We start from the raw sequence: 54,525 nt of genomic DNA, 5'->3' as shown, positions 1-54,525 counted from the left end.
GCCTTCGACCCGCCCCATCTGCGGAGGTGGGAACAACGCATCTTCATGACCGAACAACAGATCGTTCCGTAGATACGCCACCCAAGCTTCAAAGCAGGTTCGATAGACGGGATCCACCGGCAGGAAATACGTGCTGAAGGTCTTGGAAAACTTCGTGCGCACGTCGCGGGCATCCTGATGCACGCAGCCTTCGACCAAATCGATACGTTTCAGACGAAGCGAGGAAATGGCCCCATCCCGCGCGCCGGTTATCATCAGAAACGCAAAGAGAGCCTTGTTGCGTTTTTCGATGTCGGACCCCACTGGCATCTGATCAAAAGCGTGGCGACATTGAGCAAGCGTCGGATAGGGCGTTTCGCGCTGAGCATGTGCAACGCGGGCGTCCTTGGCGTTCTGGTTGAAGTATTCCGCATCAGAGTAGCTGATGCGCGACTTGTAGCCTTGTTGCCCCGCCAGCCAGACAAAGAATGCCTTGTTCGCGCGCAGAACGCCGCTGATCGTGGCCTTTGACAATGGCTTTCCCGTTCGCGAATGCACTTGCCCGTTCAGCCGGGTTTTGAATGCGCTCGCCTGCTCGATGTGGAAGCGTTTGAAAGTCTTGAAGCCGGTGCTTGCCTCGAATTTCAGGACCGCATCAAGCGCCCGATCCACCGTCACCATATCGCAACGTTTGGCGTCGCGAAGATAGACGCCGTAGCGGCGCTTGATCCGTTCGTTTTCTTCATTAATTTTACGTGCCATTGGGCTGCCCTTCCAAGTGTCATTTCGAGTGGGAGAACGATGTCTCCCTTAGGGTTCGGAGCCCTCGCGTCTCGTGACATCGAAAGTTTCATGCAGAAGCGGGATCCGGGCACGGGCAATCATGCGATTGCACGGCGTCTGGCATTGCGCACAGAGGCCCATAATGCGCGCCGTCGCCCCTTCTTGTTCGATCAGATCAACCATGTTGCCCCATGGACGTCGGGCAGCACGGCAGGACAGACAATAGAGCTGGTTGGGTTGCAGGGGAACTTTGGCCCTGTGCTCGCGCTGTTGCAGATAATCTCGAGCCGCCGACCCCAGGATCAGATATGGCCGCTGCGCAGTCAAAAGCGGAAGCCCGTCGCGCGCCCACGAGCGGACACAGGCGACGGAGACCCCTAGCAATTGCGCGAGTTCGAAAATCGTGTATGTCCGGTTGGACCGCAGGACACGAAGTTTCAATCGTTTGGCCATGCCCCTAATCCTGACCTTCGTACAAGGCGCGGATATCCTCGACTTTCCAGACGGTCGTACGCGGCCCAAGTTTTTGCGGCGCAGGAAAACGCCCGTCCTTGACCCCTTGCCACCAGGTGGATTTTGACACCGGGATCGGGCCGTCGGGCGCCAGGATCTGAGCAAGCCGAACAAATCCTGCTTGCGGAAATCGGTTAGTGGTCATTGTGGGTGTTCCTCGTGTTGCAAAGTACGAGGAACTCTTCTCACGTCTTTCAGACCAAGTGGCCGATCAGCGGAGTCCGCATGGCGAATTGAGATAAGCCCTTGTTATTGCTTCTTCCAACTCGCGCTATTCGTTGATCGAATAGCGTTCAATCGTCGTTCCATCCCTCAGGCAGGTTCTCAGAGCCAAGTTTCAGATACTTGCGGATCGTATCCTTGGAGACCTGAATCCCCAATCGCTCGGTCAACGCCGTGATCTCGTTCGGAATTGGGCTGCGCTTCTGCGTCGGGTCAAAGCCGTAACCATCGATGGCCATCGCGGTGATCAGTTTTGCAAGGCTGGCACGCTCTCGACCATCCATAGGACCGGGTTGCGCTTCCACAGCGGCGGGAATTGGGACTCTACTGTTCACGGCCATGCTCTTGGAACCGGCCATGTAGCGAAGCATTTCAACAAACTTGGGATGCACGGGAAATTTGACACGCTCAATCCAATCCAGCAACGGCGCCGGAAGTAGGTCTGGGTTGTAGTTGTGCGGATCGAATTCCCTTCGAATCTGCTCTTTGTGTCGGCGCATGTATTTGGCTACGCGAGACGGCCTTTTCCCAATTCGTGGGCTGGGGCCAGCGCTGTAGCTAACAAGATCCTTGAAGGCTTTTTCAGGTTCCAACCCTACGGACAACCACACCACCTCATCCAACGTCAGAAAAGCGGATCGAGACCAGTGCTCAAAGTTGGCCAGATCGTCGGTTCGGAAAAGCGCCGCAGAGTACCAGAGAGGAAGCCGACCAAAGGCGGCATCAATCTCGCGACGGCGGTGGAAGACCCACTCTTTTTCGGCCTCACCAGCGGCAGTTCCATCTGCCGAATAGGCCAGTTGCAGATCCTTGTCCGACATCTTCTTCAAGTGGCGTCCGATGTCCTTGAAAATCTTGGATCGCGTCTCAAGCAACTGCGCCATCGTGGCTTCATAATCTGAGCCGAGAGGCAGGATCTCATCATGATGCGGGGGGATAAACAGCCCCCCACCAATTTGGATGAATATTCTGGGTACAAAGAAACTACGATCAAACGGCGGTTTATTTGTCAAAGCGGCCTCACGACTGAAGAGACGCTCAACCTGCCCGAGCTTCGTCGAGGACACCACCCCACCAATCGGCCAAACGAACGCGTTCGTTCCAATGCTCTCCACGGGCATAGGCCCGACGGACTTCGTTAGCCTCGACGTGCGCCAACGCCCGTTCAATCGCATCGGGATTCCACAGACCACTTTCATTGGCAAGCGTTGAGAAGGTTGCACGGAACCCGTGCGCGGTCATTTCATCGCCGCTATACCCCATGCGTCGCAAGGCACCGTTCAAGGTGTTTTCGCTCATTGGACGCGCAAAGGACCGCAGCGAGGGAAATAGAAACCTGCCCTCTCCGGTGAGAGGTTCCAGTTGCTCAAGCAAGGCCAAGGCTTGCTTCGGCAACGGAACCCTATGCGGACGCCGCATCTTCATGACTTCCGCAGGGATAGACCAAATGGCCTGTGCTTTGTCTATCTGTTCCCACTTGGCATGGCGAATTTCGCCAGGGCGCTGAGCGAGGATCGCAATGAGCTGCAAGGCAATCCGTGTTGTCGCCTGCCCTTCAAACCCATCGATGGACCGCAGAAGCCCGCCCAGCCTTTTCAAATCGATGATAGCGGCACGCGGGGTGACTGTCGGACGGATCAAGGCATCCCTCAGCGCGTATGTCGGATCGGTCTCTGCCATGCCATTGGCAACCGCATACCGAAACACCGCGCCAATCTTTGCCCGCAAACGCCGCGCTGTCTCGTAGTTTCCCTTGGCTTCGACCTTCTTCAGGCAGCTCAGAACCATTGGAGACGTGATTTCGGACATGGGCTTGTGACCAAAATCAGCGCAGGCCATGTCCAACAGCCACTTGGTTTTTGTTTGCGTTGCGGCGGCACGCCCTTCCTTGATGGCTTTGGACATGAAGCCCTCAGCCAAAACGGAGAACGTTTGCGACTGCCCTTCGCGTTTGATTCTTTTTGCTTCTTGCTTGGCTTCAGATGGGTCGACTCCGGCTTCCAGGCCGGCCTTGGCCTGATCCCGTGCCGCGCGCGCCATCGCCAGTGAAACAGCAGGGTAATCCCCCACCACCAAAAGTCGTTCCTTTCCATCGATCCGGTATTTGAAGCGCCAAGACTTGGCTCCGGTCGGCTTCACCAGAACATACAGGCCTCCAAAGTCTGAGATCTTGTAGGGCTTTAACCTGCTGGAAAGATTGCGAACTTTAGCGTCTGTTAGCGGCATTGGGGGTACGCTCTCCTTTAGAAAGACTGGCGTACCCCCAATCGTACCCCCATTTTGGGGGTATGTCAGCGGATGGGATCGGACGCAGCCGGACATCAAAAACGACTAAGCCCCTTATAATAAGTGGCCTTGCGGATGTCTTTGGCTGATTTCGGATAGGAGGGTGGTGCCGGTCGAGGGACTCGAACCCCCGACCACCTGATTACAAATCAGATGCTCTACCAGCTGAGCTAGACCGGCTCCGTGCGCGCGGTGGGTACCGAGTTTCCCTTGGCGTGGCAAGGAAAAATTGCACCTGCGGCGCCTACTTGTTTGACCGTGCCAGAACCAGCACCGCGGCCAGGCCAACGCCGATCACCAGCATGGCCGGCGGGGCGGCGTCGCCGATGCGCTCCAGCGAGGCCTGACCGTAGACGCGCGTGGCCAGCGTGTCGAAGTTGAAGGGGCGCAGCAGCAGGGTCGCCGGCAGTTCCTTGACCGAGTCGACGAAGACAAGAAGCAGCGCGGTGCCGATGGAACCCGAGATGATCGGCAGATGGACATGCCTCAGCGTGCCGCCCGCCGTACGCCCCAGAGAGCGGGCCGCCATGGGCAGGCTGGGCGACACCCGCCCAAGGGCGCTGTCCGCCGCCCCCTGCGCGATGGCAAAGAAGCGAACTGCATAGGCCAGCACCACCGCGAAGGCGGACCCTGTCAGCAACAGGCCCGGATCATGGCCAGTGACCCTTGTGATCAGGTCCGCAAGGCGATGATCGACAGCAGCAAGCGGCATCAGGATGCCCAAGCCCAGCACAGCGCCGGGTGCGGCATAACCCAGGGTGGTGACCGGCAGCACCGTGCGCGGCAAGCGATTTCCGGACAGGCGCACGCCGTACACCATGAACAAGGCCGCCGAGACAGTCAGGATGGCCGCACTACCGCCCACCAGCAGCGTGTTGCCCAGGGCCTGCAAAAGTGCCGGATCTTTCCACTCGGCCGCGTTGCGCAGCGCCAGAAGGCCGATGACGCTGATGGGCAGGCCAAAACCACCCAGCACCGGTGCGGCGCAGACGACGGTGGCAATCCAGGCGCGCAGACCGGTCAGGGATTGTTTTTGCAGCGGGCGTTGCTGGCGCGACAAACGGAAGAACCGGCTGCGGCGGCGGCTGGACTTCTCTAGCCCGACCAGGAAAAACACCAGGGTCAGGATGACAATGGCGATCTGGGCGGCGCCGCCGGGATTTCCGGCCTCCAGCCATGTCGTGAAGATGCCTGTGGTCAGGGTCTGAACCGCGAAATATTCGACCACGCCGAAGTCGCTGACGGTCTCCATCATGGCGATGGCGGTGCCAGCGGCGATCGCCGGACGGGCCAGCGGCAGACCGATGCGGAAGAACCGGCGCACCGGGCCGGCCCCCAGCGTGCGCGCCACGTCGAAAGCGCAGACCGATTGTTCGCGGAAGGCGGCGCGGGCCAGAAGATAGACATAGGGGTACAGGGCCGCCCCCAGAACCAGCACCGCAGCGCCGCGCGACCGAACCTCGGGGAACCAATAGTCGCGCGAACTGCTCCAGCCGAACAGCGACCGCAGGCCGGTCTGCACCGGGCCTGCGTATTCCAGAAGATCGGTCAGTGCATAGGCGCCGATATAGGCCGGGATCGCCAGCGGCAAAAGAAGCAGCCACTCCAGCCAGCGGGCGCCGGGAAAGCGGTACATGGTGATCAGCCACGCGGTGACCGTGCCGGTGACGGCCGTGGTCAGGCCGACGGTGATCATCAGGAACAGCGTGTTGGACAGGTAGCGCGGCAGGGTGGTGGACCACAGGTGCATCCAGATGCCATTGCCGGGGGTCAGCGCCAGCCAGCCCACGGCAATCAGCGGGGCGGCCACCACAGCCGCCACCACCAATGCGCCCACCGACCACACATCGATGCCCGCGCGGCGGATTTTCATCCCCAGTGCCTGCGCCATCCGTCAGTTCCTGCCCCGCGTGCCGCTCACATTCCCAGCGCTTCCTTGTAAAGTTCCAGAACCGCTTCCTCCTCGGCGATGTCGTCCTTGTCGCGCTTGCGCAACGCGACGACCTTTCGCATCACCTTGGTGTCATAGCCGCGCGCCTTAGCTTCGGCCATGACCTCTTTCTGCTGCTCTGCCAGGTCTTTCTTTTCGGCTTCAAGCCGTTCGAAACGCTCGATAAACTGGCGCAGTTCGTCGGCTGTTACACGGTAGTTTGCATCGGTATCGGTGTCGGTCGCGCTCATCTTGCCCTCTGGGTTGTCAGGGCGCAGGGATACCCTTGCGCGCCATGGCCCGCAAGGCCATGCGGGTTGAACATTGGCCAAGACCGCGCTACCCCCGGCACGCAACTAATGGAGCTGTGCCGTGGACATTCTGATCTGGATCGGAGCGGGAATTTCCCTGCTGGGCGTGGCAGGGCTGATGACCTGCATTTTCATCGCAACGAAGGCCAAACGGGCCGGGCTGCCAGATGACGAACTGCGCGCAAGGCTGAAAACGGTGGTCGCCTTGAACATGGCGGCCCTGATGGTCTCGGCCATCGGGCTGATGTGCGTGGTCATCGGCATCATGTTGGGATGATGCCGATTCTCTTGGCAGCCGGCCGGCTTCAGACCGGCAGGTTGTCGTAGAATTCTTCCAGGATCTCGGCCTCAAGCGTCTCGATGGCCTCGCGAAGGTCTGCCGGAACCGGCTCGTGCGAGGTTTTCAGGATATCGACCATAACGCGCACTTCGTCGTGAAGATCCTTGAGCTGCGTATGCGGCTGCGCCAGTTTGCTGCGCAACACTTCCATCTTCTGCGTCAGAATTTGGGTGGCCATGTCGTACTCTCCCTTATGGTATTTCGACGCGATCGGTATCTCATCGCTTGCGTGACGACCAGCCTGCATGAATCAGGCACGCCGGTCGCGGATTTTGCCGTGTCAGCCGCTAGTCGCAGCCGTTCTGCCCTGAAATGTGACAGCCGGGCGCGGCTTTGGCGGCTCTTTCAGCGCTTGCAGATTGCTGTTTAGCATACGCGCCGTTTGTGGAAGTTGATTAGCGTCAAACTGCTGCAAAAAAGTTTATGAAACCTTGCAATGCATAGCAAAGTTTGCATATGAGGGGAACGGCGCACGTCGTGCACTCTGACAGGTGGCGGGACCACCAGGACATCGAAGGGAATGGGCAATGCCTGTCGAATGGATTTTCGGACTGATCGGGGGACTGATCATCGGAACCGCCGGTGCAGTTTTTCTGCTGGCGAACGGCCGGATCATGGGGGCCAGCGGCCTGATTGGTGGGCTGGTAGACGGATCGGGCCGCGCCAACAGCAACGAGCGTCTGGCCTTCCTGGCCGGATTGGTGGGCATGCCAATGATCATTGCCCATGTGTTCGGATTCGTGCCTGAAACCGCCGTGACCGGCAATATCGCCGCCCTTGTGGCCGCCGGGCTTCTGGTCGGCATCGGCACTCGCGTGGCCAACGGCTGCACCTCGGGCCATGGGGTCTGCGGAATCTCGCGGTTGTCGCTGCGCGGAATCGTGGCCACCGTATTCTACATCGGCGCTGGCGGCCTGACGGTCGTGGTGTTCCGCCATCTTCTGGGAGTGATCTGATGCGCAACCTGTTTGCAGCACTGGCCGGCAGCCTGTTCGGCACCGGGCTTCTGGTTTCCGGCATGACCGACACGCGCAAGGTTCAGGGGTGGCTGGACATCTTCGGGCAATGGGATCCGACGCTGGCCTTCGTGATGGGCGGGGCGATCCTGCCGATGGCCGTGGCCTGGATCTATGCACGCGGGCGAAACCCGCTGATGGGCGGCCAGTTTCCGGCGCCGCCCGAACAGAAACTGGGCCGCAACCTGATCCTGGGCTCAATCCTGTTCGGTATGGGCTGGGGGCTTGTTGGTCTGTGTCCGGGACCGGCCATGGCCTCGCTCAGTTTCGGCGGGCCGGGGGTCTGGATTTTCGTGCTGGCGATGGTTGCCGGGATGTGGGCGGCGCCGCATGTGCGGATGCGTCTGGACGCGCTGAATGCGAGCGCCTAACCTGCCCGCCATGAACATCAAGACACTCTCTGACAGCTATGCTGTCTCGCCCCAGATCACGCCCGACGACCTTGCCACCATCAAGGCCGAGGGCTTCACAACGGTCATCAACAATCGCCCCGACGAAGAGATCGCGTCGGAGCTGCAGGATGCCGCCATGCGCGTAGCGGTCGAGGCTGCCGGTCTGACCTATGTGGTCAACCCGGTGCGCCATTCCGGCATGACAGCGGACAATCTGTCGGTGCAGAAGGACGGGATGACCGCAGGCAAGGTTCTGGCCTATTGCGCCTCGGGCAACCGGTGCGCCATCGTCTGGTCACTGATCATGGCGCCCCAGCTTGGCGCAGATGGCGTGCTGTCGGCCACGCGCGCCGTGGGCTACGATCACAGCGCGTTCCGTCCGCAGTTCGAAGCGGCCGCGCAAACCGCCGGTTAATCTGACACCGGGGGTACGGGGACAAGCTCCCCTCCCCCGGTGTCGCCTTTCGGTGGCACATCTGGCGCCTTGCGCACGGCGCTGACTTGTGGAGCGGTCACGCCTTTCCCGGCCAGTTTGACGGCCCGGAACTCTCCACTCTTGCCCAGCATCACCCTGGCCACTTTGCGACCGTCAGAGCCGACGAGGTGAAGCCGGTCCAGCGTCTGCTCGGAAAACGGCAAGGTATCGCCGCGCGCCAGTCGTGACACTTTCGACAACGGCAGGCGTACGGTCATCAGAACGGCCTCCAGCGTGGCGTTGGCGTCCAGGATGCGCTCTTGCCAGTCGGCGGTCCAGTGATCCGGGCGAGGCTTGGGATCCTCGGCCAGCAAGGGCTGTTCGGTGGCCACGGGCCGCAAGGGCAGGATCAGGGTCAACCGCCCCTTGCGCTTGCCCTGGGCAATGTCGACGTCCAGCCCCAGCACGCGATGCGGCACATCGGCCAGAAGATGCGGCAGGCGGCGATGGCTGTGCACCTGATCGCGCGGCAGGAAGCCTTGCGCCCAGTCGCCGTCCGGCAGCCCCAATAGCCGTTCCGCAAGACCGCCCAGACACATGGTCAGGAACCGTCGGCACAGCACCGCATCGGTTTGCGTGGCCACACGCAGGGGCGGTTCTTCGTCGGTGATCCGGCGCGCGGTTTGCGCCTGAAGGATGGCGGTCAGAAGGCTGTTGTCGAGCGCCGCCATGCCCCAGGCTTGTCCCGGCCCCCGCAAGGCCACCAGCAAAACGGCATCCGCGGCATGATCGGCCACGGCTTCTACCGTCATCTCCCCAACCTCGGTGCCCAGAACCGCCAACGGCAGTTTCAGCGCATCCTGCCCGGCCTTGGACACCGCCAGCGCCGCAGCGCGGGGCAAGGTCATCGGTTGATCCCCCGGCGTCAGCCGAGAGAGCTTGGCCATGCGTTTCAACACAGGGGCGGGATCAGTCATCATGCATCCAGCAGCAAGAGGGGTTGCCGCCACTTTGTCCCGCCGGGGTTAGTTTTTCCTGAACAATCCGGCTCAGGCGGCGCGTTCCATGGGAAGTTTCGGCAAAATGACCCGAAACGCCGCGCCGCCCTGCCCCGGCAGATAGGTGACCGAGCCGCCCAGTTTGGTCATGATCTCGCGGCTGATAGCCAGCCCGAGACCGGCCCCGCCAGCAGCGGATTGATCCGACAGCCGCGAGAATTTCTCGAAGATAAGGCTTTGGCTTTCCGCCGGAATGCCGCTGCCGTTGTCAACAAAATCCACCGCCAGACCGCCATCCACCCGCACCACGCGAATGGTCAGACGTGGGCGCGGGGCATCGCAGTATTTCCGCGCATTGGCGATCAGGTTGATGAACACCTGGCTGAGACGGTCGAGATCGGTGTAGATCTGCACGGCCTCGCGCGCTTCGTTGCGATCGATGGTGAACACCCGATCCGCCGACACCGCCGATGTTGCGAAGACCGCGCGGTCGATCACGTCGCGCAGAACCGCACGCTCCTGCTCGATGGTGACATGGCCGTGTTCCAGCACGTTGAGATCCAGAAGCGCATCCAGCAACCGGGTCAGGCGCAGGGCCTCGTCGTGAATGATCTTCGAGTATTTCGCCTTCTCCTCGGCGTCCAGCGCGTCGCCCAGCATCAATATCTCGGAAAACGCGCGGATCGAGGTCATCGGCGTGCGCAATTCATGGCTGATCTGGCTCAGGAAAGCATCTTTCTGCACCGACAGCGCGGTCAGCTTTTCATTGGCGTCGCGCAGTTGTCCGGCGGTGCGCGACAATTCCTGCGACTGGGCTTCCAACTGGCTGGAATACTCCATGATCTGCGCCGTTTCATCGGCCACCGCCATCAGATCCTCGACCGACAAGGCCGAGCCCGAAGTCATCTGGCCGATCATGGCATGGGCCGTCGCCGCGCCCACCGATCCGGCCAGCACGCGTTCGAAACTGTCGATGAAATCCGGGGTGATCTCGGGCAGATAACCCTGCTTGCCCTGCGCATCCGCCGCCGCCTGGAACAGGGCCTGCGCCTCGCTGGGGCCAAGGATGCGCTGCGCCATGATCAGCAGATCCTCGGCATCGACATTGCTGCGGCTCCAGCCGCGATGGCTGGCGGTGTAGTCGAAGACATTGACGAATTGCGCCCCCTGCACCCGTTCCAACGGGTTGGGAAAGCTCAGCAACGACCCGATGCAGAAGGCGGTGGTGTTGAACGCCATGCTCCACAACAGCGCGTGCACAAGGGGATCGACATCATGCAGACCGAACAGCGCCTGCGGCCGCAGCCAGCCGATGCCCAGCGGCCCTTCCAGCATCATCCGTGCCGACAGCAGGACGTCGGGGCCAAAGCTGGGCAGGAACATGACATAGAGCCAGACCACGAACCCCACCGATACACCAAGGGCCGCGCCCACCCGCGTCGCCCCGCGCCAGAACACACCGCCCACCAGCGCCGGCAACACCTGCACCACGCCCGCAAAGGACACCAGCCCGATGGAGGCCAACGCCTCGCCGCCGCCCGAGAACCGGTAATAGACATAGCCCAGCCCAAGCACCGCCGAGATCGACAGCCGCCGCGACATCAGCACGACCTCGCGCACATCACCCGAAACAGTGGCGCCCTGCCGGCGGATGCTCAGCCAGAGCGGCATGACCACATGGTTCGACACCATGGTCGACAGGGCAATGGACGCAACGATCACCATCGAAGTGGCCGAGGAAAACCCGCCCAGGAACACCAGCATCGCCAGAGAGTTCTGGCCCTGCGACAACGGCAGGGTCAGCACGAAAAGATCCGGGTTCGATCCCTGCGGCAGCACCGCCAGCCCCATGGCCGCGATCGGCAGGACGAACAGGTTGAGCAGAGCCAGGTACAGCGGAAATGCCCAGGACGCGGTGGAAAGATGATGCTCGTCATCGTTTTCCACCACCAGCACCTGAAACATGCGCGGCAGACACAGAAAGGCCGCGCCCGACAGGAAGATCAGCGCCAGCCAGCGGCTGGACTGGTTCGGCGCCATGGCAATGGGCGACTCGTTGATGCGCTGGATGATTTCGCGCGGGCCGTCGGCAATGCCCCAAACCACGAAGGCGCCCACCGCCAGCAGGGCGGCCAGTTTGACCAGTGCCTCGACCGCGATGGCCATGACCACGCCGTGATGGCGTTCGTTGGCATCAAGATTGCGGGTGCCGAAGACAATGGTGAAAACGGCAAGCCCCACCGCCACCCAGATCGCCGTGGCGTGCTGGCTTTGCACCGGCCAGTCGCTGGGGGACGCGGCGGCGAACACACCGAAGGACAGCGTCACCGATTGCAACTGCAGGGCGATGTAGGGCGTGGTGGCGATCACCGCCAGCAGGGTCACCAACCCGCCCAGCATCGCCGATTTGCCATATCGTGACGAGATCAGGTCCGCGATCGAAGTGATCCGCTGCATCCGGCCAATGCGCACCAGCTTGCGCAGGCCCCACCACCAGCCGATCATCACAAGGGACGGACCAAGATAGATGCACAGGAATTCGATGCCCGACCGCGCCGCGTAGCCCACCGCGCCGTAGAACGTCCAGGCGGTGCAATAGATCGACAGGGACAGGGTGTAGACCAGCGGCGAACGCAGCCAGCCGATCTTGCCTTGCCGGGCGCGCCGGTCGGCCACGTAAGCCACCAGGAACAGCAGCACCACGTAGCCTATACAGACCTCGATCAGGATGTCGAAGGCGAACATCTCAGTCGATCTCCGCCTCGCGGTCCACCTCTTCAAGCCCGCGCGGCACGTTCAGATCGCCTGGCCGCAGCTTGAAGGCCAGCACCGCCGCCACGGCGACGAGACTGAACCACACCGCGAACATATACAGCAGCTTTTCCGCCAAAAAGGCCTCGCGGCCCGACCCGACATCATCCCAAAGCAGCGGGATCAGAAACAGGAACAGCCCCAGCAAGGGCAACAGGCGGGATGCGTCGATCACCCGGCGCCGCATGAATGTGTCGCGGGCCAGAAACAGTTGCTTGGTATCGTCAGGCATGCCCGACCATGCTGCGCAGCTTTTCCAGCACCTCGGCGTTGGAAAACGGCTTGGTCATGAAGCCGCTGCTGCCTAGTTGTTCGGCCCGCTCGCGATCCTTGGTCTGGCCCTTGGCCGTCAGCATCAGCACCGGCAGGTCGCGCGTGTCCGGTGCGGCGCGCAACTCCTTCAACACGTCAAAGCCGCTGCGGTTGGGCAGCATCACGTCCAGCACCACGACATCGGGCGTGATCCGGTTGACCTCGGACACCGCCGTTGCCCCGTCCGAGTGGCACGACACCTTCCAGCCATCACGCGACAGGAAGAAGCGGATCGCTTCCATGATGTTCGGCTCATCCTCGATCAGAAGCACGTGATGGCTCATATGATGGTATCCCCCAATGGGCAGCACCGTATACGGTATCTTCCCTACAAACTATTGGGATAATTGCGCTGCGCTGTCAAAGCCATCGGAAAGAATCGAAGGTTCGCGGCGTGCCGCGCAATTTTCGACCGCACAGATGCGACACGAGGTGCCGATGACCTCGACCGGTCCTTCCGCGTCGGTCGGTTCCACCAGCGCCGGAGGCACAAGGATCATCGAGGCCTCGTAGACCGCCGGCCCCCCGAAGCCCTGCGGATAACTGGCGTGCGACATGGCATAGCACAGGAAGCGGTGGCCCGGACGCCCCGCATGTTCCAGCACCGCGCGCACCGGCGCCATCGGCCGGGTCAACGCCCGGTACAGCGGCCAGAGCGCGCAGGCCGCCCCGAACCGCGGCAGCGGCAGCAGTTCGGTCGCCTTGCGCAGGATCAGCGCCCCGGCCCCGTCGCAGACCACCAGACCGATGCGCCTGCTGCCCTGATCACTGGGCATCGAGGCCAGGCGCCGGAACACCGCCGGGATATCGCATTCAAACCTTTGGGCCAGCCGGGCCGGATCATAGCCAAGCTCCTCGGCGGCTTCGGTGAAGGCCTCCAGCGGCATGGCCAGAGCTTCGTCGCGGTACCGCCACAGGTAGGTGCGCACCAGATCCTTGCCCGCGAGCGAGGTGATGGCCTTGTCCTGTTCCAGAATGGTCTCGGCCAGATCGGGCACCTCGGTCTCAAGCCCGTCGATGTGGAAGGCGCGACTGTTGAGGAAGGATTCAAGCTCTTCCTGCGGGCTGACCATCCCCAGTTCCGCGTCGCCCTCGGCATCCAGATAGTCCACCAGCGACGACGCCCCCTCGGCCAGCTTGCCGCTGTCGGCATGCAGGTTGCGATGAAAGCGATGCCGCCAGACCTCGTCCAGATCGTCGGTTTCCACAAGGATCGACGCGGTCGACTGGATCGCCGAGACCTTCGACAGGATGTCATGCAGGGAATCCGACAGGAACGGATCGTGGGCCAGGCGATCCACCAGGCTGGCGACGTGATGTTCCAACTGCACCAGCCGCCGTTGCTGGGCACTCATCAGGGCGGCCCATCCGGGGAAGCGGCCCACGAATTCGTCGATGCGATCGATCTCGGCGTTGACTTCCGGGTGGGCGGCGGCGGCGGCACTCAATTGATCGACCTGCTCGGTCTCGGCGCCCTGTGTCAGGTTCGCCACCTCGACCTTCAACGTGCGCGCGATGCGCGACAGCAAGGCACCGCCAATCCGGCGCCGGTTGTGTTCGATCAGGTTGAGGTAGGAGGGCGAAATTTCGACCGTGCGGGCAAGATCGGCCTGCTTGATCCCCAACATCGTCCGCCGTTCACGGATACGTGTTCCGGTCAGCGCACTGCGTGGCATCGGCTTGGCTCCCCCTCGATCAGGCCAAAGCGGCGTTTCCCTGGCCGCAGGAAGACAGCTCCGAAACGGCACGGAAAACGCGGCATGGTTGCCTGCAACTGTTTGACAAACAAGGACTGAAGGCAAGCCAAGAAGCAGGGAACCGCACCGGCAAGGTGCAGCGCGCTTCGGGCTTCCTGTGACCTTGCGTCAGTTTCCGGTCCAGAAACAGATCGGCGAAAATCCACCACCTGCGCCATGAACCCACATTGACCGGAATCAGGACAAGATGCACGGTATCGGTATCATTATGACACCGAGTTCTTCAAATGTGCATTCAGCATAAGAAATGTGCTCAGCTTCTGATCACGGCCATTCATTCCCTTGGCGCAACCTTGGCGTGCGCCTCCACCACCCTGCCCTTGCCGCCGGCCGAGATCACGCGGCCGTTGATCGAGGCGCACCACCCCCCGGCCACCCCCTCGCTGCCCACCGACAGCGCGCCGGTTCCGGGCGGTCCCTTTTCAGGTGGGTCGCATTTCGACATCAACGTCGGGTTTTCCCTGACAGGACTGAGCAGCACCCAGTCGCTGATGGTGCAGAACGCCTATCAGTTCTCGGAAACCTTCTATGAGTCCTTCATCACCGGCTATCACTTGCCGGGGCCGATCATCGATCCGCTGAACCCGGGCTCCCATATTTCCGCTGTGGATATCACCGCAAGCGTAAAGGCCATCGACGGCGTCGGCGGTATCGTGGGACAAGCCGGGCCCCGGCATGTCGTCACTTATTCCAGCACCGGCGGCGACAAGCTGACTTATGTGACCGACGGCATCATGGAATTCGACGCCGCCGATGTAACCAACCTGCTGGTCACTGGCACTTTTCAGAAGGTCGTGCTGCACGAGATGGCCCATGTTCTGGGCTTCGGCACGCTTTGGGACCCGGCCTTCTTCGATGGCAGCTTCGCAATCTACGACCAGGCCAATGCGCCGGGCCAATACACGGGCAGTGCCGCCCTGGCCAAGTACCAGCAGGAGTTCGGGATTTCGGCCACTTTCGTGCCGGTCGAATACCAGACCGGCATGAGCGGTACCGATCACGCGCATTGGTCACAGGTCTCGACACCGCGGTTCGCCGGCGGGGCGCATGAGATCCTGACCGGATTTCTGAACCGGCCCACCTATTTCTCGGACACCTCGCTGTATGCTTTCCGCGACCTGGCCTACACCACGGTCGACACCCTGCGCATGTCGGCTGTCCCCCTGCCGGCAGGGTTCGTTTTACTGTCCGGCGCACTCCTGGCCCTGCGCGGCCTGCGAAAACGGCGCAGGACCGCTGCCGCCGTAGGGTAAGCTGCGCGCACATGCGCTCACAAATGGTTGTTTCCCCTGTCTGACCGCCCTAGGCTTTGCGCGAACACACAGGAGAGACCAATGATCCGTTCCTTCGTACTGCCGCTGGCCCTCGTCTCGGCACTTGTCGTATCGGCTTGCGACAACCCCAATGCACAAAACCAGGCTGGCACGGCCGTTGCTGCAGGCGCGATCGGTGCCATTGCCGCGACCGCGCTGGGGGCTAATACGGCCTGGACCGTCGCGGCCGGCGCGGCCGCCGCCACCGCAGGCGCACTATATGCCCGCAACCAGCAGACCAACGAATGCGCGTATCATACCGGCAACGGCGAAGACGTGGTCGTGCGCGCCTGCGATTGAGCCAGTCTTTTCAGACTGTTCCAAACAGAAAGCGGGCCCGAAGGCCCGCTTTTTTCGTCACTGGCCGCCTCAGTTCAGGGCAGCATCGGTGATGGCATGGGTCCAGGCCCCTTCCGGTTGCTTCGAGATCACCGGATCGGATCCACCCGCCAGCAGGGTCGAAACCGTGCGTTCATAGTCCGCCGGATCCAGCGCCCCATTCGACCCCGCGGTCAGCTTGGCAATCTCGCCCATCATCCGCACCTGGTGCTTTTCGGTCTGCGCTCCCGTCGCATCGTTGTCCAGCACGATCATGGCCGCGTCCTCGGGGTTCTCCTCGGCCCATTTCCAGCCTTTCATCGAGGCCCGCACAAAGCGCACCATCTTGTCCACGAAGGCCGGATCCTCAAGGTTCTTTTCCAGTACATACATGCCGTCTTCCAACGTCGCGACGCCATGGTCCGAATACTTGAAGGTCACGATCTCGTCTTCCGAGACGCCCGCGTCGATCACCTGCCAGTATTCATTGTAGGTCATGGTGGTGATGCAATCCGATTGCCGTTGCAGCAGCGGATCGACGTTGAACCCGATCTTTTGCAAGGTCACGCCCTCGTCCGAGCCATCCATCGGAATGCCAAGCTGCGACAGCCAGCTCAGCAGCGGGTATTCATTGCCGAAGAACCAGGTGCCAATGGTCTTGCCGCGGAAATCTTCCGGTGTTTCGATCCCGGTATCCTTCCAGCAGGTCAGCATCAGACCCGAGGATTTGAAAGGTTGGGCGATATTGACCACCGGCAAGCCCTTTTCCCGCGCCGACAGAGCCGAAGGCATCCAGTTCAGCATGACATCGGCACCACCGCCTGCCAGAACCTGCGGCGGCGCAATGTCGGGACCGCCCGGCTTGATTGTGACGTCAAGGCCCTCCTCCTCGTAGAATCCCTTGTCCAGCGCCACGTAGTAGCCTGCGAATTGCGCCTGCGTGACCCACTGCAATTGTAGCGTCACATCATCATCGGCCTGCACCATGCCACCACTCAGCCCAAGTGCGAGGGCCGCAGCCGTTGCCAGATTTCTTTTCATGTTGTCTCTCCTGTTGGTTGGTTTTTTTTTACGTTTTTTGTCGCCGCTGCGACGGATGCCAGAATGTCAGCAGGCGCTCGGCCAACGCCACCAGCCCATAGAACGCCGACCCGGCCAACGCCGCCACGGCAATCTCGGCCCAGACCATGTCCAGCGCCAGTTGGCCGACACTGGTCGAAATCCGAAAGCCCATGCCGACAATCGGAGAGCCGAAGAACTCCGCCACGATGGCGCCGATCAGGGCCAGCGTGGTCGCGATCTTCAACCCGTTGAAAATGAACGGCAACGCCGAGGGCAAGCGCAGCTTCCACAGGGTTTGCCAATACCCGGCCGCATAGGTCGTCATCAGATCCCGCTGGATCCGCTCGGCCGACGTCAAGCCCTGCACGGTGTTCACCAGCACTGGAAAGAACACCATGACCACCACAACGGCGGCCTTGGATTGCCAGTCGAACCCGAACCACATCACCAGGATGGGCGCCGTGCCAATCACCGGCAGCGCGGCGATGAAGCTGCCCACCGGCAACAGACCGCGCCGCAAAAACTCATAGCGATCCACCGCGATGGCCATGGCAAACGCCGCGCCAACGCCGATCACATAGCCCGACAGCGCGCCCTTGATGAAGGTCTGCCGGAAATCCGCCCACAGGATGGAGGTCGATGCCGCAAACCGCGCGGCGATCATTGACGGCGGCGGCAGGATAACGCCGGGCACACTCAGGCCGCGCACCAGCCCTTCCCACAAGACCAACAAGGTTACGCCGAACAGGATCGGAACGGCCGCCATGCCAAAGCGGGTATCAGCCAACGTCGAATTGGCCAGCCGGATGTTGGCCCACCATGCCAACACCCAGAACAGGATTGCGCCGAAAGCCAGGATCACCGCGCCTCCTCCGTTTGGACACTGAACTTTCTTGCCTCCGGCGGGAGTATTTCATCCAAGAAGAAAGTGCGCTCTCGGTCATTCTTCGTGGTCCAAATACTCACATTCCAACGCTTCATGTGCGCATCCCCATCTTGTGCAGGGTAAAACGCTCCAACAGGCTCACGATCCCCACCAGCGAGGCCGCCAGCACGGCTGCCGCAATCAGCGCCGACCAGATCTGGATGGTCTGGCCATAGTAGGATCCGGCCAGAAGCCGCGCGCCGAGGCCCGCCACGGCGCCAGTTGGCAGTTCGCCGACAATGGCGCCCACGAGGCTGGCGGCGATGCCAACCTTGAGCGAGGTGAAAAGGAATGGTACCGAGGCCGGCAGGCGCAGGTTCCAGAACACCTGACTTTGGCTGGCGCTGTAGGTCCGCATCAGGTCCAGTTGCATCGGTGCCGGGCTGCGCAGGCCTTTGACCATGCCGACGACCACCGGGAAAAAGCTCAGGTAGGCCGAGATGAAGGCCTTTGGCAGCAAGCCCGTCACGCCCACCGAGTTCAGCACCACGATGATCATCGGCGCGATGGCGAGGATCGGGATGGTCTGGCTGGCGATGGCCCAGGGCATGACGCTCATGTCCATGGCCCGGTTGTGCACGATCCCGACCGCCAGCAGAATGCCCAGCCCCGTGCCGATGGCAAAGCCCAGCAGCGTCGCCGAAAGCGTGATCCAGCCGTGGTAAACCAGGCTGCGCTTGGAGGTGATCTTCTTTTCTGCCGTGGTTTCCCAAAGCTCCACCGCCACCTGGTGCGGGGCTGGCAGTTTCGGGCGATCTTGCTGCATGGTGTCTTGCAAGACCTCGACGGTGGTGAGGGTCTGTTCGGCCCGTTCGGCCTGTTGCAGCGTCCAGGTCGCATTCATCCAGGCGGCGGCCAGATACCAGATGCCGAGAATGATCAGCACAACTGTCAGAACCGGCAGGATCGACTGGCGCATCAGTTGGACCCCTCAGTCATAAGCATGTCCGGCGCGCAGCCCTTCGCGGACACGATGGGCGATTTCCAGGAATTCCGGGGTGTCGCGAATGTCCAATGGGCGTTCCTTCGGCAGGGTGTTGGGGATCACGTCGGTGATCCGACCCGGACGCGGGCTCATCACCACGATCTTTGTCGAGAGATAGACCGCTTCGGGAATCGAATGGGTGACGAAGCCGATGGTTTTTTCCGTCCGGGCCCAAAGCGCCAGCAATTGCTCGTTCAGATGATCGCGCACGATCTCGTCCAGCGCGCCGAAGGGCTCATCCATCAGAAGGATCTCGGCGTCGAAAGCCAGCGCCCGCGCGATCGAGGCCCGCTGCTGCATTCCCCCGGACAACTGCCAGGGGTATTTGCGCTCGAACCCCTCCAGATCAACAAGTTGCAGGACTTTCTTGACGCGGCTTTCCTGATCCGCTTTTGAATAACCCATGATTTCCAGCGGCAGGCGGACGTTGCGGGCAATGCTGCGCCACGGATACAGGCCCGCCGCCTGGAAAACATAGCCATAGGCGCGGGCGCGCCGGGCTTCGTCCGGTGTCATGCCGTTGACCGTCAGGGTGCCGCCGGTGGGTTTTTCCAGCCCCGCGACGGCGCGCAGAAAAGTGGTCTTGCCGCAGCCCGACGGGCCGATGAAGCTGACGAACTCTCCCTTCTCAATGGTCAGGTTGATGTCCTTCAAGGCCTGCACCGGGCCATCACTGGTCTCGAACACCAGTTGCAAATCCCGCGCCTCGATGACCGCTTCGGGGGCGGCATCGGGCGCGGCGAACCCGTCGATCTCGGTCTGGCTGAGCATCCGCGTTCAGATCCCCGACGGGATGTTGAGCGGATCGCGTTCGACCTTGCGCGGGGTGTTCAGCGCCTTCCACTTGCTCAGCGCCGCCGCGGCGGAGGAGAACGCCGGGCGCGGCACGAAACGGCCCCGGCCCGGTTGCGGGGTGCTGTTCTTGCCCCAGCTCCAGATCACATCGCCCCGGCTGAGGGTATGACGGGCCTGTGCGGTCACTTCGAAGCCTTCGAAGACATTGTAGTCGATGATGGATTTCTGCGAGTTGGCCGAGATGGTTTTCGAGATCTTCGGATCCCAGACCACGATGTCGGCATCCGCACCCGGCACCAGCGCGCCTTTCTTGGGGTAGATGTTCAGGATCTTGGCGATGTTGGTCGAGGTGACGGCGACGAATTCCTCTGGCGTGATGCGCCCGGTTTCCACCCCGGTGGTCCAGAGCACCGAAAGTCGATCTTCCAAGCCGCCGGTGCCATTGGGGATCAGGGTGAAATTGTCGACCCCCATGCGCTTCTTCTCGGTCCCGAAGGCGCAATGGTCCGTGGCCACCACCTGAAGCGAGCCAGCCGCCAGACCGTTCCACAACCCGTCCTGATGTTCCTTTGAGCGGAATGGCGGCGACATCACGCGACGTGCAGCATGCTCCCAATCCTTGTTGAAGTATTCGCTTTCATCCAGCGTCAGGAATTGGATCAGCGGCTCGCCATAGACCCGGTGACCCTTCTGGCGGGCGCGGCGGATGGCTTCATGCGCCTGCTCGCAAGACACATGCACGATATACAGCGGCGTGCCCACGGCATCGGCGATCATGATGGCGCGGTTGGCGGCCTCGCCCTCCAGCTCGGGTGGGCGGGAAAAGGCGTGACCTTCGGGGCCGGTGATCCCCTCGGCCAGGTATTTCTGCTGAAGCTCCTGGATGATGTCGCCGTTCTCGGCATGCACCATGGGCAGTGCGCCCAACTCCTTGCAGCGCTGGAACGAGGCGTACATCTCGTCATCCTCGACCATCAGCGCGCCCTTGTAGGCCATGAAGTGCTTGAACGAATTGACGCCCATCTCAACGGCGTCTTTCATCTCGTTGAAAATGTTCTCGTTCCAACCCGTGATGGCCATGTGATAACCGATGTCCGAACAGATCTGCGGCGTCGACTTTCGATGCCATTCGTTGATCGCGTTCCTGATCGAGCCATCTTCGCCGGGCAGGCAGAAATCCACCAGCATGGTGGTGCCGCCGGTGGCCGCCGCCCATGTGCCGCTTTCGAAGGTTTCATCGGCGGTGGTGCCCATGAAAGGCATTTCCAGATGCGTATGCGGATCGATGCCGCCGGGAATGACATAGGCGCCATCGGCGTCGATGTATTCATCGCCCGACAGGTTTTCGCCGATCTCCTTGATGATCCCGTCTTCGATCAGGATATCCGCCTGATACTGGCGGTCTGCGGTGACAATAGTGCCGCCCTTGATGACCTTGCTCATCCCAGATGCTCCCCGTTTTGCTTTGGCCGCTTCGATCTGTGCGGCGCCTTGTTGTGTCCACATCATCACCGCGCGGATCAAAGGGCAAGGCCCCGCCCCCGCGCAGGATGGCCCAGTCGCGAAACCCTGACGGCGCGCGGCCCGTCATGCGATCCATTACAGCAAAAGACGTACGCTCTGCCCCTTTGACCGGCGGCCCTTCCGCAGTTCTGGCCGCCTGCCAATAGAATGCAGCCGGAACTTCACGCAGGGCAGCGTCAGATGCAGGCACGTTGCTGCTGCGAGACCGGCAGCACACTGTACTGCATGTCGATCGCATCCCACGCGCCGTGCACCGCAGAGTCCTTGAAAATGCTCAGGACTCGCGTGTGTTCTACTTTAGAATTGGCGCGCAACACACTGTATAAAAGCGAATAATAATGGGATACATCCCTGATCCCATTCTGGGCGCCCCAGCCGTCAAAAGCCCAGCCCCGACCGCGCCCGCGCCGCGCAATCCGGGCCGGGGCAGGTTTGGCTGGCAGGCCCGCCGCAAGGGTCAGCACGCATAATAGATGCGGAAACAATACCCTCGGACGCCATCGCTCCAGCAAGGGGTCACGCCGTTGCTGACTTCGTATCCCTGCGACCGTGCCTGCCGCCAGACCTCCCACGCGCGATTTTGCGTCGCGTAGGGGCCGTATTGCTGCCAGCATTGTCCGTATTGCACGGGGTGCAGGATGGTGGGTGTTGCACGGGGTGGGGCCGTATTGGTCCGCCGATCTTCGGCCACGGCCATTTGTGCCGAAACCAGAACCCCGCACAGGAGTGCAGTCCAGTGTTTCATCGTTGCCTCCTTCAAGGCCACACGATGAATATACCACGAAACCCGAAGCCGCCCGAGCCATGCGGCGCGCCACCTGCGGCATGGGTTCACGACTTGACAGGGGGTGCCGGCGCACGCTGCGCATCACTCTACAATCTGAGCGGTCTCAACCACCGCGTGAAACAGGACATTTGCCCCCGCAGCGGCCCATTCGGGGCTGATCTCTTCGGCCTCGTTGTGGCTGAGCCCATCGACACAGGGGCACATCACCATGGCCGTGGGTGCGACGCGGTTGATCCAGCAGGCGTCATGGCCCGCGCCCGAGATGATGTCGCGATGCGAATAGCCCAGCCGTTCGGCGGCATTGCGCACGGCGGCAACACAGGTCGCGTCGAATTTGACCGGATCGAAACCGCCGACCTTTTCGAACTCGATGGCCATGCCCATGTCGTCGCAAATCTCGTTGCCGCCGTCGATCAGCCGCTGTTCCATGTCCTGGATCACCGCCAGGTCGGGACAGCGGAAATCGACCGTGAACACCACCTTGCCGGGGATCACGTTGCGCGAATTCGGGTAGACGTCGATGTGACCCGCCGCGCCCACCGCATCGGGGGCATGGCTGAGCGCGATCTCATCGACCAGTTCCAGCACCCGCGCCATGGCCAGTCCCGCGTTGCGGCGCATGGGCATGGGGGTCGATCCGGTGTGGGATTCCTTGCCGGTGATGGTCACCTCGGTCCAGCTCAACCCCTGGCCATGGGTGACCACGCCGATATCCTTGCCTTCGGCTTCCAGGATCGGACCCTGTTCGATGTGCAGCTCGAAAAAGGCATGCATCTTGCGGGTGCCGACCGTTTCCTCGCCCTTCCAGCCGATGCGCGCCAGTTCGTCGCCAAAGGTCTTGCCCTCGGCATCCTCGCGCTCATAGGCCCAGTCCTGGGTGTGGATGCCGGCGAACACGCCCGAGGCCAGCATGGCCGGGGCAAAGCGGGTGCCTTCCTCATTGGTCCAGTTGGTCACGACGATGGGATGTTTGGTCTTGATGCCCAGATCGTTGAGGCTGCGAATAATCTCAAGCCCGCCCAGCACGCCCAGAACCCCGTCGTATTTTCCGCCCGTGGGCTGGGTATCCAGATGCGAGCCGACATAGACCGGCAGCGCGTCGGGATCCGTGCCCTCGCGACGGGCGAACATGGTGCCCATCTGATCGACGCCCATGGTCATCCCGGCCTCTTCGCACCATTTCTGGAACAGGGCACGGCCTTCGGCATCGGCGTCGGTCAGGGTCTGGCGATTGTTGCCGCCGGCAATGCCGGGGCCGATCTTGGCCATCTCCATCAGGCTGTCCCACAGCCGCTCTCCGTTGATCTTCAGGTTTTCTCCGGGGGCGGGCATGGGGCTCTCCTGCGTCTTGGTGGGTCGGGGATCGCGGCGCTTGCGTCAACAGATTTCCTGACCATATGGTCAGGATCAACGAAGCACAGCAATTCGCACCGGTCAACAGATTACAGGAGGGCCGAAGCCCGTGCCCGACACCGCCCACAAGCGCAAGAAAAACATTCGGGCCGAAAACGAGGCGCTGATTCTGCAAGCGGCGGAAAAAGTCTTTGCCGAGGCCGGCTATGGCGGGGCGACCATGCAGTTGATCGCGGATGTGGCCGGGTTGCCGAAAGCCAACCTGCATTACTATTTTCCCACCAAGGACGAGCTGTATCGCAGGGTGGTCGAGACGATTTTCCAGATCTGGCTGGACGCGGCCAATGTCTTTGAAAACTCGGACGGGCCGGCCGAGGGCATCGGCGCCTATATCGATGCCAAGATGGAAATCTCGCGCCGCCATCCCGCCGGGTCCAAGGTCTGGGCCTCCGAAGTCATGCACCGCGCCCCGGTCATCCAGGAATGGCTGGAATCAACCCTGAACGTCTGGACCGACGGGCGCATCGCACTGATCGAAAGCTGGATTGCCGAAGGCCGGATGGACCCGGTCGATCCCCGGCATCTGCTCTACATGATCTGGGCCACCACCCAGCACTACGCCGATTTCGGCCACCAGATCGAGACGTTGAACAACGGCGCGCCGCTGGACGACGCGCAATGGGAGGTGGCCAAGACCAACGTGCGCCGCATCATCCTGAAGGGCATCGGCGTTTCGCCCGGCTGACCTGCGCGCGGGTTTGAACGGTCTCCTCGACAAATACCGCTAAAATTAACCTCAACTCCACCTTCCGCCCCATCTGTCGAATGGATGCGGTAATCTACTCAAAGTTTAGACAAGCACGAGTGGAGTTTTCGACATGACCGCAATCGCCATCACCGCCGCCGCCTATGCACCCGCTGCCCGTCGCGTGATGCCTGTTGCGGCCCGTCCGATGGCCGTTGCGGCCAAAGCCACCGTGCCCGTGGTCGAATTGCATCAGGAGATCGTCTCCCCCATGGCCGAAATCATCGTACAAGCCAACGCCAGCACCCACGCCGACAGCGACCGCTATGACAACCGCGTCACCGGTGCGACCGAAAACGTCCGCGCCTTCGACCGGATGGAAAACATCACCAAGGGGTTCGAGCATCTGCGCGAGATCTTCCAGAACCTGCAGGAAGAAAGCGCCCGCGCAGCCGAGTCCTCGCCCATGGCCGACGGTCAAAGCACCATGGCCCTGCCCGATGGCGCGACGCTGAACATGAAGGTCTGAGCACGGGTTCGGATCGACAACGAAAACGGCCACGCTTGCCAGCGTGGCCGTTGTCACATGCATCCGGGCGCCCTGTGGGGCTGGCTACTCGGCCGCTTTGACCGCGCCGGGATTGTTGGGATGGGTCGTCCAGTTGGCGTAGTCATCGCTGACCACCTGTCCGGTCCTTGGGTCGGTCTGGCCTGCCGCCATCTGTTCCATGGTGATGCAGCCGTCCACCGGGCAGACGTTGACGCACAGGTTGCAGGCCACGCATTCGTCGTCCTTCACCGTGAACACCCGGTCGTCGGACATGGCGATGGCCTGGTGGCTGGTGTCCTCGCAGGCGGCATAGCAGCGGCCGCACTTGATGCAGGACTCCTGGTCGATCTTCGCCTTCGCCACGTAGTTCAGGTTCAGAAACTGCCAGTCGGTCACATTGGGCACCGCGCGGCCCTGGAAATCGGCGATCGAGGCATAGCCTTTCTCGTCCATCCACTCTGACAGGCCTGCGGCCATCTCCTGCACCACCTTGAAGCCATAGGTCATGGCCGCCGTGCAGACCTGCACGTTGCCGCAGCCAAGGGCGATGAACTCTGCCGCATCGCGCCAGGTGGTGATGCCACCGATGCCGCTGATCGGCAGGCCTTGGGTTTCGGCATCGCGGGCGATCTCGGCCACCATGTTCAAAGCGATGGGCTTGACCGCCGGGCCGCAATAGCCGCCGTGGCTGCCCTTGCCGTCGATCGAGGGCTCGGGGCTGAAACTGTCCAGATCGACCGCCGTGATCGAACTGACCGTGTTGATCAGGCTGACCGCATCGGCGCCGCCCGCCTTGGCCGCACGCGCCGGATAGCGGATGTCGGTGATGTTCGGGGTCAGCTTCACGATCACCGGCATGCGGGTGTTCTGCTTGCACCAGCGCGCCACCATCTCGATGTACTCGGGCACCTGCCCCACGGCGGCGCCCATGCCGCGTTCGCTCATCCCGTGCGGACAGCCGAAGTTCAACTCGATTCCGTCGGCACCGGTGTCTTCGACCAGCGGCAGGATGTCCTTCCACGCCTGTTCCTCGCAGGGCACCATCAGCGAAACGATCATCGCCCGGTCGGGGTAATCGCGCTTGACCGCCTTGATCTCGCGCAGGTTCACGTCCAGCGGGCGGTCTGTGATCAACTCGATGTTGTTAAGCCCCAGAAGGCGGCGGTCGGCGCCCCAGACCGCGCCATAGCGCGGGCCGTTCACGTTCACGATGTGCGGATCCTGGCCGAGGGTCTTCCAGACCACTCCGCCCCAGCCGGCCTCGAAGGCGCGGCGCACGTTGTATTCCTTGTCCGTGGGCGGCGCCGAGGCCAGCCAGAACGGGTTTGGTGACTTGATGCCCAGAAAGTCGGTCGACAGATCGGCCATGGTATTCTCCCGGTTGCGGCGCCTTGGCGCCCGGCCCGCTGACGGGGCCTTGTCTGTTTATTCGGCGGCGACGGAGGCTTGCCCCATCAGCGTGGCATGAATGTCCTCGGCAGCGTCGCGGCCCTCGGCCACGGCGGTGACGGTCAGATCATCGCCCCCGGCGGCGCAGTCGCCCCCGGCCCACACGCCGGGCAGCGAGGTGCGCCCCGCCCCGGATACGGTGATCTTGCTGCCATCCAGTTGCAGCCCGCCCGGCGCTTCGTCCAGGCGCTGGCCGATGGCCTTGAACACCTGGTCCGCTTTCAGGTGGAAGGTGTTGTCGGTCAGCACCAGCCCCTCCGGCCCCTGCTCGGTATAGGCGAATTCGACCCCGGTGACGACGCCGTCGCCCAGCACCCGAAGCGGAGCCGCCCCGGTGATGATGCGCACGCCCTTCGAGGCCGCGTGCAACTGTTCATGTTCCGACGCGCCCATCTGCGCCTGATCGCGGCGATAGACCAACGACACGGTTTCCGCCCCCAGAAGCTTGGACTGCACGGCGGCATCCACGGCGGTCATGCCGCCGCCGATCACCACCACGTCACGGCCCACGGGAATCTTGCTCTTGTCCGGGGCCTGCCGCAGCTCGGCGATGAAATCCACCGCGTCATGCACGTTGTCATGCTCCTCGCCCTCGGCCCGCAGCGCGTTGACACCGGCCAGACCGACCCCGAGGAACACCGCGTCGTAGTCATCCTGAAGCTCGGACAGGGCCAATTCGCGGCCCAGTCGCACATTGGTGCGCATGGTGATGCCGCCGATCTGCATCAGCCAATCCACCTCGGCCTGCGCAAAACCGTCGGGTGCCTTGTAGGCGGCGATGCCGTATTCGTTCAGCCCGCCGAGCTTGGGCCGCGCGTCCATCAGATCGACGTCATGGCCGTTCATGGCCAGACGATGCGCACAGGCCAGACCGGCCGGACCGGCCCCGACCACGGCCACCCTGAACCCGGTCGACGGGGCGCGGCTGTAGGGATGCGCGCCGCTGTCCATGACCGTGTCAGTTGCAAACCGCTGCAACCGACCGATCAGCACCGGCTTGCCCTCGGCCGCTTCACGCACGCAGGCGCCCTCGCACAGGATGTCCGTCGGACAGACCCGCGCGCACATGCCGCCCAGAATGTTCTGGTCAAAGATCGTGCGCCCGGCGGCCTTCGGCATCCCGGTCTGGATCTGGCGGATGAACAGTGGAATGTCGATCGAGGTCGGGCAGGCCGTCACGCAAGGCGCGTCGTGACAGAAATAGCAGCGATCGGCAGCCACCACCGCCTCATGCGCATCCAGCGGCCCGTAAAGATCGTCGAAATTCGATTTGTAGGCGGCGTCGGCCAGACGACCGGGCACCACTCCTGGTGTGGTCTCGGAATTGGACATCGTTAACTCCCCGAATCCTTGTGTTGCGACGGGTTTTGATCCCGCTTGGCGGCTTCCCGGTGGCCAAGGTCATGCCTGACACACAGGGTAAGCTCGCAGCGTTGCCAGCAAAGATCGAAAAATCAAGGCTTCTGTTGCGGCAAACCACACCCCGACCGCTGGAGAATATTGCAGCGCATCGCTTTTCACCGAATGCGTTAAGGTGTAAGACGCGGCATTGGCACGGCAATGAACCGGCGAACCAGACCGACCAAAAGCGAGGGTAAGATGACAGGCAATTCCCACGGCGATGATGTTGAATTCATTCGCGCACTTGCGGAGCTCTTGCGGGAAAACGACCTGACCGAGCTTCAGGTCAAACGCGAATACGGCGAAGACAGCGCCCTGAATGTCCGCGTCTCCCGCGTGCTGCAAGCGGCCCCTGTCCAGAACATCGTCCAGCCTGTTGCGGCAGCGCCTGCGGCCTCTGCCGCTGCCCCGGCCGCCGCCGCTGCGGCCAGCGCGGCCCCCGATGCGGGCGCTGCGGCCGATCCGGCCAGCCATCCCGGTGCCGTGACTTCGCCGATGGTGGGCACGGTCTATCTGCAAGCCGAACCGGGTTCTGAACCTTTCATCAGCGTTGGCCAGACCGTATCGGAAGGCCAGACCCTGCTGATCGTCGAAGCCATGAAGACCATGAACCAGATCCCCGCCCCGCGGTCCGGGACCATCTCGCGCATTCTGGTCGAAGATGGATCTCCGGTAGAATTCGGCGCTCCGCTCGTCATTCTCGAGTGAGCCGTCCCATGTTCAAGAAGATCCTTATCGCGAATCGCGGCGAAATCGCTCTGCGAGTCATCCGGGCCTGCCGTGAAATGGGCATCACCAGCGTGGCCGTGCATTCCACCGCCGACGCCGATGCCATGCATGTGCGCATGGCCGACGAAGCCATCTGCATCGGCCCGCCCCCTGCCAACCAAAGCTATCTGCTGGTCCCCGCCATCATCTCGGCCTGCGAGATCACCGGCGCCGAGGCGATCCATCCCGGTTACGGCTTCTTGTCCGAGAACGAAAAATTCGTTCAGGCGGTACAGGATCACGGGCTGACCTTCATCGGCCCCGACCCCGAGCATATCCGCCTGATGGGCGACAAGATCACCGCCAAGGACACCATGAAGAAGCTGGGTGTGCCTTGCGTGCCCGGATCCGATGGCGGCGTGCCCACCCTTGAGGACGCCCTGCGCATCGGCGAGGAGTTCGGCTATCCGGTTCTGGTCAAGGCCACCGCCGGGGGCGGCGGACGCGGCATGAAACTGGCCCGTTCGGCCGAAGAAATGTCCAACGCGTTCAGCACCGCGCGGTCCGAGGCCAAGGCGGCCTTTGGCAACGACGAGGTGTATCTTGAAAAATACCTCGGCAAGCCGCGCCACATCGAAGTGCAGGTCTTTGGCGACGGCAAGGGCAACGCCGTGCATCTGGGCGAACGTGACTGTTCGCTGCAGCGCCGGCACCAGAAGGTGTTCGAAGAAGCCCCAGGCCCCGCCATCGATGCCGAGACCCGCGCCCGTATCGGCAAGGTCTGCGCCGAGGCCGTGGCCGCCATCAACTATGCCGGCGCCGGCACCATCGAGTTCCTGTTCGAGGATGGCGAGTTCTTCTTCATCGAGATGAACACCCGTCTGCAGGTGGAACACCCGGTGACCGAGTCGATCTTCGGTGTCGATCTCGTGCGCGAACAGATCCGTGTTGCCTCTGGTCTGCCGCTGTCGTTCACGCAGGACGATCTGCAGATCAACGGCCATTCCATCGAAGTGCGGATCAACGCCGAGAAGTTGCCGAATTTCAGCCCCTGTCCGGGCCGGATCTCGGCCTATCACGCGCCGGGCGGGTTGGGCGTACGAATGGATTCCGCGCTCTACAACGGCTATGCGATCCCGCCTTACTATGACAGCCTGATCGGCAAGTTGATCGTCCACGGTCGGGATCGGCCCGAGGCCATCGCGCGGCTGGACCGCGCCCTGAGCGAATTGATCATCGACGGCATCGACACCACCTTGCCGTTGTTCCGCCACCTGCTGCGCGAACGGGCCATTCTGACCGGTGACTATGACATTCACTGGCTGGAAACCTGGCTTGAACGCGCGGATCTGACGAGCAACGCCTGACTTTTTCGCCGCCCTGCGCATCGGTGCGCAACGGGCGGCGAAAGGATGGCCCGCGCCATGGATCGCCGTGACATCACCCCGGACATCCTGCTGAAGGCCTATGCCTTGGGCGTCTTTCCCATGGCGGAATCCCGCGAAGACCCCGAGATCTTCTGGGTCGATCCCCGCCATCGCGGGATCCTGCCACTGGATCAGTTCCACATGTCGCGATCCCTGGCACGCCATGTTCGGCGCGGCGGGTTCGACGTGGCAATCAACCGCGACTTCGCGGCCACGGTCGAGGCTTGCGCGGACCGGCCTGAAACCTGGATCAACGCCACGATCTTTGATCTGTATCTTCAGTTGCACCGCATGGGCCATGCCCATTCATTGGAAATCTGGCAGGACAACCAGTTGATTGGCGGTGTGTATGGGGTTGCCCTGGGCGGGGCGTTCTTCGGCGAAAGCATGTTTTCGCGGCGGGACAATGCCTCGAAAACAGCGCTGGCCTTTCTGGTCGACCGATTGGCGCACGCCGGGTTCACCCTGTTCGACACCCAGTTCATAACGCCGCATCTGTCCCGGCTGGGTGCGGTCGAGATCACACGCGCCGAGTATCACCAGCGCCTGGAGACCGCAGTCGCGCGACCTGCGGATTTCAGCACCCCGGAAATACCGCCACCTCAGGAGTTGGTGCAGCGGATGACCCAGACGTCGTAACGCATGTGATCGAAGGCGTTCAGCGCCGGGGACGAGGCCACCATCCAGCCTTCGAACAGCGTATCGCCGGTTTCGGTACTGCGGATCAGCAGGAAGGCATAGGCGTCGCCGGCAGGGTTGTTGACCGGATAGCGGCATTCGATGACGCCGATCCGCAGGCGATCCAGGACCACCTCTGATCCCGCAGGCACCTTGAATTCATTCAACTCGCCGGACAGCCGATCAAGCGCGCGCAATTCCGCGACACGCCCATTTTCAACCTGCTCGGCCTGCGCCGTGCTGGCGAGAGCGAGGGTGAAAAGCCCCGTCAGAAGGGCTTTCACGAGTCGCCGCCCCCGACGAATTTGGACAGCAGTTCGATCAGGCTGATGGCGCCCTGGGTATTGGAGACTTCGTCGCCGGATTCATAGTTGAACGGCGATCCGCCGGGCTGAATCTCGACGAAATTGCCGCCCAGAAGCCCTTCGGACGCGATGATGACCGAACTGTCGTCGGGCAGGATCACGTGGTCCTGAATCGACAGGTTGGCATCGGCGCGGAAGGTCTGGGGGTTCAGCGACAGATCGGTAACCGACCCGATCTTGACCCCGGCAAGGCGCACGTCGGTGCCGACGCTGATCCCCTCGGCCGAGCGGAAGCTGGCAACAAGATCGTATCCGGCGCGCGATTGCACCGCGCCAACGGACGTGACGGCATAGGCCACGAATGCAACCGCCACGGCCAGGACCAGGGCACCGACGGCAAGCTCTGCTCGCGTTTCAGACATGGGGGTATGCTCCGCGCGTTATTCCGGCGACCAGGCTTCGTAGTCTTGCCGCGCCACCGGATCGGCGCGACGCAGGGAGCCCACGGGCGCATAGGCCATCGCGGTGCCGGTCAGGTTTTCCTGATGCGGCTTTTCCCATGATTTGCGGGGCAGCGGCGACTCGGTCGGCGGCTGATCCCATGTGTGATGCAGCCATCCGTGCCATTCGGCGGACACACGGCTGGCTTCGGCTTCGCCATTGAAGATCACCCAGCGACGCGCCTTGTCACGTGTTTCGTAGAAGATGTTGCCCTGTTCGTCTTCACCGACTTTCACGCCATTGCGGCGGGTGAACAACTGGGTGCCGATGGTCTGGCTGTTCCACCAGGTGACGGACCGGAGGAGAGTGTCAAGAATGGCCATGGGATACCTCTGCTCTTTGCTCGTTCATGGCCCAGACAGAGGCGCAGGTCCAGAGCCAATATAGACGCGGGGCCAGTCCGGAACGACCCGCCCCCCGGCACCACAGACTATACGAAAGGATAGGAGGATTCTCAAAAGAGCAGTGCGCTATACGCACGCACGGTGGCCGCAGGTTCGCTCGCATGTCAGTTTCGGGCCGTGGGGAGGCTGGTGCATTTCATGCACCGGCACGGGGCGCGATTTTCAGCAATCGTGCCCCGTTTCCTTTCCGGAAGCCCCACGTCCAATCCAAAGTTTTTCCAATAAAAAAGACGCCTTGCGGCGCCTTCTTCATGTCATCATATGCGACGCTCAGCCCGCCGAGACAGGTTCTTCCTTGCGATCGGCATAGATCAGCAGCGGCGATGCATCGGAATTGACCGCCTCTTCATTGACCACAACCTCCTCGACCCCTTCTGCGGTCGGCAGGTCGAACATCGTGTCCAGAAGAATGTCTTCCATGATCGAACGCAGGCCACGCGCGCCGGTCTTGCGCTGGATCGCGCGGCGCGAGATCGCCCTGAGCGCATCGTCGGTGAAGGACAGCTTGGTCTCTTCCAGATCGAACAGGCGCTGGTACTGCTTCACCAGCGCGTTCTTCGGCTGGGTCAGGATGGTGACCAGCGCGTCCTCGTCCAGATCCTGCAGCGTGGCAATGACCGGCAGACGCCCGACGAATTCCGGGATCAGACCGAATTTCAGCAGGTCTTCCGGCTCCAGCTCCTGGAAGATCTCGCCGATGCCCCGGCCTTCCTCGTCCCGCACATCGGCACCAAAGCCGATGGCCGAGCCCTTGCCGCGGCGCGCGATGATCTTGTCGAGCCCCGCGAAAGCACCGCCGCAGATGAACAGGATGTTCGTGGTGTCCACCTGCAGGAATTCCTGCTGTGGATGCTTGCGGCCGCCCTGCGGCGGAACCGAGGCCACGGTGCCTTCCATGATCTTCAGCAGCGCCTGCTGGACACCTTCGCCCGAAACGTCACGGGTGATCGAGGGATTGTCCGACTTGCGGGTGATCTTGTCGACCTCGTCAATATAGACAATGCCGCGCTGTGCGCGTTCGACATTGTATTCCGACGCCTGCAACAGCTTCAGGATGATGTTCTCGACATCCTCGCCCACGTAACCGGCTTCGGTCAGTGTCGTGGCATCGGCCATCGTAAAGGGCACATCCAGAATGCGCGCCAGCGTCTGCGCCAGCAACGTCTTGCCGCAACCGGTGGGACCGATCAGCAGGATGTTCGACTTGGCCAGCTCCACCTCGGACTTGCCGGCGTGGTTCAATCGTTTGTAGTGGTTGTGGACGGCCACCGACAGCACGCGCTTGGCATGCGACTGTCCGATCACATAGTCATCCAGAACTTCACAGATCTCTTTCGGCGTCGGTACACCTTCCGAGGACTTCAGTCCGGAGGTCTTGGTTTCCTCCCGAATGATGTCCATGCACAGTTCGACGCACTCATCGCAAATGAACACGGTCGGACCGGCAATCAGCTTGCGAACCTCATGCTGGCTTTTGCCGCAGAAGCTGCAATAGAGGGTGTTCTTGCTGTCGCCGCTCGAATTGTTCGCCATCCATATCCTCCGACGCCACTTTACGTGGCAGGCTGGCGTGCGGCCGGGCCGCACACTCAGCAAGGTTAGGTCAGCACAAGGCCGCCCACAATGTCAAATTTCCTTACGGTCCGCACCGGGCCCGAAGGGGTTAGTCCTTGTCCGTCGGCAGCGCCGCACGGCTTTCCACAATCTCGTCGATCAGACCCCAGTCCTTGGCATCTGCAGGCGACATGAAGTTGTCACGCTCAAGCGCTGCCTCGACGGTGGCGATATCCTGCCCGGTGTGCTTCACGTAGATCTCGTTCAGCCGGGTTTTCAGCTTCTGGGTTTCCTGGGCGTGGATCATGATGTCGGTGGCCTGCCCCTGGTAGCCGCCCGAGGGCTGGTGCACCATCACCCGGCTGTTGGGCAACGAGAACCGCATGTCCTTCTGCCCGGCGGTCAGCAGCAGCGATCCCATCGACGCCGCCTGCCCGATCACCAGGGTCGACACCGCCGGCTTGATGTACTGCATGGTGTCATAAATCGACAGGCCCGAGGTCACAACACCGCCTGGGCTGTTGATATACATGGAGATTTCCTTGGACGGGTTCTCCGCTTCAAGGTGCAGCAACTGGGCGACGATCAGGCTCGACATACCGTCATGCACCGGGCCGGACAGGAAGATGATCCGCTCTTTCAACAGCCGCGAGAAAATATCATAGGCGCGCTCCCCGCGAGAGGTCTGTTCGACCACCATCGGCACGAGGGTGTTCATATAGGTCTCATAGGGATCTTGCATGGGAAGTGCCTTCTGCTCGGGGCTGCGCCGCTTGTCTCTGGGGAGTCTTAGTCGCGGCTCTGGGGGGCTGCAAGGGCCGCTCTGCCCACGAAGATGGCAAGAGCCTCAAAGTTGACGAAAACATTTTCAATTCCTCGTGCCTTCGGGATTGCCCTGACGCGCGGTCACGGATGGGCGCACGCCGACCACTTCCGACGTGAACATTGAAATGTTAATTGTCGGTTCCAGGCATGCGGCCTCTCGACAGTTTCCCTCGGGCAACCTTATGATCCGCAGCAAAGGGTGTGGAATGAAACAGTTACTTGTCTTGAACGGGCCGAACCTGAACTTGCTGGGCATTCGCCAGCCCGAGGTCTACGGCGCGACGACATTGGCCGATGTGGAAGATCTGTGCCGTCAGACCGGTGCGGCCCTCGGGGCCGAGGTCACCTGCTATCAAAGCAACCACGAAGGGGCGCTGATCGATCAGATCCACGCAGCGCGCACCACCCGCGACGGGATCATCCTGAACGCCGGCGCCCTGACCCACACATCGATTGCCCTGATGGATGCCATCCAGTCCGTCGAACTGCCGGTGGTCGAGTTGCATCTGTCCAACATCCACGCCCGCGAGAGTTTCCGCCACAAATCCTGGATCGCGCCGGTGGCCGTGGGTCAGATCTGCGGCTTCGGTCCGGCAGGCTATGACCTGGCCATCCGGGCACTTCTGGCACATATCGAGGCCACAACATGACGCTTCTGGACGACATCGAGGTTTTCATCAACGCCACCGCGGTGGAAGACGTCTGGGATCGTCTGGTGGTGCGGCTGGGCGACTACGGGTTCGACCGGCTGATGTACGGCTTCACCCGCTACAAGACCCAAAGCGGCTTCGGCGATCCCCAGGATCTTTTGATCCTGACCAACCATGAAGCCCGGTACACCGACCGGTTTGTCGGTGAGGCTATGTATTTCCACGCCCCCATGGTCCGCTGGTCCAGCGAAAACGTCGGCGCCTGCAGCTGGAGCTGGATTCGCGATCATCGGCACAGCATGACCCCTGCCGAACAAAAGGTCGTGATGTTCAACCAGTCGATGGGTATCACGGCCGGCTATACCATCAGCTTCCCGCATATCTCGTACCGCTATCGCGGGGCCATGGCGCTGACCGCACGGGAAGGACGGTCGCAGGACCAGGTCGACGCGGTCTGGAGCGAACATGGCCGCCAGATCGAGGCGCTGTGCAATGTGGCGCACTTGAAGCTGACCTCGCTGCCGCACAACGGCTCGCGCCGGGCCCTGACCAAGCGGCAGCGGGAAGTTCTGGAATGGGTGGGCGACGGCAAGACCACGCAGGACATCGCCACGATCATCGGACTCACCCCGGCCACTGTGGAAAAACACCTGAGACTCGCGCGAGAAGCGCTTGAGGTCGACACCACCGCACAAGCGGTCATGAAAGCCTCGCTCAAGAACCAGATATTTTTGATCGACGCAAAGGCTTGATGTCCGCACACTTTTTACGGGAAATTTGGGAATTTCTGCCCGGTCGGGAATTCCGCACTTTCAAAATCCTGTGAAATGCGCGAAAATTTACGGGTTCCCACGCTGGCGGTTTTACAACCGGGGAATATGCCGGGGCGTCCTTTCGCAATTTCGATCGGAGCCCCGGTTCTTCGGATACGTCCGAAGCGTCTGGATGACGGTGGTTTTTCATCGTCGCTGTCCGGGCAAAACCGTGAACGGGGGCTGTACCCATCCCCACAAGCAACAGCTTCCGAAAGCGATAAAGGGGCGGTTCGAATTACTTCGAACCGCCCCTTGACTGTCTGTCTCGATTTCAGGCGAAGGGCCCCGCGACAGCGCCCCCCGGTAAACCGTCTCAGCCCTGAACGGCCTTGGCCACTTCGGCTGCGAAGTCTTCTTCTTCCTTCTCGATGCCTTCGCCCACTTCCAGGCGCACGAAACCGGTGATTTCCACGCCGGCTTCCTTGGCTGCGTCACCCACGGTCAGATCCGGGTTCACCACGAAAGCCTGGCCCAGCAGGGTTACTTCCGACAGGAACTTCTTCATGCGGCCGACGATCATCTTTTCGATCACGCCTTCGGGCTTGCCGCTTTCGCGGGCAATCTCGATCTGCACCGATTTTTCCTTCTCGACCACGGCCGGGTCCAGATCCGCCTCGGACAGCGACGCCGGGTTGGCAGCGGCGACATGCATCGCAACCTGCTTGCCGAAGGCTTCGTCGTCACCGCTCAGCGCGACCAGCACACCGATCTTGCCCATGCCGTCGGCGGCCGCGTTGTGCACATAGGACACCACGGTGTTGCCTTCGACGCTGGCCATGCGGCGCAGGGTCATGTTCTCGCCGATGGTGGCGATCTTTGCGGTCAGCGTGTCGGCCACGGTCTTGCCACCCAGATCCGCGGCGGCCAGCGCGTCGATATCCGACACGTTCAGCGCAGCGTCGGCGATGGCTTTTACCATCTGCTGGAATTCGGCGTTCTTGGCGACAAAGTCGGTTTCCGAGTTCACTTCGACGGCGACGCCCTTGCCACCTTCGACGGCCAGAGCAACCAGACCTTCGGCGGCGGTGCGGCCCGATTTCTTGGCGGCCTTGGCCAGACCCTTGGTGCGCAGCCAGTCGACGGCCGCTTCCATGTCGCCATTGGTTTCGGTCAGGGCCTTCTTGGCGTCCATCATGCCGGCGCCGGTGCTGTCGCGCAGTTCTTTGACCAGTGCTGCTGTAATTGCCATGTCTGGCTCTCCTAAATCTCGCAGGGTTTCCCGCCGCGGACCGGCCGCGGCGAGTGACAGTTCTGTGACGACGGGGCTCAGCCCTCGGCGGGCTGCTCTTCGGCGGCCGGTTCGACAGCCGCGCCGGCATCGGCCAGCGCTTCTTCTTCCAGGCCCTCTTCGAAGGCACCCAGGTCGATCCCGGCAGCGCCCATCTGTGCGGTCATACCGTCCAGCGCGGCACGGGCCACCAGATCGCAGTACAGCGAAATCGCACGCGCCGCGTCATCGTTGCCCGGAATGATGTAGTCCACGCCTTCAGGCGAACAGTTGGTGTCGACGATGGCCACGACCGGGATGCCCAGTTTCTTGGCTTCCTTGATGGCCAGATCTTCTTTCTTGACGTCGATGACGAACAGAAGGTCCGGAACACCGCCCATTTCGCGGATCCCGCCCAGCGAGGCCTGCAGTTTGGCCTGCTCGCGCTCCATGCCCAGACGCTCTTTCTTGGTCAGGCCAGCAGCGCCGACTTCCATCTGCTCGTCGATCGCCTTCAGGCGGTTGATCGAGTTGGAAACGGTTTTCCAGTTGGTGAGCGTGCCGCCCAGCCAGCGGTGGTTCATGTAGTACTGGGCACATTTCTCGGCGGCTTCCGCGACCGATTTTTGCGCCTGGCGCTTGGTGCCGACGAACAGAACCCGGCCACCCTTGGCGACGGTTTCCTTGATCACGTTCAGCGCGGCGTCCAGCATGGGCGCGGTCTGCGTCAGATCGAGAATGTGAATCCCGTTGCGGTCGCCGTAGATGAACGGCGCCATGCGCGGGTTCCAGCGTTGGGTTTGGTGACCAAAGTGCACACCAGCTTCAAGCAGCTGGCGCATGGTAAAATCAGGCGACATATCCATATCCTTTCCGGTTTACGCCTCGGCGGGGATCAAGGGGCATTTGCCCAACCGGCGGACCTTTGAGGATTTCTCCCCCAAGAGGCCCAGCCCCACCTGCGAAGTGTGCGTGCCCTTAAAGCAAGGCTGGCGGGATTGCAAGCGCCCGGCGCAGCCAGCGACATCGACCGGGGTGGATTTCCGCAACACCGGGGTTTCTGGCGTCAACCCGCGCAATCTGTCCAAGCCGCGCTTGCAATCCGGCCCTCATTGGCTTCACTAGCGCCATGGCTAAGAACACGTCTCTCATACCCTGTATCGGCTCGGTGCTCTGGGATTTTGTCGGTCGGCATCCCCATCCGATGCGCCTGGGCGACGATCGCCCCGGCACGATCACCCGCCAGACCGGCGGCGTGGCGATGAACGTGGCGGCAACGCTGGTCCGCTTCGGCGCGCGCCCAACCGTGCTGACCTGTATCGGCACCGATCGCAACGGCGAAGAACTGATGCAGGCCTGCCGCAAAAAGGGGGTGGATACCTCGATGGTGCTGCGCCGCGCCGATCTGCCCACCGACCGCTACATGGCTGTCGAAGGCGCCAACGGGCTGATCGCGGCCATAGCCGATGCTCATTCCCTGGAAATGGCCGGTGGCGAGATTCTGGCGCCCTTCCGCGATGGCCGTCTGGCAAGTTCCGAGGCGCCCTATCGCGGCGTCATGGTGCTGGACGGCAATCTGCCCGAGGCCGTGCTGGCCGAGATCGCCGAGGATCCGGTCTTTGCCGACGCCGACCTGCGCATCGTGCCGGCGTCCCCCGGCAAGGCCCAGCGGCTGCGGCCTTTCCTGACTGCACCCAAGGCCACGCTGTACATCAATCGTGAAGAAGCCGGGCTTCTGTATGACACCGAATTCCGGTCGTCCGCCGAAGCCGCGGCGGCGCTGGTTGCCAATGGCAGCGCGCGGGTTCTGGTGACCGATGGCGCCCGACCGGCCACCGATGCCAGCCCCGACGAGGTGCTGACCGCACATCCCCCCATCGTCGAACAGCGCTGCGTGACCGGCGCGGGCGACACCTTCATGGCCAGCCATATCGCGGCCGAAGCCGCCGGCCACAAACGCGCCTTTGCGCTGGAAGCCGCCCTTCAGGCCGCTGCTACATTCGTTTCTGGACAGGACATCGCATGACAGATCTCTCCGCCCTGCCGCTTGTGTATTCCGACGAAGTGTCCCGTGCCCGCGCTGAAGGCGCCGCACTGGTGGCGCTGGAAAGCACCATCATCACCCACGGGATGCCGTATCCGCAAAACCTTGAAACGGCCCGCGCCGTGGAACAGGCGGTGCGCGACAATGGCGCGGTTCCGGCCACGATGGCGGTGCTGGACGGCAAGATCCATATCGGCCTGAACGACGACACGCTTGAGCAGCTCGCCCAGGCCCGCAATGTCGCCAAGCTGTCGCGGGCCGATCTGGCGGCCTGCCTGGCCACAGGCGGCACCGGCGCCACAACGGTCGCGGCCACCATGATCTGCGCGCGGCTGGCGGGCATCAGCGTGTTTGCAACCGGTGGGGTCGGTGGCGTGCATCCCGGTCTGGCCGAGCATTATGACATTTCCGCCGACCTGCAGGAGCTGGCGCAAACCCCGGTGACCGTGGTCTGTGCGGGTGCCAAGGCCATCCTTGACCTGCCCAAGACCTTCGAGGTTCTGGAAACCCTCGGCGTGCCGGTAATCACCGTCGGGCAAGACACCCTGCCCGCCTTCTGGTCCCGCAACTCGGGTATGCCCGCGCCGCTGCGCATGGATGATCCGGCCCAGATCGCCCGCGCCCAGGTGCTGCGCCACGCGCTTGGCCTGCCCGGCGGGCAACTGGTGGCCCAGCCAATCCCGGAATCCGCCGAGATCCCTGCCGAGGTTCTGGCCCCGGTGATCGCCCAGGCCCAGGCCGATGCCCGCACCCACAACATCAGTGCCAAGGGGCTGACGCCCTATCTGTTGCAGCGGATATTCGAACTGACCAATGGCGCATCGTTGACTGCAAACATTGCCCTGGTGTTGAACAATGCCCGTCTGGCCGCGCGCATCGCCCGAGAAATGCCTGCGCCTGCCAACTAGATTCGACCGCCCTCTAACCCTATCTTCAGTGCGTTCCCTGAAAGAAGTCCCGAAGCCTGATGCTTGACCCGCACGAACACGACCACGATCGCCGCAAACGCGGCCTGCTTGCCCGGTTGCGCTCCAGCTTCCTGACCGGGATCGTGGTCATCGCCCCCATCGGACTGACCGCCTATTTCCTGTGGTCGGTGGTGGGCTGGATCGACGGCGTGGTGCTACCGCTGGTGCCGTCGGTCTGGCGGCCCGAGCAATACATCGGCATCAACCTGCGCGGCGTGGGTGTGATCTTCTTCCTGGTCTTCACGGTCATGATCGGCTGGATCGCCAAGGGGCTGATCGGCCGGTCGCTGCTGGCCTGGGCCGAGGGTCTGGTCGATCAGATGCCCGTGGTGCGGTCGATCTACAACGGACTGAAGCAGATCGCCGAAACCGTCTTTGCGCAGCAGGACAGCAATTTCGAGAAAGCCTGCCTGATCGAATACCCGCGCCGGGGGATCTGGGCCGTGGGCTTCATCTCGACCATGGCCAAGGGCGAGGTCAACCGCATCGCCGGAGGCTCGGAACAACTGGTCAGCGTCTTCGTGCCCACCACCCCGAACCCCACGTCCGGGTTCTTGCTGTTCTTCCCGCGCTCGGAAGTCATCGAGTTGGACATGGGCATCGAGGATGCCGCCAAACTGGTGATCTCGGCCGGTCTGGTCTACCCGGCCGAAAAGACCGATGCCGAAGGCGCGCCGCTGGTGCGCAAGCCGGCCAAGGACAAACCTGAAAGCTGGCGATGACTGCGGCCCCTGCCGTCGTCGGCTTTGCCACGGCGTTTTCCCTGATCCTTGCCATCGGCGCGCAGAACGCTTTCGTTCTGCGCCAGGGGCTGTTGCGGGCGCATGTTTTGCCGCTGGTGCTGTTCTGTGCGATTTCGGATGCCCTGCTGATCACGGCGGGCGTCGCGGGGTTCGGCGCCATCGCCGACCACCTGCCCGGCTTCCCGCGCCTGATGGCGCTGGCGGGTGCGGCGTTCCTGTTCGTGTATGGTGCGATGCGTCTGTGGGCGGCCTGGCGCGGCGACTATGCGATGACACTTGCAGGCAAATCCGCCTCTCTGGGGGCGGTTCTGGCCACCGGGGCGGCTTTCACCTGGCTCAACCCGCATGTCTATCTGGATACGCTGGCGCTGATCGGGGCGGTGTCGACACAATACCCGGACACGGGCCAGAAACTGGCCTTCGGGATCGGCGCGGTCTCGGCCTCGTTCGTGTTCTTCTTCAGCCTGGGCTACGGTGCCCGGCTGCTGGCCCCGGTCATGCAGAGCGCGCGCGCCTGGCGCGTTCTGGACCTTGGCATCGCGCTGGTCATGTGGGCCCTGGCGGCAGGCCTGTTGCTGAGCGCGCCCTGACGGACAAGACTCCCGCCCGGACGCCTCAACCCGCGTTCAAAGGCTTACTTCGCCGCCTTTTCAATGGCTTCGCCGCTGCTTTGAATGTCCTTGCCGACACCTTCGACGGTGTTGCAGGCAGTCAGGGTCACAAGGGCGGCGATCAGGGCCAGAATACGCATGAGGCAAACTCCAAGTTTCGTTTGCACCGTGATGCAACGCGCCATGCACCCCGTCAAGATGGCACGGATCTAGCGGGGGTCAAGCGTGGCAGGACCGTCAAACAGCGCCCGCATGTTCATGCTGGAGCGTTTGCCGATATCCCCCTTGTGCGCGATCAGGAAGCGATCCATGGCCGCGTGACCGGCATCCTTCAACTGCACCATCAGGGCTCGTGCCGGTGTCGTCTTTGACGCCACCCCAAGCTGGGTCATGAAATCGTCATCCGCTACCGAATGCAGGCGGTTCTCGGTCATCCGGCCTTTGGGAAGAACCCCTTCCTCGATCAGCCGGTTGACCAGATCGATGGCACGCAGCTCTTTCATCAGGGAACTGTTGAAGCTGATCTCGTTGATCCGGTTCAGAATTTCGGTTGAAGTGAACGGCAGGTCCTCGCGCACGATGGGATTGATGTGCACGATCAGGATGTCGCGGCAGGACGACCGGTAGAACAACGGAAACAGCGCCGGGTTGCCCATATAGCCGCCATCCCAATAGGCCTCGCGCCGGCCGGTCTTGGGATCGTCGATCTCGATCGCCTGAAACACCGTCGGCAAACAGGCCGAGGCCAGAACCGCATCCGTCGTGACCTCTTCGCCGCTGAACACCCGCACCCGTCCGGTGCGCACGTTGGTGGCTGCGATCAGCAGCTTCGGGCCGGTATCCTTGCAGACATCGCCCACCGCCATCATCTCGTCCACCACCGAACGCAGCGGATGATAGCCTGTCGGGTTCAACTGGTAAGGCGAAAACGCCCGGGTGACCCCTTCGGTGGCCAGCGCGGTGGGGCTGAATTCCAGCATCCGCGACAGGATCGCCGGCGAGGGGGCCACCAGCCGCAGCCAGTCGGCCATCACCTCGGCCACATGGCCGTCGATACCGGCCAGCCGCAGCCAGAAGTCCGCCAGCGCCTGTTTGGCCCCGTCCCGCCCGCCGCTGATCCATCCGGCCTTGAACGCGGTGGCATTCATGGCGCCGGCAGAGGTGGCCGAGATCGCTTCGACCTCGATATCCTCTTCATCCAGCAGGCGATCAAGCGCCCCCCATGTGAAGGCGCCATGCGCACCGCCACCCTGCAAGGCCAGATTGATCTTCTTCATTTCTTGCCCTCGTTCCATTTGGCCAGAAGATCGCTGACACGGACGCCGTCGATCGTCATGCCGATCATGTTGGCGTTCGTGATCCGCAGGTCGCGCAGGTCCACGTTGTCGATCACCCCGCCTTGCAGGGTGGCCCCGGTGATCGACATCTTGGACATGTTGGCGTTGCGGACTGATGTGCCGGACAGATCCACGTCGTCAAGCGCCAGTTCCGACAGCTTGCAGCGCTGAAAGGTCGATCTTTCAAGGCTGACTCGAGTCAGATGCGAGTTTGGCAGCAGCCGGTTGTCCAGAACCAGCCGCGCGCCGCCCTCGCCGTCGTCTTCAATCCCGTCCGACGGCATCACAAGGCCGTCCAGCCGCCATCAACACTGATGGTCGTGCCGGTGATCTGGGCTGCAGCGTCGGAACACAGGAACACCACGGTGCCGCCCATCTGTTCGACGGTGGCGAACTCCTTGGACGGCTGGCGCTGCAGCATGACGTTCTTGATGACGTCTTCGCGGCTCATGTCGTATTCCTTCATGGTGTCGGGGATCTGGGCCTCGACCAGCGGGGTCAGCACATAGCCGGGGCAGACCGCGTTGGCGGTGATCGGTTCCTGCGCGGTTTCCAGCGCGACAACCTTGGTCATGCCCACGACCCCGTGCTTGGCCGCCACATAGGCGGATTTGAAGGGCGATGCGGTCAACCCATGCGCCGAAGCGATGTTGACCACCCGACCCCACCCGGACTCGCGCATCTTCGGCAGCGCGGCGGCGGTTGTGTGAAAGGCCGAGTTCATGTTGATCTCGATGATCCGATCCCATGTTTCCGGCGGAAACTGATCGATGGGCGCGACATGCTGGATGCCGGCGTTGTTGACCAGAATGTCACAGCGTCCCGCCTGTTCGATCAGGGCACGGCATTCGTCACCCACCGACATGTCGGCCTTGATGTAGCGCGCCGTCACACCGTGCTCGGCCCCGATCTTTTCGGCCAGTGCATGATCTTCGTCCCGGTCGGTGAACGAGTTCAGCACCACATCCGCCCCGGCCTTGGCCAGTTCGATGGCGATGCCCAGCCCGATGCCAGAGTTTGACCCTGTCAAGACAGCAGTTTTTCCCTTCAGCGACATGATACGTCCTTTCGTCTGTTATGTTTGACGAGAGGCTATATCCTGCGACTGCGAAGGCCAGACGAAACTTGCGCCGCGATGCCGCAGGTCAAAAAAAAGCGCCCGCACAAGGCGGGCGCAAGTCATTGAGGCAGGTTTCATACAGGCAAGAAACCTATCGAGCAGTGAGTTCAATATAAGCAATTCGCCAACGGGCTCCAACCAAAAAATTTGATTGGTCTCTAAAGTTTGATAATTTCAGCAGCAGGTTAGAACGAGCAGGTAAAACCGATGTCCCCGATAACTTCTCTTGTGCTGCGCGCAACACGCAGCGCAACCATGGCGATTGCATTTGCAGGCGCCGCCTTCGCTGAACCCCAACATGGCATAGCTATGTATGGTGACCCGGCCCTTCCACCGGATTTTGTGTCCCTCCCCTACGCCAACCCGAATGCGCCCACAGGCGGCCGGATCGTCTTCGGGGAAACCGGCGGGTTTGATTCTCTCAACCCCCACATTCTGAAAGGTCGCGCGCCCTGGGGTGTGCGCGCGCATGTGTTCGAAAGCCTGATGGGCCGAAATTACGACGAGCCGTTCACGCTTTATGGCCTTCTGGCCGAATCAGTCGAGACCGGACCTGACCGCGATTGGGTTGAGTTTTCGTTACGCCCCGAGGCGAAATTCTCCGATGGCAGCCCGGTCACGGTGGAAGATGTCATCTGGACCTTCGAAACCCTCGGCACCCAGGGTCACCCGAGATTTCATTCGTCCTGGCAAAAGGTGGACAGCATCGCGGCCACCGGCCCGCGCAGTGTCCGCATCACCTTCAATCAGCCCGACCGCGAACTGGCCCTGATCATGGGCCTGCGCCCGATCTTTCAGAAGGCACAATGGGAAGGTCTGGATTTCGCCGAAAGCTCGATGATCGCGCCCATCGCCACCGGGCCCTATGTCGTGGCCGAGGCCGAACCGGGGCGCAAGCTGGTGCTGAAGCGCAACCCGGACTACTGGGGCAAGGATCTGCCGTTCAATGCCGGGCGTCACAATCTCGACGAGATCCGTTATGACTTCTTCGCCGATGGCGGCGTGATGTTCGAAGCCTTCAAGGCCGGAGTCCTCAACTCCTACCGCGAGGGCGACGCCGCCCGCTGGGAAGACGGCTATGACTGGCCGGCGGTGAAATCGGGCGCGGTGGTGAAATCGGAAATCCCGCACCAGCGGCCCACCGGCATTAGCGGACTTGTGTTCAACACGCGGTCCGAAGTCTTTGCCGACTGGCGCGTGCGCGAGGCGCTGCTGCACGCCTTCAACTATGAATTCATCGCCCAGACCCAGACCGGCGGCCGCGATCCGCGCATTCCCAGCTATTTCGGCAATTCGGTACTGGCGATGCAGGACGGCCCGGCCGAGGGCCGCGTCCGTGAATTGCTTGAACCATTCGCCGACGATCTCCTGCCCGGCGCACTTGACGGCTATGCCCTGCCCGTGGGCGATGGCTCGGCGCGCAACCGCAAGAACATCCGCGCCGCTGTCGCGCTGCTGGAAGAGGCTGGCTGGGACCCCGTCGACGGCGTGTTGATGAAGGATGGCGAGCCGTTCACCTTCGAGATCGTCATGCGGCAGGGCGAGGCCGACTTCCAGGCTATCGTGAACATCTACGTGCAGGCGCTGGAACGGCTGGGCATCACCCCGGTGGTCACCACCATCGACAGCGCACAGTTTCGTGAACGCACCAATGCCTATGACTTCGACATGGCCTTCTATACGCGGGGCCTGTCGCTCAGCCCCGGCAACGAACAGATGCTGTATTGGGGATCGCGCGGCGTGACCGAACCGGGCTCGCGCAACTGGATGGGGATGAACTCGCCCGCTGCCGAGGCGATGATCGAGACCATGCTCAACGCCACAAGCCGCGAGGATTTCATTGCCGCCACGCGCGCGCTGGATCGGGTGCTGACCACGGGCCGCTACGTGATCCCGTTGTGGTATTCCGACCGGTCCCGCATCGCCCATGCCGCCGAGTTGCGGTTTCCCGAAGAATTGCCGATCTACGGCGACTGGATCGGCTGGCAACCCGACGTGTGGTGGTGGCAGGAGTAGCGGGTCATGGCCGAGGTCTCTGTCGTTCCGCTGACCGGCTTTGCGCTGGATCCCGCCGCCGGGCTGGTGCGCGACTATACCCGGCCCGAAGGTAACCGGCCCGAGAAGTATCTTGCGCGGTATGACCGGCTGACCCTGGTCTACGATGCGTTCCGCAGCGCGGACGGCCGCCAGATCATCTTGAACGCCCCGCCGATGCTGAACCTCTGGGCGCCGTTCAAGGCGGGGCTCCGGGCCAACGGGCAGCCGGTGCCCCGGATCAAGCGGCATGTCTGGAAGCGGACCGATCAGATCCGTATCCCCGGCGCCGAGAGTCCGCTGTCGGTGGACATGGGGGCCAAGACCTATGACATCCCGGTGCGCGCGGCCCAGACCGACCGCTTTGCCGGGCTGAACTGCCTGTTGGCGCTGAACAAGAACAACGCCATCGCCTGGGTGCGCGACTGGGTGCGCTACAATGTCAACCGGCACGGGGCCAAAGGCGTAGTGTTGGTCGATAACGGCACCGACGCCTATCCGTTGGAGGATCTGGCCGACGCCCTGCGCGACATTCCCGGCCTGAAGCAGGGGCTGATCTATTCCGCCCCCTTCCCCTATGGCCCGACCATGGCGGCCTCGCGCAAGGGCGAGCGCAACCCGCGCTTTTTCCAAAGCACCATGCTGAACCTTGCGCGCAGCGATGCCCTGGCCCGCGCGGCGGCGGTGCTGAGCGTCGACATCGACGAGATCGTGCACGGCCCCGAGGGTCGCACCATCTTCGAGGTGACCCGCGCCAATCCGCTGGGCATGACCACGGTCTTCGGCTTCTGGGGCTATCCGGCCTCGGAGGCCGAAATCCCGGCCCTGCAGCGCGACCATCGCTATCGGACCGAGCCGAACAAGAAGTGCAATCGCAAATGGTGCATCGTGCCAGGCGGGATCATCGACCGGCTGGCGGTCTGGGATCCCCACCAAGTGGGCGGTCTCCTGCAAAACCTGTTCACCGTGTCGAAGGACTTCCGGCACATGCATTGCCGGGGCACCACCACCGGCTGGAAGACCACGCGCAAGCCGTTCCCCACCGAGTTGCATCATGATCCGGCGCTGGACGTGATGTGGGAGAGGTATTTGCCACTCGAGACGTGACATCCACACGCAGCCATCCGTCTTGCGTCCGGCGCAACCGCATCCTAGGCCAGCCCCATGACCGCATTGTTTGACAAGGGCCCCTTCGTGCCCTGCCCAACCCCGTTCAACTTGGCCGCCCATGTGCTGCGCCGGGCCGAGGCCTGTGGCAACACGCCGGCGCTGATCCTCGCCGGACCGGAGCGGGACACGGTCTGGACCTTTGCAGAGTTGCAGGCCCGTGTGCTGGGTATCGCCGGGGGCTTGCAGGCACAGGGGCTGCGGCCCGGGGCGCGCATCCTGCTGCGGCTGGGCAACACGGTGGAATTCCCGCTGGCCTATCTGGGCGCGATTGCCGCCGGGATGGTGCCGGTTCCGACCTCGGCCCAGCTGACCGCGCCCGAAATCACCGCGATCTGTGCCGGGCTGGCCCCGGACCTGATCATCGCGGGCGAAGGCGTGGCCCTGCCCGCGCCGCCGCCCTGTCCGGTGCTGACCGAGGCCGCGTTCCACGCGCTGGCTGATCATCCACCCGCGACCTTCGACATGGGCGATCCGAACCGCGCCGCCTATATCATCTATACCTCGGGCACCGCCGGGGTGCCGCGCGCCGTGGTCCATGCCCATCGGGCAATCTGGGCGCGGCAGATGATGGTGCAGGGCTGGTACGACCTGCGCCCCGACGACCGGGTGTTTCACGCCGGGGCCTTCAACTGGACCTATACGCTGGGCACCGGTCTGCTGGATCCCTGGGCCATGGGGGCCACCGCGATCATCCCCGAAGCCGGACAGGCCAGCGCCGATCTGCCCGCGCTTCTGGCGCGGCACGGGGCCACGATCTTTGCCGCGGCACCGGGGGTCTATCGGCAGATGCTGGCTGCCGGACCCTTGCCGGACATGCCCTCCCTGCGCCACGGCTTGTCAGCGGGCGAAAAATTGTCGCCGCAGATCCGCCAGCGGTGGGAGGCCGCCACCGGCACCGCCATCCACGAAGCCTTTGGCATGTCCGAATGTTCGACCTTCATTTCCGGCGCGCCCACGCATCCCGCCCCCGAGGGCACGCTGGGCTATCCGCAGCCGGGGCGGCGGCTGGCCATTCTGGATGCGGAAGGGGTGCCCGTGGCAATCGACACCCCCGGCACCATCGCCGTACATCGCAGCGACCCCGGCCTGATGCTGGGTTACCTGGGGGCCGAGGGCGACACCCGCGCCCGGTTCACCGCAGACGGCGCGTGGTTTCTGACCGGCGATCAGGGGTCCATGGCAGCCGATCACGCGGTTACCTATCTGGGCCGCGCCGACGACATGATGAACGCGGGCGGCTACCGTGTCTCGCCCATCGAGGTCGAGACCGCCCTGCGCGCCCATCCCGGCCTGACCGAGGTCGCCGCCGTCGAGGTGCCTCTGAAGCCCGGCGTCACTGGAATCGCCGCCTTCTACACCGGGCCGGCAGAGGTGCCACAGGACGAACTCGCCGCATTTGCGCAAACCCGTCTGGCCCGTTACAAGCGCCCGAAGCTGTACCGGAAACTGGACGCCCTGCCGCATGGGGCCAATGGAAAAATCCTGCGCCGCGCCCTGCGCGACGCTTATGAAGGGCCACAATGACGAAACTCGAGATCTTCTCCGACCCGATCTGCCCCTGGTGCCTGATTGGCAAGACCCGGCTGGACCGCGCGCTGGCGACCCAGCCCGATCACCCGTTCCAGATTGCCTGGTATCCCTTCCAGCTGAACCCCGACATGCCCGCCGAGGGCATGGATCGCCGCGCCTATCTGGAAGCCAAGTTCGGCGGCCGCGACGGCGCGCTTCGGGTCTATGGCCAGATCGCCGAAACCGCCGAGGCCGAGGGCATCGAGGTGGATTTCGCCGCCATTCAGCGCACTCCCAACACGCTGAACGCCCATCGCCTGATCCATTGGGCGGGCATCGAGGGCCATCAGAACGCCGTGGTCGATGCGCTGTTCGCCGCCTATTTCCAGCAGGGCCGCGATATCGGGGATATCGAGGTTCTGGGCGACATCGCCGATGCCGCTGGTCTGGATGCCGCGGTGGTCCTGAAGCTGCTGAAAAGCGATGTGGATGTGAACGTCATCCGCGAAGGCGACGACGCGGCCCGCAAGATGGGCATCAACGCCGCCCCCACCTTCATAGTCGGCGGCGCCCATGCGGTGCCCGGCGCCCAGCCCACCGAGCTGTGGCAGAAGGTGATTTCCGAGCTGACCGCAGCCGCCAACTGACACGCCTCACCCGGCACCGGATCGCGTCGCGCAATCCGGTGCCCGCGAGACACTGTGCAGCAACGCACCGCGCATTGTGCAGTCGGGGGGCTTGAGCTTCCCGATTGATTGGCTTTATGGCTGAACCGAGCGGTTCAATTTTCCGCCAGGATCGCGCGCGCCGCTCTTCGGCCCGTCGCAGCACAGACAGGCCAACCCATGACCCAGCCTCAGCGTCCCGAGCGACGCCCCATTTCGCGCGTGGAATTCGTGGCCATGATGGCGATGATCGTCGCCATCGTGGCGTTTTCGCTGGATGCCATGCTGCCCGCCATCCCCGAGATCGGCGCCAGCTTGTCGCCCGAGCGGCCGGAGCGCGCCAGCCTGACAGTGCCTTTCTTTGCCCTGGGCATGGGCTTGGGCACGCTGTTCGTGGGGCCGCTGGCCGATGCCTTCGGACGCAAGCCGATCCTGTTCGGCTTCGTCGCGCTGTATTGCGCGGGCGCGGCCCTGGCCGTCATGGCCGAGACGATGAACATGCTACTGCTGGCGCGGGTGATCCAGGGGCTGGGTGCGGCGGGGCCGCGTATCGTCGTGACGGCGGTGGTGCGGGATCGCCATTCCGGGCGCGACATGGCGCGGCTGATGTCTTTCATCATGATGGTCTTCGCCCTGGTGCCGGCGATTGCGCCGGCTGCCGGGGCGCTGATCCTTGCGGTGGCCGGATGGCGCGCCATCTTCCTGGCCTTCATCGTCTTCGCAGTTCTGGTCAGCCTGTGGTACGGGTTGCGCCAGCCCGAGACCCTCGACCCGGCAGATCGCCGTCCGCTCAACTTCGGGCGCACGCTGGACGGCGCGCGCGAGACCCTGTCGCATGACGTGGTGCGCCGGTCGATCCTGGTTCAGATTCTGGTGTTCGGAATGCTGTTCGGGAACCTGTCCACGATCCAGCCTTCCTTCGACCAGATCTACGGCAAGGGGGCCGAGTTTCCGGCGTGGTTCGCGCTGATCGCCTGTTTCGGCGCGTTCATGGGATTCGTGAACGCGAAGGTGGTGATGCGGGCCGGGATGCGCAAGGTGATCCGCAACGCGTTGTGCGTGCAGTTTGCCTGTTCGGTACTGTTCCTGTGCAGCGGTCTGGCCAACCTTGGCACCGGCACGGCCGGATTCGCGGCGTATTACCTCTGGGCAACCTCGGTGTTCCTGCTGGTGTCCTTCGTGCTGGGCAATCTGAACGCGCTGGCGCTGGAGCCGTTGGGACATCTGGCCGGGACCGCGTCATCGGTCATTGCGGCCCTGTCGACAGTGGGTGCCGCCCTGGTCACGATCCCGGTCACTTTGGCCTTCAGCAGCGCATCGCCCATGCCCGTCGCCCTGGTGATGAGCCTGCTGACCGTGCCCGCACTGTTCCTGATGTGGCGCGTCCCGCGAGACGCACCGCAACCGGCCTGATCGGCGTCAGGCCACTGCCATCAACCCGGCCTGCTGAACGATGGCATGGGTTTCATCCAGCGCCCTGGTGGCACGCCGGATCAACTCGTCCACCTCGTCCTCGGTGATGGTCAGGGGCGGGGCAATGATCATCCGGTCGCCCACATGGCGCATCACCAGGTCGTTGGCAAAGGCCCGGTCGCGGCAGATCTCGCCGACGACGCCTTCGTTCGCGGCAAAGGCCGCCCGGCGCGCCTTGTCCGGCGTCAGGGCCAGGGCTGCCATCAACCCGCAGCTCTCGGCCCGGCCCACCAGCGGGTGATCTTCCAGCCCGGCCCAGGCGCGCGTCAGGTAGGGACCGATGTGGTCGCGCACCCGCCCGATCAATTTTTCGGTTTCCAGGATCTCAAGGTTGGCCAGCGCCACCGCCGCCGCCACCGGATGCCCTGAATAGGTATAGCCATGGGCGAAATCGCCCGCCTGGCCAACCACATCGGCAATCTCGTCACTGACCATCGAGCCGCCGATGGGCATATAGCCGGAACTGAGCCCCTTGGCGATGGTCATGATGTCGGGTTTCAGGTCGAAGGTTTGCGAGCCGAACCAGTTGCCGGTGCGGCCAAAGCCGGTGATGACCTCGTCCACGATCAGCAGCAGATCATGGGCTTTGCAGATCGCCGTGATCTCGGGCCAGTAGCTGTCGGGCGGGATGATGACCCCACCGGCGCCCTGTATCGGCTCGGCGATGAAGGCCGCGACCGTGTCGGCACCGATGCGATGGATGGCCTCTTCCAGCTCTTGCGCCCGTGCCTTGCCGAATTCCTCGGGCGTCATGTTGCCGCCTTCGCTGTACCAATGCGGTTGGCCGATCCGTTCGATCCCCGGGATCGGCAGCGCGCCCTGCGCATGCATCGCCGCCATACCGCCCAGCGAGGCACCGCCGATGGTCGAGCCGTGATAGGCGTTCTTGCGCGAGATGATGACCTGTTTCTGCGGTTTACCCTTGGACGCCCAATAGTGCCGGACAAGGCGAATATTGGTGTCATTGGCTTCCGAGCCCGAGCTGGAATAGAACACGTGGTTCAGATCGCCGGGCGCCAGGTCCGCCAGCTTGGCCGCCAGCGCGATGGCCGGCGGATGGGTGGTCTGGAAGAAGGTGTTGGAAAACGCCAGTTCGCGCATCTGCGCGGCCGCAACCTCGGCCAGTTCGGCGCGCCCGTGCCCGATGTTCACGCACCAGAGCCCGGACATGCCGTCCAGCATCTGGCGCCCGTCGCTGTCTGTTAGCCAGACGCCTTCGCCCTTAGTGATGACCCGCGCGCCCTTTTTGGCCAGCGCGGCGTCGTCGGTGAAAGGATGCATGTGATGGGCTGCGTCCTGAGCCTGCAGGTCGGACGTGGTTAGATGGGCGCGCACGAGAGATCCTTTCCCGAATTGATCGCGCCTCAATATCCAGGGCGTGGCTTGCGCCGCAAGAGGGAGTTTCCCGAGCTTCCCCCTCCCCCCCTTCGGGGGTTGGGTTTCTGCCATCAGGCCCCGGGTTTTGTCCGGGGCCTGGGGTGTGTTGTCAGTCGATGCGGGTAAGCAAGTCGTCGAGGCTTTTCTTGGCGTCGCCGTAGAACATCCGCGTGTTGTCCTTGAAGAACAGCGGGTTCTCGATGCCCGAATAGCCGGTGCCCTGGCCGCGTTTGGACACGAACACCTGTTTCGCCTTCCAGCATTCCAGCACCGGCATCCCGGCGATGGGGCTGTTGGGGTCGTCTTGTGCGGCCGGGTTCACGATGTCGTTCGAGCCGATCACGATCGCCACGTCGGTCTTGGGGAAATCTTCATTGATTTCGTCCATTTCCATAACGATGTCGTAGGGCACCCGCGCTTCGGCCAGCAGAACGTTCATGTGACCAGGGAGGCGTCCGGCAACCGGATGGATCGCAAACCGCACAGTCTTGCCCTTGGCGCGCAGGCGCTTGGTCAGCTCGCTCACCGATTGCTGGGCCTGGGCCACCGCCATCCCGTAGCCGGGGATGATGATGATCTCGTCGGCATCGTTCAGGGCCGCGGCGACGCTGTCGGCATCGGTGGCGATCATCTCGCCCTCGACCGCCATCTGCGGCCCCGAGGTGCCGCCAAAGCCGCCCAGGATCACCGACACGAAGGCCCGGTTCATCGCCTTGCACATGATGTAGCTCAGGATCGCCCCCGAAGAGCCCACCAGCGCGCCAGTCACGATCAGCAGATCGTTGCCCAGCGTGAAGCCGATGGCGGCCGCGGCCCACCCCGAGTAGCTGTTCAGCATCGACACCACCACCGGCATGTCGGCGCCGCCGATGCCCATGATCAGATGGTAGCCGATGAAGCCCGCGATCAGCGTCACCAGCACCATGGTCCAGATGCCCGCGCCGGCGATATACATGATCCCCAGCAGAACGCACAGCGCCAGCGACGCCGCGTTCAGCATATGCCCGCCGGGCAGCTGTTTGGGCTTGCCGTCGACCTTGCCCGCCAGCTTGCCGAAGGCCACGACCGACCCGGTGAAGGTCACCGCCCCGATGAAGATGCCAAGGAACACCTCGGTCTTCAGGATGCCGATCTCGACGCTGGTCTTCTTGGCCAGGGTGGCCGCGAAGCCCGCCAGCGCGCTCAGGTCGCCGCCGGCCTCCTTCAGCGCGGTCACCGCGCCCAGTTCCAGGTCGGCGTTGAGCCCGATGAAGACCGCCGCAAGACCGACGAAACTGTGCAGCGCCGCCACCAGTTGCGGCATCTCGGTCATCTCGACCCGCTTGGCCACGATGGTGCCGGCGATGGCGCCAAGCGCCACCATCAGGATCACGATGAAATAGTTGCCCATGCCTGGCCCGAAGATCGTCGCGACCACGGCAAAGGCCATGCCCACGATCCCGTACCAGATCGCGCGCTTGGCGCTCTCCTGGCCCGAGAGCCCCCCGAGGCTCAGGATGAACAGAACGGCGGCAGCGATATAGGCCGCCGAAACAAGTCCGATACTCATGTCACTGAACTCCTCAGGATTTCTGGAACATTGCCAGCATCCGGCGTGTCACCAGGAAGCCGCCGACGATGTTGATCGTGGCAATCAGGATCGAGATCGACGCCAGCAGAACCACCAGCCAGTTGCCGGACCCGACCTGCAGAAGGGCGCCCAGGATCACGATGCCCGAGATTGCATTGGTCACCGCCATCAAGGGCGTGTGCAGGCTGTGGCTGACGTTCCAGATCACCTGGAAGCCCACGAAACAGGCCAGAACGAAGACGATGAAATGCGCCATGAAACTGGCCGGGGCAAAGGCGCCCACGATCAGCATCAAGGCCGCGCCCACCCCCAGCAGGGTCACCTGCTGTTTGGTGGCGGCCTTGAAGGCGGCCACTTCCCGGGCCTTCTTCTCTTCCGGCGTCAGTTCCTTGGGCTTTTCCTTGGGCTTCTGCGCCGCGATTGCCGCGATCTTCGGCGGCGGCGGCGGGAAGGTGATCTCGCCCGCGTGGGTCACCGTGGCGCCGCGGATCACGTCATCTTCCATGTTGACCACCGGCTGACCGTCCTTGCCGGGCGTCAGATCGGTCATCATGTGGCGGATGTTGGTGGCATAAAGCGTCGAGCTTTGCGCCGCCATCCGGCTGGGGAAATCGGTGTAGCCGACCACGGTCACGCCATTGTCGGTCACGATCTTCTCGTCCGGAACCGTCAGGTCGCAGTTGCCGCCACGCTCGGCCGCCAGATCAACGATCACCGAGCCCGGCTTCATCAGCCCGACCATGTCCTCGGTCCACAGCTTCGGCGCCGGCCGGTTCGGGATCAGCGCCGTGGTGATGACGATGTCCACCTCCGGGGCCAGCTCGCGGAACTTGGCCAGCTGCGCCTCGCGGAACTCGGGGCTCGAGGGCGCCGCATAGCCGCCCGTCGCCGCGCCGTCGGTCTGTTCCTCGTCGAACTCGAGGTAGACGAACTCCGCCCCCATCGATTCGATCTGCTCGGCCACCTCGGGCCGCACGTCGAAGGCCAGGGTGATCGCGCCCAGCGAGGTCGACGCCCCGATCGCCGCCAGCCCGGCCACGCCGGCCCCCACCACCAGAACCTTCGCGGGGGGCACCTTGCCCGCCGCCGTCACCTGGCCGGTGAAGAAGCGGCCGAAGTTGGCGCCCGCCTCGATCACCGCGCGGTAGCCCGCGATATTGGCCATCGAGCTCAGCGCGTCCATCTTCTGGGCCCGGCTGATCCGCGGCACCATGTCCATGGCGATCACCGTGGCGCCGCGATCCTTCGCGCGCGCCATCAGCGCCTCGTTCGCCGCCGGCCAGAAGAACGAGATCAGGATCTGCCCCTCGCGCAGCAGATCCACCTCGGATTCTTCCGGAGGCCGCACCTTGGCCACGATGTCGGCGCCCGCATACAGCGCCGCCGCATCCGCCACGACCTCGACCCCGGCCGCGGCATAGGCCGCATCCGAAATCCCCGCCGCAGCCCCGGCCCCGGACTCAACCAGACACGCATAGCCCAGCTTGCCCAACTGACCCGCAGACTGCGGCGTCAAGGCAACCCGACACTCGCCAGGATATAACTCCTTGGGTACTCC

58 protein-coding genes and 1 tRNA gene (1 of these 59 only partly in view) are annotated in these 54,525 nt (G+C 63.0%); 22 read left to right on the top strand and 37 right to left on the bottom strand.

The genetic code is table 11. The annotated features are described in order from the left end of the window. The 8 genes from ACP15K_RS17790 to ACP15K_RS17755 all read right to left on the bottom strand — a co-directional run. Window positions 1-741: the 5' portion of a site-specific integrase gene (locus ACP15K_RS17790; protein WP_424991164.1), read on the bottom strand. Its footprint begins 285 nt before the window's first position; the window shows 741 of its 1,026 coding nt (coding positions 1-741); its start codon is at window positions 739-741; the stop codon falls past the left edge of the window. 48 nt (window positions 742-789) lie between these two features. Further along, entirely contained in the window at window positions 790-1,215 is a 426-nt protein-coding gene (locus ACP15K_RS17785; RefSeq protein WP_424991163.1) for a helix-turn-helix domain-containing protein, read from the bottom strand. 4 nt (window positions 1,216-1,219) lie between these two features. Next, the gene (locus tag ACP15K_RS17780) at window positions 1,220-1,420 is read right to left on the bottom strand and encodes a helix-turn-helix transcriptional regulator (protein ID WP_424991162.1); all 201 of its coding nucleotides are present in this window, start codon (window positions 1,418-1,420) and stop codon (window positions 1,220-1,222) included. 148 nt (window positions 1,421-1,568) lie between these two features. After that, complete coding sequence (locus ACP15K_RS17775; protein WP_424991161.1) at window positions 1,569-2,564, bottom strand: hypothetical protein; 996 nt, start codon at window positions 2,562-2,564, stop codon at window positions 1,569-1,571. Then, window positions 2,536-3,723 carry a tyrosine-type recombinase/integrase gene (locus ACP15K_RS17770; protein WP_424991160.1) on the bottom strand — a complete coding sequence of 396 codons (1,188 nt, stop codon included), beginning with the start codon at window positions 3,721-3,723 and terminating at the stop codon, window positions 2,536-2,538. Before ACP15K_RS17770 ends, ACP15K_RS17775 begins: the two co-directional genes overlap by 29 nt. Window positions 3,724-3,887: 164 nt before the next feature. Next, a tRNA-Thr gene (locus tag ACP15K_RS17765) sits at window positions 3,888-3,963 on the bottom strand. A 64-nt stretch (window positions 3,964-4,027) separates the two neighbouring features. Then, a complete protein-coding gene (locus ACP15K_RS17760; RefSeq protein ID WP_424991159.1) occupies window positions 4,028-5,674 on the bottom strand; it encodes an ABC transporter permease in 1,647 nt (548 codons plus the stop codon). 26 nt (window positions 5,675-5,700) lie between these two features. Beyond that, window positions 5,701-5,964: a DUF2312 domain-containing protein gene (locus ACP15K_RS17755; protein ID WP_193142039.1), complete on the bottom strand. Its 264-nt coding sequence runs from the start codon at window positions 5,962-5,964 to the stop codon at window positions 5,701-5,703. Window positions 5,965-6,085: 121 nt separating this feature from the next. On the opposite strand from ACP15K_RS17755, the gene ACP15K_RS17750 reads away from it, so the two are divergent. Further along, window positions 6,086-6,301, top strand: a complete 216-nt coding sequence (locus tag ACP15K_RS17750) for a hypothetical protein (protein ID WP_193142037.1) — start codon at window positions 6,086-6,088, stop codon at window positions 6,299-6,301. Between the two features lie 28 nt (window positions 6,302-6,329). On the opposite strand, the gene ACP15K_RS17745 is transcribed toward ACP15K_RS17750, so the two are convergent. Then, on the bottom strand, window positions 6,330-6,542 hold the full coding sequence (locus ACP15K_RS17745; RefSeq protein WP_193142035.1) for a hypothetical protein: 213 nt from the start codon (window positions 6,540-6,542) through the stop codon (window positions 6,330-6,332). Window positions 6,543-6,891: 349 nt separating this feature from the next. Between ACP15K_RS17745 and ACP15K_RS17740 the strand changes: the two genes are divergently transcribed. The 3 genes from ACP15K_RS17740 to ACP15K_RS17730 are packed head-to-tail and all read left to right on the top strand — an operon-like array spanning window position 6,892 to window position 8,187. Next, window positions 6,892-7,320, top strand: a complete 429-nt coding sequence (locus ACP15K_RS17740; protein ID WP_193142033.1) for a YeeE/YedE family protein — start codon at window positions 6,892-6,894, stop codon at window positions 7,318-7,320. Next, window positions 7,320-7,751, top strand: coding sequence for a DUF6691 family protein (locus ACP15K_RS17735; RefSeq protein ID WP_193142031.1), 432 nt, complete (start codon window positions 7,320-7,322; stop codon window positions 7,749-7,751). Before ACP15K_RS17740 ends, ACP15K_RS17735 begins: the two co-directional genes overlap by 1 nt. After that, window positions 7,738-8,187 carry a TIGR01244 family sulfur transferase gene (locus ACP15K_RS17730; RefSeq protein WP_424991158.1) on the top strand — a complete coding sequence of 150 codons (450 nt, stop codon included), beginning with the start codon at window positions 7,738-7,740 and terminating at the stop codon, window positions 8,185-8,187. Before ACP15K_RS17735 ends, ACP15K_RS17730 begins: the two co-directional genes overlap by 14 nt. Here ACP15K_RS17730 and ACP15K_RS17725 read toward each other — a convergent pair. From ACP15K_RS17725 to ACP15K_RS17705, 5 genes are all read right to left on the bottom strand, one after another. Next, entirely contained in the window at window positions 8,184-9,134 is a 951-nt protein-coding gene (locus ACP15K_RS17725) for a FliM/FliN family flagellar motor switch protein (RefSeq protein ID WP_424991157.1), read from the bottom strand. The two genes, ACP15K_RS17730 and ACP15K_RS17725, sit on opposite strands and share 4 nt — an antisense overlap. A 102-nt stretch (window positions 9,135-9,236) precedes the next feature. Next, window positions 9,237-11,930, bottom strand: coding sequence for a sensor histidine kinase (locus ACP15K_RS17720; protein ID WP_193142027.1), 2,694 nt, complete (start codon window positions 11,928-11,930; stop codon window positions 9,237-9,239). A gap of 1 nt (window position 11,931) precedes the next feature. Further along, window positions 11,932-12,228 carry a hypothetical protein gene (locus ACP15K_RS17715; protein ID WP_193142025.1) on the bottom strand — a complete coding sequence of 99 codons (297 nt, stop codon included), beginning with the start codon at window positions 12,226-12,228 and terminating at the stop codon, window positions 11,932-11,934. Beyond that, complete coding sequence (locus ACP15K_RS17710) at window positions 12,221-12,592, bottom strand: response regulator transcription factor (RefSeq protein WP_193142023.1); 372 nt, start codon at window positions 12,590-12,592, stop codon at window positions 12,221-12,223. Before ACP15K_RS17710 ends, ACP15K_RS17715 begins: the two co-directional genes overlap by 8 nt. Before the next feature lie 51 nt (window positions 12,593-12,643). Further along, window positions 12,644-13,984 carry a helix-turn-helix transcriptional regulator gene (locus ACP15K_RS17705; RefSeq protein ID WP_193142021.1) on the bottom strand — a complete coding sequence of 447 codons (1,341 nt, stop codon included), beginning with the start codon at window positions 13,982-13,984 and terminating at the stop codon, window positions 12,644-12,646. Window positions 13,985-14,358: 374 nt separating this feature from the next. On the opposite strand from ACP15K_RS17705, the gene ACP15K_RS17700 reads away from it, so the two are divergent. Next, window positions 14,359-15,318, top strand: coding sequence for a hypothetical protein (locus ACP15K_RS17700; protein ID WP_193142019.1), 960 nt, complete (start codon window positions 14,359-14,361; stop codon window positions 15,316-15,318). Between the two features lie 81 nt (window positions 15,319-15,399). Continuing rightward, on the top strand, window positions 15,400-15,678 hold the full coding sequence (locus ACP15K_RS17695) for a glucose-6-phosphate isomerase (protein WP_193142017.1): 279 nt from the start codon (window positions 15,400-15,402) through the stop codon (window positions 15,676-15,678). Between the two features lie 69 nt (window positions 15,679-15,747). On the opposite strand, the gene ACP15K_RS17690 is transcribed toward ACP15K_RS17695, so the two are convergent. From ACP15K_RS17690 to ACP15K_RS17660, 7 genes are all read right to left on the bottom strand, one after another. Beyond that, a complete protein-coding gene (locus ACP15K_RS17690; RefSeq protein WP_193142015.1) occupies window positions 15,748-16,737 on the bottom strand; it encodes an ABC transporter substrate-binding protein in 990 nt (329 codons plus the stop codon). A 28-nt stretch (window positions 16,738-16,765) separates the two neighbouring features. Further along, on the bottom strand, window positions 16,766-17,620 hold the full coding sequence (locus tag ACP15K_RS17685; protein WP_193142013.1) for an ABC transporter permease: 855 nt from the start codon (window positions 17,618-17,620) through the stop codon (window positions 16,766-16,768). Between the two features lie 115 nt (window positions 17,621-17,735). Next, window positions 17,736-18,602, bottom strand: coding sequence for an ABC transporter permease (locus ACP15K_RS17680; protein WP_424991156.1), 867 nt, complete (start codon window positions 18,600-18,602; stop codon window positions 17,736-17,738). Between the two features lie 12 nt (window positions 18,603-18,614). Continuing rightward, the gene (locus tag ACP15K_RS17675; RefSeq protein WP_193142009.1) at window positions 18,615-19,439 is read right to left on the bottom strand and encodes an ABC transporter ATP-binding protein; all 825 of its coding nucleotides are present in this window, start codon (window positions 19,437-19,439) and stop codon (window positions 18,615-18,617) included. 6 nt (window positions 19,440-19,445) lie between these two features. Next, window positions 19,446-20,906, bottom strand: coding sequence for a dihydropyrimidinase (gene hydA, locus ACP15K_RS17670; RefSeq protein WP_193142007.1), 1,461 nt, complete (start codon window positions 20,904-20,906; stop codon window positions 19,446-19,448). 257 nt (window positions 20,907-21,163) lie between these two features. Next, window positions 21,164-21,451: a hypothetical protein gene (locus ACP15K_RS17665; protein WP_424991155.1), complete on the bottom strand. Its 288-nt coding sequence runs from the start codon at window positions 21,449-21,451 to the stop codon at window positions 21,164-21,166. Window positions 21,452-21,855: 404 nt separating this feature from the next. After that, window positions 21,856-23,106: a Zn-dependent hydrolase gene (locus ACP15K_RS17660; protein ID WP_424991154.1), complete on the bottom strand. Its 1,251-nt coding sequence runs from the start codon at window positions 23,104-23,106 to the stop codon at window positions 21,856-21,858. A gap of 130 nt (window positions 23,107-23,236) precedes the next feature. On the opposite strand from ACP15K_RS17660, the gene ACP15K_RS17655 reads away from it, so the two are divergent. After that, window positions 23,237-23,872 (top strand): TetR/AcrR family transcriptional regulator, encoded by a 636-nt coding sequence (locus ACP15K_RS17655; RefSeq protein ID WP_424991153.1) that lies wholly within the window; start codon window positions 23,237-23,239, stop codon window positions 23,870-23,872. Between the two features lie 133 nt (window positions 23,873-24,005). Further along, complete coding sequence (locus ACP15K_RS17650; protein WP_193142000.1) at window positions 24,006-24,401, top strand: hypothetical protein; 396 nt, start codon at window positions 24,006-24,008, stop codon at window positions 24,399-24,401. Between the two features lie 84 nt (window positions 24,402-24,485). On the opposite strand, the gene preA is transcribed toward ACP15K_RS17650, so the two are convergent. Together preA and ACP15K_RS17640 are read right to left on the bottom strand one after the other, a co-directional pair. Continuing rightward, window positions 24,486-25,790, bottom strand: a complete 1,305-nt coding sequence (preA, locus tag ACP15K_RS17645; protein WP_424991152.1) for an NAD-dependent dihydropyrimidine dehydrogenase subunit PreA — start codon at window positions 25,788-25,790, stop codon at window positions 24,486-24,488. A 57-nt stretch (window positions 25,791-25,847) separates the two neighbouring features. Further along, window positions 25,848-27,203: an NAD(P)-dependent oxidoreductase gene (locus ACP15K_RS17640; protein ID WP_193141995.1), complete on the bottom strand. Its 1,356-nt coding sequence runs from the start codon at window positions 27,201-27,203 to the stop codon at window positions 25,848-25,850. A gap of 267 nt (window positions 27,204-27,470) precedes the next feature. Between ACP15K_RS17640 and accB the strand changes: the two genes are divergently transcribed. Genes accB through aat form a run of 3 tightly spaced genes read left to right on the top strand, consistent with a single transcriptional unit; the run spans window position 27,471 to window position 30,046 of the window. Continuing rightward, a complete protein-coding gene (accB, locus tag ACP15K_RS17635; protein WP_193141993.1) occupies window positions 27,471-27,980 on the top strand; it encodes an acetyl-CoA carboxylase biotin carboxyl carrier protein in 510 nt (169 codons plus the stop codon). An 8-nt stretch (window positions 27,981-27,988) separates the two neighbouring features. Continuing rightward, window positions 27,989-29,347 carry an acetyl-CoA carboxylase biotin carboxylase subunit gene (gene accC, locus ACP15K_RS17630; protein ID WP_193141991.1) on the top strand — a complete coding sequence of 453 codons (1,359 nt, stop codon included), beginning with the start codon at window positions 27,989-27,991 and terminating at the stop codon, window positions 29,345-29,347. Between the two features lie 57 nt (window positions 29,348-29,404). Then, window positions 29,405-30,046 carry a leucyl/phenylalanyl-tRNA--protein transferase gene (aat, locus tag ACP15K_RS17625; RefSeq protein ID WP_424991151.1) on the top strand — a complete coding sequence of 214 codons (642 nt, stop codon included), beginning with the start codon at window positions 29,405-29,407 and terminating at the stop codon, window positions 30,044-30,046. On the opposite strand, the gene ACP15K_RS17620 is transcribed toward aat, so the two are convergent. From ACP15K_RS17620 to ACP15K_RS17600, 5 genes are all read right to left on the bottom strand, one after another. Continuing rightward, window positions 30,010-30,369: a DUF2155 domain-containing protein gene (locus ACP15K_RS17620; RefSeq protein ID WP_193141987.1), complete on the bottom strand. Its 360-nt coding sequence runs from the start codon at window positions 30,367-30,369 to the stop codon at window positions 30,010-30,012. The two genes, aat and ACP15K_RS17620, sit on opposite strands and share 37 nt — an antisense overlap. Then, the gene (mlaD, locus tag ACP15K_RS17615; RefSeq protein ID WP_193141985.1) at window positions 30,366-30,812 is read right to left on the bottom strand and encodes an outer membrane lipid asymmetry maintenance protein MlaD; all 447 of its coding nucleotides are present in this window, start codon (window positions 30,810-30,812) and stop codon (window positions 30,366-30,368) included. The genes ACP15K_RS17620 and mlaD overlap by 4 nt, the downstream gene beginning before the upstream one ends. An 18-nt stretch (window positions 30,813-30,830) precedes the next feature. Beyond that, entirely contained in the window at window positions 30,831-31,214 is a 384-nt protein-coding gene (locus tag ACP15K_RS17610) for an NADH:ubiquinone oxidoreductase subunit NDUFA12 (RefSeq protein ID WP_193141983.1), read from the bottom strand. A gap of 351 nt (window positions 31,215-31,565) precedes the next feature. After that, on the bottom strand, window positions 31,566-32,828 hold the full coding sequence (clpX, locus tag ACP15K_RS17605; protein ID WP_193141980.1) for an ATP-dependent Clp protease ATP-binding subunit ClpX: 1,263 nt from the start codon (window positions 32,826-32,828) through the stop codon (window positions 31,566-31,568). Window positions 32,829-32,958: 130 nt separating this feature from the next. Next, complete coding sequence (locus ACP15K_RS17600) at window positions 32,959-33,591, bottom strand: ATP-dependent Clp protease proteolytic subunit (protein WP_193141979.1); 633 nt, start codon at window positions 33,589-33,591, stop codon at window positions 32,959-32,961. 289 nt (window positions 33,592-33,880) lie between these two features. Here ACP15K_RS17600 and aroQ point away from each other — a divergent pair, with 289 nt between their 5' ends. Together aroQ and ACP15K_RS17590 are read left to right on the top strand one after the other, a co-directional pair. Further along, window positions 33,881-34,324 (top strand): type II 3-dehydroquinate dehydratase, encoded by a 444-nt coding sequence (gene aroQ / locus ACP15K_RS17595; protein ID WP_193141977.1) that lies wholly within the window; start codon window positions 33,881-33,883, stop codon window positions 34,322-34,324. Then, entirely contained in the window at window positions 34,321-35,076 is a 756-nt protein-coding gene (locus ACP15K_RS17590; protein WP_193141975.1) for a helix-turn-helix transcriptional regulator, read from the top strand. Before aroQ ends, ACP15K_RS17590 begins: the two co-directional genes overlap by 4 nt. Window positions 35,077-35,452: 376 nt before the next feature. Here the strand turns inward: ACP15K_RS17590 and tsf are convergent, their stop codons facing one another. Beyond that, window positions 35,453-36,328, bottom strand: coding sequence for a translation elongation factor Ts (gene tsf / locus ACP15K_RS17585; protein WP_424991150.1), 876 nt, complete (start codon window positions 36,326-36,328; stop codon window positions 35,453-35,455). A gap of 77 nt (window positions 36,329-36,405) precedes the next feature. Beyond that, window positions 36,406-37,212: a 30S ribosomal protein S2 gene (rpsB, locus tag ACP15K_RS17580; protein ID WP_394355470.1), complete on the bottom strand. Its 807-nt coding sequence runs from the start codon at window positions 37,210-37,212 to the stop codon at window positions 36,406-36,408. A 263-nt stretch (window positions 37,213-37,475) separates the two neighbouring features. On the opposite strand from rpsB, the gene ACP15K_RS17575 reads away from it, so the two are divergent. Genes ACP15K_RS17575 through ACP15K_RS17560 form a run of 4 tightly spaced genes read left to right on the top strand, consistent with a single transcriptional unit; the run spans window position 37,476 to window position 40,691 of the window. After that, a complete protein-coding gene (locus tag ACP15K_RS17575) occupies window positions 37,476-38,372 on the top strand; it encodes a PfkB family carbohydrate kinase (protein WP_424991149.1) in 897 nt (298 codons plus the stop codon). Further along, entirely contained in the window at window positions 38,369-39,298 is a 930-nt protein-coding gene (locus tag ACP15K_RS17570) for a pseudouridine-5'-phosphate glycosidase (RefSeq protein WP_193141966.1), read from the top strand. Before ACP15K_RS17575 ends, ACP15K_RS17570 begins: the two co-directional genes overlap by 4 nt. A gap of 59 nt (window positions 39,299-39,357) precedes the next feature. After that, window positions 39,358-40,080, top strand: a complete 723-nt coding sequence (locus ACP15K_RS17565) for a DUF502 domain-containing protein (protein ID WP_424991148.1) — start codon at window positions 39,358-39,360, stop codon at window positions 40,078-40,080. Beyond that, the gene (locus tag ACP15K_RS17560; RefSeq protein ID WP_424991147.1) at window positions 40,077-40,691 is read left to right on the top strand and encodes a LysE/ArgO family amino acid transporter; all 615 of its coding nucleotides are present in this window, start codon (window positions 40,077-40,079) and stop codon (window positions 40,689-40,691) included. Before ACP15K_RS17565 ends, ACP15K_RS17560 begins: the two co-directional genes overlap by 4 nt. Window positions 40,692-40,735: 44 nt before the next feature. Here ACP15K_RS17560 and ACP15K_RS17555 read toward each other — a convergent pair whose 3' ends face one another. From ACP15K_RS17555 to ACP15K_RS17540, 4 genes are all read right to left on the bottom strand, one after another. Next, complete coding sequence (locus ACP15K_RS17555) at window positions 40,736-40,852, bottom strand: entericidin A/B family lipoprotein (protein WP_193141960.1); 117 nt, start codon at window positions 40,850-40,852, stop codon at window positions 40,736-40,738. A 69-nt stretch (window positions 40,853-40,921) separates the two neighbouring features. Continuing rightward, window positions 40,922-41,989, bottom strand: coding sequence for a patatin-like phospholipase family protein (locus tag ACP15K_RS17550; RefSeq protein ID WP_193141958.1), 1,068 nt, complete (start codon window positions 41,987-41,989; stop codon window positions 40,922-40,924). Then, window positions 41,986-42,333, bottom strand: a complete 348-nt coding sequence (locus ACP15K_RS17545; protein WP_193141956.1) for a pentapeptide repeat-containing protein — start codon at window positions 42,331-42,333, stop codon at window positions 41,986-41,988. Before ACP15K_RS17545 ends, ACP15K_RS17550 begins: the two co-directional genes overlap by 4 nt. Then, on the bottom strand, window positions 42,333-43,106 hold the full coding sequence (locus ACP15K_RS17540) for a 3-hydroxybutyrate dehydrogenase (RefSeq protein WP_193141954.1): 774 nt from the start codon (window positions 43,104-43,106) through the stop codon (window positions 42,333-42,335). Before ACP15K_RS17540 ends, ACP15K_RS17545 begins: the two co-directional genes overlap by 1 nt. A 270-nt stretch (window positions 43,107-43,376) precedes the next feature. Between ACP15K_RS17540 and ACP15K_RS17535 the strand changes: the two genes are divergently transcribed. The 5 genes from ACP15K_RS17535 to ACP15K_RS17515 all read left to right on the top strand — a co-directional run bounded on the left by ACP15K_RS17535 (window position 43,377) and on the right by ACP15K_RS17515 (window position 49,960). Further along, window positions 43,377-45,185 (top strand): extracellular solute-binding protein, encoded by a 1,809-nt coding sequence (locus ACP15K_RS17535; RefSeq protein ID WP_424991146.1) that lies wholly within the window; start codon window positions 43,377-43,379, stop codon window positions 45,183-45,185. A 6-nt stretch (window positions 45,186-45,191) separates the two neighbouring features. Continuing rightward, on the top strand, window positions 45,192-46,310 hold the full coding sequence (locus ACP15K_RS17530; protein WP_424991145.1) for a hypothetical protein: 1,119 nt from the start codon (window positions 45,192-45,194) through the stop codon (window positions 46,308-46,310). Between the two features lie 57 nt (window positions 46,311-46,367). Beyond that, window positions 46,368-47,897 carry a class I adenylate-forming enzyme family protein gene (locus ACP15K_RS17525; protein ID WP_424991144.1) on the top strand — a complete coding sequence of 510 codons (1,530 nt, stop codon included), beginning with the start codon at window positions 46,368-46,370 and terminating at the stop codon, window positions 47,895-47,897. Next, complete coding sequence (locus tag ACP15K_RS17520) at window positions 47,894-48,529, top strand: DsbA family oxidoreductase (RefSeq protein WP_424991143.1); 636 nt, start codon at window positions 47,894-47,896, stop codon at window positions 48,527-48,529. The genes ACP15K_RS17525 and ACP15K_RS17520 overlap by 4 nt, the downstream gene beginning before the upstream one ends. Window positions 48,530-48,727: 198 nt before the next feature. Then, window positions 48,728-49,960: a multidrug effflux MFS transporter gene (locus ACP15K_RS17515; RefSeq protein WP_424991142.1), complete on the top strand. Its 1,233-nt coding sequence runs from the start codon at window positions 48,728-48,730 to the stop codon at window positions 49,958-49,960. Between the two features lie 6 nt (window positions 49,961-49,966). Here ACP15K_RS17515 and ACP15K_RS17510 read toward each other — a convergent pair whose 3' ends face one another. The 3 genes from ACP15K_RS17510 to ACP15K_RS17500 form a co-directional block, all read right to left on the bottom strand. Then, window positions 49,967-51,355 carry an aspartate aminotransferase family protein gene (locus tag ACP15K_RS17510; protein WP_424991141.1) on the bottom strand — a complete coding sequence of 463 codons (1,389 nt, stop codon included), beginning with the start codon at window positions 51,353-51,355 and terminating at the stop codon, window positions 49,967-49,969. A 151-nt stretch (window positions 51,356-51,506) separates the two neighbouring features. Then, complete coding sequence (locus ACP15K_RS17505; protein WP_424990090.1) at window positions 51,507-52,946, bottom strand: NAD(P)(+) transhydrogenase (Re/Si-specific) subunit beta; 1,440 nt, start codon at window positions 52,944-52,946, stop codon at window positions 51,507-51,509. Between the two features lie 13 nt (window positions 52,947-52,959). Further along, window positions 52,960-54,525: Re/Si-specific NAD(P)(+) transhydrogenase subunit alpha (locus ACP15K_RS17500; protein WP_193143541.1), on the bottom strand; the 1,566-nt coding region annotated here is incomplete at its 5' end.

Origin of the sequence: Fluviibacterium sp. S390 (assembly GCF_049800695.1) — a bacterium.
Lineage (GTDB): Bacteria > Pseudomonadota > Alphaproteobacteria > Rhodobacterales > Rhodobacteraceae > Meridianimarinicoccus.
The sequence above is the reverse complement of the archived record's forward strand: the minus strand, read 5'-3'. Positions and strand labels throughout refer to the sequence as shown.

What these genes read in the sequence shown, in the direction of transcription:
- ACP15K_RS17785 (WP_424991163.1), bottom strand. Translation starts at nt 1,215, where the DNA reads ATGGCCAAACGATTGAAACTTCGTGTCCTGCGGTCCAACCGGACATAC.
- ACP15K_RS17780 (WP_424991162.1), bottom strand. Translation starts at nt 1,420, where the DNA reads ATGACCACTAACCGATTTCCGCAAGCAGGATTTGTTCGGCTTGCTCAG.
- ACP15K_RS17770 (WP_424991160.1), bottom strand. Translation starts at nt 3,723, where the DNA reads ATGCCGCTAACAGACGCTAAAGTTCGCAATCTTTCCAGCAGGTTAAAG.
- ACP15K_RS17760 (WP_424991159.1), bottom strand. Translation starts at nt 5,674, where the DNA reads ATGGCGCAGGCACTGGGGATGAAAATCCGCCGCGCGGGCATCGATGTG.
- ACP15K_RS17755 (WP_193142039.1), bottom strand. Translation starts at nt 5,964, where the DNA reads ATGAGCGCGACCGACACCGATACCGATGCAAACTACCGTGTAACAGCC.
- ACP15K_RS17745 (WP_193142035.1), bottom strand. Translation starts at nt 6,542, where the DNA reads ATGGCCACCCAAATTCTGACGCAGAAGATGGAAGTGTTGCGCAGCAAA.
- ACP15K_RS17740 (WP_193142033.1), top strand. Translation starts at nt 6,892, where the DNA reads ATGCCTGTCGAATGGATTTTCGGACTGATCGGGGGACTGATCATCGGA.
- ACP15K_RS17735 (WP_193142031.1), top strand. Translation starts at nt 7,320, where the DNA reads ATGCGCAACCTGTTTGCAGCACTGGCCGGCAGCCTGTTCGGCACCGGG.
- ACP15K_RS17730 (WP_424991158.1), top strand. Translation starts at nt 7,738, where the DNA reads ATGCGAGCGCCTAACCTGCCCGCCATGAACATCAAGACACTCTCTGAC.
- ACP15K_RS17725 (WP_424991157.1), bottom strand. Translation starts at nt 9,134, where the DNA reads ATGGCCAAGCTCTCTCGGCTGACGCCGGGGGATCAACCGATGACCTTG.
- ACP15K_RS17720 (WP_193142027.1), bottom strand. Translation starts at nt 11,930, where the DNA reads ATGTTCGCCTTCGACATCCTGATCGAGGTCTGTATAGGCTACGTGGTG.
- ACP15K_RS17715 (WP_193142025.1), bottom strand. Translation starts at nt 12,228, where the DNA reads ATGCCTGACGATACCAAGCAACTGTTTCTGGCCCGCGACACATTCATG.
- ACP15K_RS17710 (WP_193142023.1), bottom strand. Translation starts at nt 12,592, where the DNA reads ATGAGCCATCACGTGCTTCTGATCGAGGATGAGCCGAACATCATGGAA.
- ACP15K_RS17705 (WP_193142021.1), bottom strand. Translation starts at nt 13,984, where the DNA reads ATGCCACGCAGTGCGCTGACCGGAACACGTATCCGTGAACGGCGGACG.
- ACP15K_RS17695 (WP_193142017.1), top strand. Translation starts at nt 15,400, where the DNA reads ATGATCCGTTCCTTCGTACTGCCGCTGGCCCTCGTCTCGGCACTTGTC.
- ACP15K_RS17690 (WP_193142015.1), bottom strand. Translation starts at nt 16,737, where the DNA reads ATGAAAAGAAATCTGGCAACGGCTGCGGCCCTCGCACTTGGGCTGAGT.
- ACP15K_RS17680 (WP_424991156.1), bottom strand. Translation starts at nt 18,602, where the DNA reads ATGCGCCAGTCGATCCTGCCGGTTCTGACAGTTGTGCTGATCATTCTC.
- ACP15K_RS17675 (WP_193142009.1), bottom strand. Translation starts at nt 19,439, where the DNA reads ATGCTCAGCCAGACCGAGATCGACGGGTTCGCCGCGCCCGATGCCGCC.
- hydA (WP_193142007.1), bottom strand. Translation starts at nt 20,906, where the DNA reads ATGAGCAAGGTCATCAAGGGCGGCACTATTGTCACCGCAGACCGCCAG.
- ACP15K_RS17660 (WP_424991154.1), bottom strand. Translation starts at nt 23,106, where the DNA reads ATGCCCGCCCCCGGAGAAAACCTGAAGATCAACGGAGAGCGGCTGTGG.
- ACP15K_RS17650 (WP_193142000.1), top strand. Translation starts at nt 24,006, where the DNA reads ATGACCGCAATCGCCATCACCGCCGCCGCCTATGCACCCGCTGCCCGT.
- preA (WP_424991152.1), bottom strand. Translation starts at nt 25,790, where the DNA reads ATGGCCGATCTGTCGACCGACTTTCTGGGCATCAAGTCACCAAACCCG.
- ACP15K_RS17640 (WP_193141995.1), bottom strand. Translation starts at nt 27,203, where the DNA reads ATGTCCAATTCCGAGACCACACCAGGAGTGGTGCCCGGTCGTCTGGCC.
- accB (WP_193141993.1), top strand. Translation starts at nt 27,471, where the DNA reads ATGACAGGCAATTCCCACGGCGATGATGTTGAATTCATTCGCGCACTT.
- accC (WP_193141991.1), top strand. Translation starts at nt 27,989, where the DNA reads ATGTTCAAGAAGATCCTTATCGCGAATCGCGGCGAAATCGCTCTGCGA.
- aat (WP_424991151.1), top strand. Translation starts at nt 29,405, where the DNA reads ATGGATCGCCGTGACATCACCCCGGACATCCTGCTGAAGGCCTATGCC.
- mlaD (WP_193141985.1), bottom strand. Translation starts at nt 30,812, where the DNA reads ATGTCTGAAACGCGAGCAGAGCTTGCCGTCGGTGCCCTGGTCCTGGCC.
- ACP15K_RS17610 (WP_193141983.1), bottom strand. Translation starts at nt 31,214, where the DNA reads ATGGCCATTCTTGACACTCTCCTCCGGTCCGTCACCTGGTGGAACAGC.
- clpX (WP_193141980.1), bottom strand. Translation starts at nt 32,828, where the DNA reads ATGGCGAACAATTCGAGCGGCGACAGCAAGAACACCCTCTATTGCAGC.
- ACP15K_RS17600 (WP_193141979.1), bottom strand. Translation starts at nt 33,591, where the DNA reads ATGCAAGATCCCTATGAGACCTATATGAACACCCTCGTGCCGATGGTG.
- aroQ (WP_193141977.1), top strand. Translation starts at nt 33,881, where the DNA reads ATGAAACAGTTACTTGTCTTGAACGGGCCGAACCTGAACTTGCTGGGC.
- ACP15K_RS17590 (WP_193141975.1), top strand. Translation starts at nt 34,321, where the DNA reads ATGACGCTTCTGGACGACATCGAGGTTTTCATCAACGCCACCGCGGTG.
- tsf (WP_424991150.1), bottom strand. Translation starts at nt 36,328, where the DNA reads ATGGCAATTACAGCAGCACTGGTCAAAGAACTGCGCGACAGCACCGGC.
- rpsB (WP_394355470.1), bottom strand. Translation starts at nt 37,212, where the DNA reads ATGGATATGTCGCCTGATTTTACCATGCGCCAGCTGCTTGAAGCTGGT.
- ACP15K_RS17575 (WP_424991149.1), top strand. Translation starts at nt 37,476, where the DNA reads ATGGCTAAGAACACGTCTCTCATACCCTGTATCGGCTCGGTGCTCTGG.
- ACP15K_RS17570 (WP_193141966.1), top strand. Translation starts at nt 38,369, where the DNA reads ATGACAGATCTCTCCGCCCTGCCGCTTGTGTATTCCGACGAAGTGTCC.
- ACP15K_RS17565 (WP_424991148.1), top strand. Translation starts at nt 39,358, where the DNA reads ATGCTTGACCCGCACGAACACGACCACGATCGCCGCAAACGCGGCCTG.
- ACP15K_RS17560 (WP_424991147.1), top strand. Translation starts at nt 40,077, where the DNA reads ATGACTGCGGCCCCTGCCGTCGTCGGCTTTGCCACGGCGTTTTCCCTG.
- ACP15K_RS17555 (WP_193141960.1), bottom strand. Translation starts at nt 40,852, where the DNA reads ATGCGTATTCTGGCCCTGATCGCCGCCCTTGTGACCCTGACTGCCTGC.
- ACP15K_RS17550 (WP_193141958.1), bottom strand. Translation starts at nt 41,989, where the DNA reads ATGAAGAAGATCAATCTGGCCTTGCAGGGTGGCGGTGCGCATGGCGCC.
- ACP15K_RS17545 (WP_193141956.1), bottom strand. Translation starts at nt 42,333, where the DNA reads ATGCCGTCGGACGGGATTGAAGACGACGGCGAGGGCGGCGCGCGGCTG.
- ACP15K_RS17540 (WP_193141954.1), bottom strand. Translation starts at nt 43,106, where the DNA reads ATGTCGCTGAAGGGAAAAACTGCTGTCTTGACAGGGTCAAACTCTGGC.
- ACP15K_RS17535 (WP_424991146.1), top strand. Translation starts at nt 43,377, where the DNA reads ATGTCCCCGATAACTTCTCTTGTGCTGCGCGCAACACGCAGCGCAACC.
- ACP15K_RS17530 (WP_424991145.1), top strand. Translation starts at nt 45,192, where the DNA reads ATGGCCGAGGTCTCTGTCGTTCCGCTGACCGGCTTTGCGCTGGATCCC.
- ACP15K_RS17525 (WP_424991144.1), top strand. Translation starts at nt 46,368, where the DNA reads ATGACCGCATTGTTTGACAAGGGCCCCTTCGTGCCCTGCCCAACCCCG.
- ACP15K_RS17520 (WP_424991143.1), top strand. Translation starts at nt 47,894, where the DNA reads ATGACGAAACTCGAGATCTTCTCCGACCCGATCTGCCCCTGGTGCCTG.
- ACP15K_RS17515 (WP_424991142.1), top strand. Translation starts at nt 48,728, where the DNA reads ATGACCCAGCCTCAGCGTCCCGAGCGACGCCCCATTTCGCGCGTGGAA.
- ACP15K_RS17505 (WP_424990090.1), bottom strand. Translation starts at nt 52,946, where the DNA reads ATGAGTATCGGACTTGTTTCGGCGGCCTATATCGCTGCCGCCGTTCTG.